We start from the raw sequence: 56,151 nt of genomic DNA, 5'->3' as shown, positions 1-56,151 counted from the left end.
TGATTGGCAGAAATGAACTCGATTCACAGTTATCCCTGAAGCTGACCTCGATGGGCTTGGATGTGTCCGAACGAGTCGTAATGAATAACATGCGGAGGATCTTGGATGAAGCTAAAGCCCATCAGGTTTTCGTGACGCTTGATATGGAAGATTTTCCGCGCTGTCAGCCGACTTTGGATGTATTCAAAAACCTAAAGTCTGAATATAATGAATTGGGGACTGTCATCCAAGCTTATCTGTATCGGACTGAGAAGGATATTGAGGAGCTGGATGCATACCATCCGAATCTAAGGCTTGTTAAAGGGGCTTATAAAGAACCAAGGGAAGTGGCTTTTCCCGAGAAAAAAGATGTGGATGAGAATTTCAAGAAAATCATCAAGAAGCATATGCAAAATGGCAATTACACAGCCGTTGCCACACATGATGACAAAATCATTGATTATACGAGGGACTTGGTCAAAGATCAGGGAATTCCCCGTGATCGATTTGAATTCCAAATGTTATATGGCATCCGCAATGAAAAGCAGCTCGAACTTGCTAAAGAAGGATATAAGGTAAGGGTGTATGTTCCTTATGGTACGGATTGGTATGGATACTTCATGCGCCGCCTTGCAGAGAGACCGGCCAATATTGCTTTCGTTTTAAAAGGCCTATTCAAGAAATAGGAAGCGAGAGCCGCCCCGGAAAAGGGACGGCTGCTCAAATTAAGAAGGATTATCTTTTGAACTGATTGTTCTGGCTGTTCACTTTATTGATTCCGTGTTGACGTTCAGCGCCAGGGCCGGCATTGCCTTTAACGCTTGCTGCGCTTACGGCTGCTTTAGAAGGATTATCTTTACGCTTCATTATATAAGTCACCTCCACTCCGGTTATTTTTTACTGAACGGAGGAGAAATAACCGAAGGAACTCGGAGAAAAAAATATTTTTTTCCTGTTTAATCATTGCGGAATTTCCAAATATATTCTATATTAGTAATAAGAAAAAATATTCAAAATTTTTTTGAATTAAAAATGAATGAGCATTCATTCAATAAATTGTGTAAGGGGGATATGAACTTGGTTCGACAAATACGAAAGGCTGCTGTTCTAGGGTCAGGAGTTATGGGATCAGGGATTGCTGCACACCTTGCTAACATCGGCATTCCGACTTTATTATTGGATATTGTACCTCGTGAACTAACTGAGGATGAAAAGAAAAAGGGACTGACATTAGATAATAAACAAGTGCGTAACCGCATCAGCCAAACAGCGATTACGAAACTTTTAAAACAGAAACCAGCTCCGCTTTCGGCTAAGGGAAACATTGCGTTGATCGAGGCAGGAAACCTGGAAGATGATATAAGTCGTTTAAAGGATGTCGATTGGATCATCGAGGTGGTCGTTGAGAAGCTTGAGGTTAAGCAAAGTGTGTTCGCCCAGGTTGATCAGCATCGTAAACCAGGAAGCATCGTTTCATCGAATACCTCCGGAATATCAATTGAAGCAATGGCAGAAGGCCGTTCGGAGGACTTTCAAAAGCACTTCCTGGGAACCCACTTCTTCAATCCGCCGCGTTATCTTAAGTTGTTGGAGCTTATTCCAACTAAAGCAACTTCACCAGAAGTGCTCGAATACATGAAACGATTCGGCGAAGATGTACTGGGAAAAGGTGTAGTCGAAGCCAAGGATACCCCTAACTTTATCGCAAACCGAATTGGAACTTATGGTTTATTGGTCACTCTGCGGGAAATGCAAAAAGGCGGATACAGTGTTGGTGAGGTCGATTCGGTTACAGGTCCGTTGATTGGAAGGGCAACTAGTGCGACTTTCCGGACACTTGATGTAGTTGGATTGGATACCTTTGCACATGTTGCCAGAAACGTATATGAACAGGTGGATGGAGAAGAAAAAGAAGTTTTCAAAATACCTGATTTCATGAATGAAATGCTTAAGAATGGGTGGCTTGGAAGCAAGTCAGGCCAAGGATTTTTCTTGAAAAAAGGAAAGGAAATCCTTGAACTGAATCCCGATACCCTTGAATATGATGCACGAAAAAGATTAAAAACGCCTTCCATTGAAATGGCTAAACAGGCCAAGGGCTTTGAAAATAAAATGAAAGCGCTTGTTTATAGCGAAGACCGTACCGGCCAATTACTTTGGAATGTCCTGAATCCGGCGCTTGTGTATTCTGCCCAGCTGCTTGGGGACATCGCGGATGACATCGTGGCGATCGATCAAGCGATGAAATGGGGCTTCGGATGGTCAACAGGACCATTTGAAACATGGGATGCGATAGGGGTAGAAAAATCGGTAGCCCGAATGGAGGCGGAAGGCATCGCCGTTCCGCAATGGGTGAAGGATATGCTCGCTAAAGGCATCACTTCCTTCTATAAAGAAGAAAATGGCATAGTTCACTATTATGATAATGGTGAATATAAGGAACTTGTTGCAAATCCTAAAGTGATAAATCTTAAAGCGATAAAGAAACAAAAAGGCGTAATCAAGAAAAACAGTGGTGCAAGCTTGATGGATATCGGCGATGGAGTGGCTCTTCTTGAATTCACTTCACCGAATAATGCAATCGGTCTGGATATCATACAAATGATCAATGCGGCGGTCGACGAAGCGGAAGCGAATTTTAAAGGCTTGGTCATCGGAAACCAAGGAAAGAACTTCTGTGTAGGCGCTAATATTGCAATGATGCTGATGGAAGCACAGGATGACAACATTTTTGAACTCGATATGGTCATCAGCCAATTCCAAAAGGCGATGCTTAAAATCAAGTACAGTGCTGTTCCTGTAGTGGTTGCACCGTTTAATATGACACTTGGCGGGGGAGCTGAAGTATCTCTTCCGGCAGCGCGCATCCAGGCAACGACAGAAACGTATATGGGACTAGTGGAAGCTGGTGTAGGTTTGATTCCAGGCGGCGGCGGGACTAAAGAACTTTATGTGAAGACGTTGAGGAATATGCCGAAGGGCGTCGACTTCGACTTACAGAAAGTGGCCAACCAAGTATTTGAAACGGTCGCCATGGCAAAAGTTTCGACCTCCGCCGAGGAAGCGAGAGGGAACAATTTCCTTAATTCAGCGGATGGAATAAGCGTGAATGCAGATCATCAGCTATATGATGCGAAACAAGCGGTAATTTCCATGCATGAACAAGGCTATATCGCTCCGGCCCGCACAAAAATCCCTGTCGTAGGTGAAACGGGATATGCCGCACTTCTATTAGGGGCGGAATCCATGCGCCTTTCAGGTTTCTTATCAGAACATGACCTTGTCATAGCCAAAGAGCTTGCATATGTGCTGGCGGGGGGAAAACTCCCATTTGGCACGGAAGTAGATGAACAGTACATCTTGAACCTAGAAAAACAGGCATTCCTGAAACTGATTTCGACTCCGAAATCCCAAGCAAGGATGCAGCATATGCTTGTTAAAGGCAAACCACTCCGTAATTGATGACTAGACGAAGAAATGGCCAAAACGAAGATTAATAGATCAATAGCTTAAAAATGAGTAAGGGGGATCCTCATGAAAGAAGCGGTAATAGTAGCTGGAGCAAGGACTCCGGTTGGAAGAGCGAAAAAAGGTTCTCTTGCCAGTGTACGTCCTGATGATTTAGGGGCTCTTGTCGTAAAGGAAACGTTAAAGCGTGCAGGAAATTATGAAGGCACCATCGATGACCTGATTATCGGTTGTGCAATGCCTGAAGCGGAGCAAGGATTGAACATGGCTCGTAACATTGGTGCATTGGCAGGATTACCTTATACAGTACCGGCCATAACGATTAATCGTTACTGTTCAAGCGGGCTGCAAAGCATCGCATATGGAGCGGAAAGGATCATGCTCGGCCAAAGTGATACTGTCATTGCAGGCGGAGCGGAATCCATGAGCCTTTTGCCAATGATGGGCCATGTAACACGTCCGAACGCGAGACTTGCGGAAACGGCACCGGAATATTATATGGGTATGGGCCACACTGCTGAAGCCGTTGCAAAAAAATACGGCATTTCCCGTGACGATCAAGATGCATTTTCTGTTCGTAGTCATCAAAAGGCGGCGAAGGCCATTGCAGAAGGAAAGTTTTCGGATGAGATCGTGCCGGTTGACGTAACCCTTCGTTCAGTGGGACCAGATCTTAAGTTAAAGGAAAAAACATTTACATTTACACAGGATGAGGGCGTTCGTCCAGGCACCACTGCTGAAGTGCTAAAAAAACTAAGACCTGCATTCTCTGTTACAGGCTCCGTAACAGCAGGGAATTCCTCACAAACGAGTGATGGTGCAGCCGCGGTCATGGTCATGGATGGGGAAAAGGCCTCTTCATTAGGGATGAAACCGATGGGTAAGTTCCGTTCCTTTGCTGTAGCGGGAGTACCGCCAGAAATCATGGGTATCGGACCGATTGCAGCCATTCCTAAAGCTTTGAAGCTAGCGGGTCTTGAGTTATCGGATATTGGTTTATTTGAATTGAATGAAGCCTTTGCTTCCCAATCCATTCAAATCATTCGTGAGCTCGGTTTGAATGAAGAGATTGTCAATGTAAATGGCGGAGCCATCGCCTTAGGCCATCCACTAGGATGTTCGGGGGCAAAACTGACATTAAGCCTGCTACATGAAATGAAGCGCAGAAACCAACAGTTCGGAGTCGTGACAATGTGTATTGGCGGCGGAATGGGTGCTGCTGGAGTATTTGAATTATTGGCTTAATCCCCCCTCCCGGAAGCTGTCATGCTTCCGGCGGATTTACTATCTTAAATACTTAGGAGGAAATAACATGTCCAATCAAACTACAGATAACCTCATTAAAGGCGGAGCCTTTTTAGTAGAAGATATTACGTATGATCAAGTGTTTACACCGGAAGATTATTCTGATGAGCATAAAATGATCGCCAAAACTACCGAGGATTTCGTAGAGAATGAAATTCTGCCGCAGGTTGAACATTTAGAAAACCATGAATTTGACCGTTCCGTTAAATTACTGAAGCATGCAGGTGAAATCGGTTTACTTGGTGCTGACGTTCCTGAGGAATACAGCGGACTGGGTCTTGATAAAATCAGTTCGGCATTGATCACAGAAAAAATGGCACTTTCAGGCGGCTTTGGAATTACGCATGGTGCACATGTAGGTATCGGATCTTTGCCGATCGTATTATTCGGGAATGAAGAACAAAAGAAAAAATACCTCCCTTTACTGGCAACGGGTGAGAAGATTGCTGCGTATGCCTTAACGGAACCAAGCTCAGGTTCAGATGCCTTGGGAGCAAAAACGACAGCGAAATTGAATGCCGAAGGAACACACTATATTTTAAATGGTGAAAAACAATGGATTACAAATGCAGGTTTTGCAGATGTCTTCTGTGTATACGCCAAAATCGACGGCGAACAATTCTCCGCTTTCATAGTTGAGCGTGATTATGATGGCGTATCAACTGGTGCTGAAGAGAAGAAAATGGGAATCAAAAGCTCATCTACACGTACATTAATCCTTGAAGATGTACATGTGCCAGTCGAAAACCTTTTGGGTGTAGCCGGAAAAGGACATGTCATCGCTTTCAATATCCTGAATATCGGCCGTTATAAATTAGGTGTCGGTGCTGTCGGCGGATCTAAACGTGCCCTTGAGATTACAGCAGCTTATACGAATCAACGTCAACAGTTCAAAACGAAAATTTCCGATTTTAACTTGACGAAAGAAAAACTTGCAACAATGGCATCCAAAATTTATGCAGCAGAAAGCTCTGTATACCGTACCGTTGGCCTTTATGAACAAAGACAAAGCAAATTGACGGATGAGCAAGTGAAAGATGGGAAATCAATGGCTGCTGCAATCGCTGAATATGCCATTGAGTGTTCATTGAATAAATTCTTCGCTTCCGAAGTGTTGGATTATGTTACGGACGAAGGCGTACAGCTTCATGGTGGCTATGGTTTCATGCAGGAGTATGAAATTGAAAAAGCATATCGTGATTCCCGGATTAACCGGATCTTTGAAGGTACAAATGAAATCAATCGATTGCTTGTCCCTGGAACTTTCCTGAAGAAAGCACTTAAAGGGGAATTGCCGCTTCTTCAAAAGGCTCAAAGCCTACAAGAGGAATTAATGATGATGATGCCGGAAGAACCTGGTGATGAGCCATTGGCACAAGAAAAAATGCTTGTTAGAAATGCTAAGAAAATCGGGATTCTGGCAGCTGGCCTTGCTGCACAGAAATACGGCAAAACTCTTGATCAAGAACAAGAAATCCTCTCCAACATTGCTGATATCGCATCCCTTGCCTATGCAGCGGAATCCGTGGTATTGCGTACGGAAAAAGCAATAGCAGCTACAGGTTTGGAGAAGAACAAACAAAAAGTGCTTTACACAGAAATCTTCGTTCAGGAAGCTTTCAATGAAATAGAACAGCACGCAAAGGAAACGTTAATCGCAGTGGAAACAGGCGATACTCTTCGCATCATGCTTGCGTCGCTCCGTAAGCTGACAAGGCATAATCCGATCAATGTCATTGCGAAAAAACGTGAAGCTTCCGTCAAGGTAATCGAAGCTGAAAAATATGCTCTTTAAGAAATGAATCAAAGTCAGTAAAGGGAATGCCCGAGAAGGCATTCCCTTATTTCCTTTGATGAAATCGCATTGGAAAATCAAAAGACAATTCGTTGTATTGCGTGATGAAAACGGGTATTCTATTGATAGGTGGTGAAATGATGGGCTTAACATTATATTGGTACCCAAAATGCGGCACATGCCGTAACGCGAAGAAGTGGCTTGATAATCATGAACTGCAGTATGAAGCAATCCATATAGCGGAAAATCCGCCTTCGCGAACAGAAATAGAACAACTATATAAAATCAGCAATTTGGAGTTGAAGAAGTTTTTCAATACTAGCGGTCAAAAATATCGGGAGCTTGGCTTAAAGGATAAGCTGAAAGAAGCTTCTGAAGCAGAGATGCTTGATATATTGTCCACAGATGGCATGCTTCTGAAAAGGCCGATTGTTACGGATGGCACCAAAGTGACGGTAGGTTTCAAAGAGGAGCAATTCGAACAGGTTTGGAACTGAAAATTTCTCGAAATATTTGGTTAATTCCTTACTTAAACAAACAATCTACCTTATAATGGAATAGATAAAATAAGATGTACATATGGAGGGTTAATAATGACAACAACACCAAAAGAACTTCGTTACACAAAAGAACATGAATGGGTCAAAACGGAAGATGGAACAGTGCGCATTGGAATTACAGCTTTCGCACAGTCCGAGCTTGGGGACATCGTATTCGTTGAGCTTCCGGAAATCGGCGATGAATTGAAAGCGAACGAACCATTCGGAAGTGTTGAATCCGTTAAGACCGTTTCTGAGCTTTATGCACCTATCAGTGGCAAGGTTGTTGAAGTAAACGAAGATTTAAGTGACAACCCTGAATATGTAAATGAGTCTCCTTATGAAAAGGCATGGATGGTTGTGCTTGAACCATCTAATAGCAGTGATATTGAAAGCCTGATGAGCGCTGAAGAGTATGAGAGTTTAATCAACGGTTAAAAAAAGGAGAGGGGGGACTGAAAAGGCCTGCTCTCTTTTTCATTTTGTACCGTGGCAGTTGCACACATAATTCGTGAGATGGAGTGATGACATGGAGTGGGGCGAATTCGATAAAGTGATCATTGTAGAAGGCAGTTCCGATAGAAGAAAAGTTGCCTCCGTTTTAAATGAAGATGTGGAAATAAGATGTACGAATGGGACCATATCATTAACTAAGCTGGATGAATTAGTGGATGAATTGATGGACCGTGATGTTTATCTCCTTTTTGACGCAGATGAATCAGGAGAAAAGCTGCGGAAGCAGTTCCGAAGGGAAATGCCTGAGGCGAACCACCTGTATATTAATAAAATGTACAAAGAAGTGGAAAGCTCACCCGAACATCATATCGCAACTGTGCTTCTATCTGCCAATATGAATGTGAAAATGAAATTTTTAAGTCAAAGGGTGAACGACTAATTGATGCAGGAATGGAAAGAAGAAGAGTGTAAGCTTGCTGTTGAACATGGGGAAACCTTTTGCTTATATTTATATACCCCTTTATGCGGCACTTGTCAGGTTGCCTCCAAGATGCTGACGATATCCTTGGAGCTATTCCCGGAATTGAAGGCAGGCAAAATGAATATGAATTATGTCCAAGCAATTGCCGAATCATATGAAATTGAAAGTGTTCCATGTTTATTGTTTTTCAAAGAAGGACGGCTGCACAAAAAAATATATGCCTTTCAATCCGTTCCTTATTTGTACGGATTGCTTAAGGAAATCAGCTAAGAAACCAATCGGAACCGTGGTTGGTTTCTTTGTTGCGGACATATGAATGTTAGATGAAATTAAACAAAGAATATTCTAACAATTCATTGACTGATTTAATCTAAAATGCTATATTTTGAATTAAGTAACAGCAGAATTTAATAGTTCTTATCAAGAGTGGCGGAGGGACTGGCCCGACGAAGCCCGGCAACCGGTATAAATTTTTATATACGGTGCTAATTCCAGCAGAGTGTTGGCTCTGGTAGATGAGGTGTATTCTTGAAACCTCTTCTTATTGAAGTGGTTTTTTTGTTTATAAAAGGCCAGACATCATATAATTCCAACTAAATCCATAGAAAAAGGTGAAATCATATGTCAGGGAAAAAATTGCGTTTCGAAACATTGAGTGTTCATGGCGGTCTGCAAGCTGATGAAACAGGTGCACGTGCAGTTCCTATCTACCAAAGCAATGCATACTTGTTCAAGGACACCGACCATGCAGCGAATTTATTTGGCCTAAAGGAGAATGGCTATATATATTCACGACTCCATAATCCCACGATCAGCGTTTTTGAGGAAAGAATGGCCTTATTGGAAGGCGGAATCGGCGGATTGGCAACAGCAAGCGGAATGGCTGCCATCTCACTTTCAATCCTGAATATTGCCGCTGCAGGGGATGAGATTGTTTCAGCATCTACATTATATGGCGGTACGTATAACCTTTTTGAAAATACTCTTCCTAAATACGGGATTAAAGTGAAGTTCGTTTCTCCTGATGACCCTGAAAATTTCAAAAGGGCGATTACGCCAAGAACTAAAGCCATTTTTGCTGAAACCATCGGAAATCCAAGTTTGAGGGTGCTTGATATTGAAGCGGTAGCGAAAATCGCCCATGATGCCGGAATACCTTTAATCATTGATAATACCTTTGCGACACCGTATCTATGCAGACCAATTGATTTTGGAGCGGATATTGTCATCCATTCCGCTACAAAATGGCTTCTGGGAAATGGAACTACGCTTGGCGGTGTCATCGTGGATGGAGGGAAATTCGATTGGAACTCGCCAAATTACCCTGGCTTCACAGAGCCTGACCCAAGTTACGACAATCTGGTATACGCCGAGGCAGTTGGACCTGCCGCATTCATAACGAAAGCCCGAGTCCAGTTACTCCGTGATTTAGGACCTGCGCTAAGTGCCCAAAGTGCATTCCAGTTTACGCTGGGACTTGAAACGCTGCATGTAAGGATGAAAGAGCATCTATCAAACACCAAGTCTGTCATTAAATATTTAAAAAACCATCCTGCGGTGACTTGGGTTTCACATCCTGGTGATGAGGATCATCCCGATAAAGCCCTTGCGGAAAAATATTTGCCAAAGGGAGCTGGATCTGTTGTGACTTTTGGGATACAAGGTAATCGAGAAGCTGGGGCAAAACTTATCAATTCGGTGGAATTATGGTCCCATGTAGCGAATGTTGGGGATGCGAAGAGCTTGATCATCCACCCAGCCAGTACGACCCATCAACAATTGAATGAGGCAGGTCTTGCGAAAGCGGGTGTGAGTGCCGACCAAGTCCGTTTATCGATTGGGATTGAAAATGTAGAGGATTTAATAGAAGATTTGGAGCAGGCAATTGAAAAAGCGACGAATATAGTCTCCTTGACATCCAAAACGGTTTAAGTAAAGTTTCTGTATGCTTGTACTAGAAATATTATACATTGCGCTCCTTTTTTATCTATGATAAAATTTCTCCATACTAAAGAACTTAATGATGTACAAATATTCTATATATTAGCTCTTATCAAGAGAGGTGGAGGGATGTGCCCGATGAAACCCGGCAACCGACAAGGAGATTTCCTTGGAAAGGTGCCAATTCACACAAAGTTTAATCACTTTGGAAGATGAGAGGAAGGCCTGTTTCTTCACCTGCCTTTCTGCTCATGCAGAAAGGTTTTTTCTGTTTTAATTGGGTAAACTTTTACATGATATGAGAAACAGACTAATAATGTAGAGAAATCAACTAAGTTCATAGGTTTTATTGGATAAAAGAGGTGAGGGTTAATGATTACATTGACGAAAGTCAGTAAGCTGTTCCGAATAGGAAAAGGAAACAGTGAGACAATCAAGGCTGTAAATAATGTGAATGTTGAAATAAATAAAGGCGAGATTTTCGGTATCATCGGTTACAGTGGAGCGGGGAAAAGTACTTTGATCAGAATGCTCAATGGATTGGAAACACCAACAGAGGGATCTGTTGTAGTTGCTGAGAAGGAAATTTCAAAAATTAAAGGGGCTCAGCTCCGCAAGGCCCGTCAAGAAATCAGCATGATTTTCCAACATTTCAATTTATTATGGTCGAGGACCGTTCAGGAGAATATATCTTTCCCATTGGAAATTGCAGGAGTTTCTAAACCTGAGCGAACCAAGCGTGTGAACGAATTGATCAAGTTAGTAGGATTGGAAGGCAGGGAAAAGGCCTATCCATCACAATTAAGCGGAGGGCAAAAGCAAAGGGTGGGAATAGCCAGGGCTCTGGCAAATGACCCTAAAGTGCTGCTGTGTGATGAAGCGACTTCTGCCTTGGATCCGCAGACTACCGACTCCATACTCGAATTGCTTGTTGACATCAATCAGCGTTTGGGGTTGACGATCGTCTTGATAACACATGAAATGCATGTGATCCGCAAAATCTGCCATCGCGTCGCCGTGATGGAAAGTGGGCAAGTTGTTGAACAGGGACCTGTCCTGGATGTTTTCAAGAACCCTAAAGAACAAATGACGAAGCGTTTCGTGCAACAGGTAACGGAACCGGAAGAAACGAAAGAAACGATGGACCATTTGCTCGAACGCTATCCTGCAGGCAAAGTGATTCAATTGACCTTTGTAGGCGATCATGCCGAAAGCCCGTTGATCACCAAGCTTGTACGTAACTTCGAGTTGGATGTCAATATCGTTCAAGGTAAGATATCCCAAACAAGAAGCGGTTCATATGGAACATTGTTTATCCATCTTGATGGCACTGAGGATGAAATGCTCCGCGCAATCGAATTCATTAAAGCACAGCAGGTAGGCGTGGAGGTGATTACTCATGCTTGAAGAATTATTGCCGAATGTTGATTGGGAAGACATTATTGAAGCTACGAGGGAAACGCTTTACATGACAAGCGTCTCTGTAGTGGCAACCTTTTTTATAGGCATAATATTAGGATTGATCCTGTTCCTGACAGGGAAGGGTAATATGTGGGAAAACCGGGCAGTCAACGGGATCATGAGTGCTGTCGTCAATATTTTCCGTTCCATTCCATTTCTTATTTTGATCGTGCTGCTCATTCCTTTCACTAAAGCGCTAGTCGGTTCCATGATCGGAGAGAACGCTGCACTGCCGGCACTTATTATCGGTGCGGCACCATTTTATGCGCGTATGGTAGAAATCGGCCTTCGTGAAATCGATAAAGGTGTAATTGAAGCTGCTAAATCGATGGGAGCAAAAACGAGCACGATCATTTGGAAGGTCCTTCTTCCAGAGTCAATGCCTGCCCTTATTTCCGGGATTACGGTAACATCGATTGCATTGGTTGGATATACCGCAATGGCCGGGGTCATCGGCGCAGGCGGGCTTGGTAATCTAGCCTATTTGGACGGCTATCAAAGAAATCAAAATGACGTTACACTAGTGGCGACCATCGTTATTCTAATTATCGTCTTCATAATTCAAATTATTGGAGATGTGATTACATCTAAATTGGACAAAAGATAAAGGGAGATGAATAGGATGAAAAAGTTTTTAGGATTTGCATTAATTTTAGTGTTGTCTATCGCTTTGGCTGCTTGTGGAAGTGAAAAGGATAAAAGCGGCAGTGATACGGAGAAAGAATCGAAGAAAATAGTTGTAGGGGCATCCAATGTTCCTCATGCTGAAATCCTTGAGGAAGCTAAGCCGCTTCTTAAAGAAAAAGGAATCGAATTGGAAATCGAAACTTTCCAGGACTATGTTTTACCGAATAAGGCGTTGAATGATAAGGAATTGGATGCTAACTACTTTCAACATATTCCATATTTAGAGGGGCAAATTAAAGAAAATGGATATGACTTCGTTAATGCTGGCGGAATCCATATCGAGCCGATTGCTCTATATTCACAAAAATATAAAAGCATTGATAAACTTCCGGAAGGCGCAACAATTATTATGAGCAGCTCTGTTGCTGATCATGGGCGCGCTTTATCCCTTTTGGAAAAGAATGGCCTGATCACTTTGAAAGAAGGCGTCGATAAAACGACGGCTACAACTAAAGACATCGTTGAAAATAAGAAAAACCTTAAATTCGATGCTGATTATGAAGCGGCCCTGCTTCCTAAAATTTATGAGAGTGGCGAAGGCGATGCAGTCTTGATCAACTCCAACTATGCAATTGACGCCGGTTTGAATCCGCTTGAAGATTCGATTGCGATTGAAGATTCGGAATCTCCATATGTGAATGTCATTGCCGTAAACAAAGGTGACGAAAATAAAGAAGCAATAAAAGCGCTTGTAGAAGTATTGCATTCTAAAGAAATTCAAGATTTCATTCTTAAAGAATACAAAGGTGCAGTTGTACCGGCGGATAAATAATTCAAGAATGGCGACCTGATTTAACTCAGGTCGCAGTTTAAAAACAAAAAGGTTTCGGAATGGTCTCATTCCGAAACCTTTTTGTTTTTATTTTGGATTTGAACCGATAATAGCCCTCTTTATTTGTTGTTGAGTGCCGATGGACAGAGATAACAACCAAAACGCTCATATTACACATAGCCATGGTTGCGGAATCTGCGTCAAAAGCTTCAGGTTTTCCAGCTTTCTTAATCACTTGTTCAATCAGAGGCTCTTAATACGAGTATTTCCGGGTGTTACTATCGTCCCATCACAAATCCGTTACGGTCTTCTGACGCATAAATGAATAAGCGAGCTGGTTTGTCCGTTCAGCTTTTACATAATGCGTCGCTCGTAATTTTTTCGGACTTAGAGAAGTGAGGCACTTCATTTTGAAAACATTAGGTGAAAGTGATTCTATCTGATTGTTTAGACTTAGTGGATTGGAACGGAAGGTACGAGACTCCTGCGGGAAAAGCGAGTCAAGGGAGACCCCGCAGGCGCAAAAGCACCGAGGAGGCTTCCGGACCGCCCGCGGAAAGCTAGTGCCTGAAGTGGAAAGTAACGTTCAAATTTTGAAACCTAAAAACCTAAAAAACTGTACAAACTCATTGATGATCCAGTTTGTTTTAGTCTGCGGCTTAATTTAATTCATTTCATGTTTAATCAGGAAAGGAAAGGGTATAGAGATAATGCAGGTAATAAAATGATACACAAATTTGAAAGGATGGTTCACTATCAATACTCTGGATTTAAATGTAACAAGCGAAATGGAAAAGGCGATGCAGTCTTCACATGGGATTGGCTACAGTGAGTACAGTAGAAACTTAGACCTCCGTATCGAGGTTGAGAAAGAACGGGATAGGGAACATGTAAAGTGCAACAAAATGGTCCAGGACCTACAACGCAAAATTCACGGCTAAGCATATAAAAGAATTCTTTAAAAGATCGGTCTGTAGAGGTAAAATGGAAAGTGGTCCATAAAATAAGGGTTTCCTTATTGGATAAACTTACATAATACCTGACAGTCCGATTTTTTTCTTTTTAAAGCGGAACGTTCATACCTTGCAATCGAATTCTTCGAACATATATTAATAAGGACGAAGATTTGCCGAATAATAAGATAATTTTAACAAAAACTAAAATAAGTATGATTATGCAGTAAATAGGCTATATCTGTTAGTATAGTAAGAATTGGGACAGGTTTTTAACATGGAAGAAGTGGAAACCCTATCTATTTAGTTGATTCCAAATTGGATTTGTTATAAAATTGGAATGAGAATAAAGTGAGAATGCTTTTACGGAAATTATAGTGATAGAAAGTAATCTTTACTTTCTGGTAATAAAATTGGAATTAGTTCACGGAGGTATTATTATGTCAGCTTCTACATTAACGGTTAAAGATCTTCACGTATCAATTGAAGGTAAAGAGATTTTAAAAGGGGTAAACCTTGAAGTTAAAGGTGGAGAAATCCATGCGATCATGGGACCAAATGGAACTGGTAAATCCACTTTATCATCAGCAATCATGGGTCACCCTAAATATGAAGTAACGAGCGGAAGCATCACATTCGATGGTGAAGATGTATTGGAAATGGAAGTCGACGAGCGCGCTCGTGTCGGTCTATTCCTGGCTATGCAATATCCAAGTGAAATCAGCGGTGTTACAAATGCTGACTTCTTACGTTCTTCCATTAACGCACGCCGTGAAGAAGGCGATGAAATTTCATTGATGAAATTCATCCGTCAAATGGATCAAAAAATGGAATTCCTTGAAATGGATGAAGATATGGCGCAACGCTATTTGAATGAAGGTTTCTCCGGCGGAGAGAAAAAACGCAACGAGATTCTTCAATTAATGATGATCCAACCTAAAATTGCAATCTTGGATGAGATTGATTCAGGTCTAGATATCGATGCACTTAAAGTCGTTTCAAAAGGAATCAACGAAATGCGCGGAGAAGACTTTGGATGCTTGATCATCACTCACTACCAACGTCTATTAAATTACATCACTCCTGATTTTGTACATGTAATGATGCAAGGACGCGTCGTAAAATCAGGTGGTCCTGAACTTGCTGCCCGCTTGGAAGCGGAAGGTTATGATTGGATCAAACAAGAATTGGGCATTGAAGACGAAACTGTTGGCGAAGAAGCGTAAGTAGGAGGATTTGCAATGACTACAGAAACGAAATTACCGTTTGAACAAGAGGATATAAGCTCCTATTCAACTAAAAATAATGATCCAGCTTGGCTATCCGAGCTTCGGATTCAAGCGTTTTCTGAATTAGAAAAGCTCCCGATGCCCAAGCCGGATAAAACGAAGATCGATAAATGGAATTTTACTTCTTTCCAGAACCATACGGTTGAAAGTGAAGCTTTTGCCTCTTTAGAGGAGCTTCCGGAAGAAATAAAATCCATCATTGAAGAAAATGAAAACTTATACATTCAACGCAATAATACGCCGGCACATATCAATCTGTCAGCAAACGTGAAAGAGCAAGGCGTCATCTTTACAGATATTTTAACAGCTGCTCGTGACCATGCTGAGCTTGTGCAAAAATATTTCATGAAAGATGGCGTTAAAATAGATGAACATCGTTTAACGGCACTTCATGCTGCATTAGTTAATGGGGGGGCATTCCTTTATGTTCCGAAAAATGTAGAAATCAAAGAGCCGATTCAATCGGTATTCCTGTTGGATAATCCTGATACTACACTTTTCAACCATGTCTTGATCGTAGCGGAAGATAATAGCTCTGTCACATATGTAGAGAATTACTTCTCAAGCGTTGAGTCTAACGAAGGGATTGCCAACATCGTAACGGAAGTATTTGCAAATGCGAATGCCAAAGTCGAATACGGAGCGGTCGATACCCTTTCAAAAGGCTTTACGACATACGTTAACCGCCGTGGAGTGGCAGGACGTGATGCTCGTATTGAGTGGGCGCTTGGCCTTATGAACGACGGAAATACGATTTCAGATAATACAACATATCTAATGGGCGATGGATCTCACGGAGATACAAAAACAGTTGTAGTCGGACGCGGGGAACAAAAGCAGAACTTCACGACTGCCATCATTCATTATGGCAAACGCTCTGAGGGCTATATCCTTAAGCACGGTGTCATGAAAGACGCCGCATCCTCCATTTTTAATGGAATTGGGAAAATAGAGTATGGTGCTACAAAGGCCAATGCCGAACAAGAGTCACGCGTTTTGATGTTAAGTGAAAAAGCGCGCGGAGATGCCAATCCGATCCTCTTGATTGATGAAGATGATGTAACGGCTGGTCATGCTGCTTCCGTCGGCCGTGTCGACCCGCTTCAACTGTATTATTTAATGAGCCGTGGTATTACAAAGAAAGAAGCAGAAAGACTTGTCATTCACGGATTCTTGGCCCCTGTTGTTAACCAGCTTCCAATTGAGGGAGTTAAAAAACAATTAGTAGCGGTCATTGAAAGGAAAGTACAGTAATGAACCCATACGAAATTCGTAAGCTTTTTCCAATATTAGATCAAGAAGTCAATGGTCAGCCATTAGTTTATTTAGATAGTGCTGCAACCTCTCAAAAGCCGGCTGCAGTGATTGAAGCGATTGAGCAATATTACCGCGGATACAACTCGAATGTTCACCGCGGAGTGCATACACTAGGAACAAAAGCTACGGATGCGTATGAAGGTGCTCGTGAAAAGGTACGTAAATTCATTAATGCTTCTTCTACAGAAGAAATCATCTTTACCAGAGGCACAACGACTGCTTTGAATACTGTAGCAAGAAGTTACGGTGGTGCAAATATTAAAGAGGGTGACGAGATCGTCATCTCTTACATGGAGCATCACAGTAATATCATTCCGTGGCAGCAGCTTGCCAAAGAAAAGGGCGCTGTATTGAAGTATATTCCGCTTCAAGAGGATGGCACGATTTCCCTTGACGATGTGAGGGCTACAATTACGGAAGCAACGAAAATCGTGTCCATCATGCAGGTTTCGAATGTACTTGGTGTTATCAATCCTGTGAAGGAGATTGCAAAAATTGCCCATGATCATAATGCTGTTATGGTAGTCGACGGGGCACAGAGCACGCCGCATCTAAAAGTGGATGTCCGTGATTTGGATTGTGATTTCTTCGCCTTCTCAGGTCATAAAATGGTCGGTCCAACAGGTATCGGCGTATTATATGGCAAGAAAGACCTTCTTGAAAAAATGGAACCGATAGAATTCGGCGGAGAGATGATTGATTTTGTAGGTTTGTATGAGTCTACATGGAAAGAACTCCCGTGGAAATTCGAAGGCGGTACCCCAATCATTGCCGGTGCAATCGGCATGGGGGCTGCAATCGATTTCTTGGAAGAAATCGGTTTGGATAATATTGAACGGCATGAACATAAGCTCGCCGCATATGCAATGGAGAAAATGTCAGCAGTTGAAGGGCTGACTATATACGGTCCTAAAGATGCAGAAAAGCGTGCGGGTGTAATTACCTTTAATATTAATGACGTACATCCACATGATGTCGCTACCGTTCTTGATGCAGATGGAATTGCTGTTCGTGCCGGTCATCATTGCGCACAACCATTAATGAAATGGCTTGACGTATCAGCGACAGCAAGAGCAAGTTTCTATCTATATAACACGGAAGAAGATATTGATAAGCTTGTGTCCGGGCTTGTTAAAACGAAGGAGTATTTCAGTAATGTCTTTTGATAACCTAGATACACTTTACCGTCAAGTCATTATGGATCACTATAAGAAACCGCGTAATAAGGGCATGCTAGAAGATGGAAGCATGACAATCGATATGAATAACCCAACTTGCGGCGATCGGATTCGGTTAACGATGAAAATCGAAGATGGCAAGGTCAGCGATGTTAAATTCGATGGTGATGGTTGTTCGATATCCATGAGTTCAGCTTCCATGATGACTCAAGCCATTAAGGGCAAAGACGTTGATACTGCTCTAGCTATGTCCGAGACTTTTTCCTTAATGATTCAGGGAAAAGAATACGACGATGAGATGGACCTTGGGGATATCGAAGCCCTTCAAGGCGTTTCCAAATTCCCTGCACGAATCAAGTGTGCTACCCTGGCTTGGAAAGCCATGGAAAAGGGATTGAAGGAATAATTAAATTAAAATGAGCTGTTGTAATTCAGCCATTTGAAATGGAGGAATACGAGCTATGGCAAAGAAAATGCCTGATATCGGCGATTATAAATATGGTTTTGCGGATAAAGATGTTTCCATTTTCCGTTCAAAGCGTGGTCTGACAAAAGAAATCGTGGAAGAGATTTCTCGAATGAAGGATGAACCGCAATGGATGCTTGATTTCCGTTTGAAATCATTGGAGCATTTTTACAACATGCCAATGCCTCAATGGGGCGGCGACATGCAGAGTCTTAACTTTGATGAAATCACATACTATGTTAAGCCATCAGAGAAATCAGAGAAGTCTTGGGATGAGGTTCCTGATGAAATCAAACAGACTTTTGATAAATTGGGAATTCCTGAAGCTGAACAAAAATACCTTGCTGGCGTATCTGCTCAATATGAATCAGAAGTGGTTTACCATAGCATGAAAGAAGAATTGGAAGACTTGGGTATCGTGTTTAAAGATACGGACTCAGCACTTCGTGAAAATGAAGATATCTTCCGTGAGCACTTTGGAAAAACGATTCCGCCAACTGACAATAAATTTTCGGCATTGAACTCGGCAGTTTGGTCAGGTGGATCTTTCATCTATGTACCAAAAGGCGTTAAAGTGGATACTCCGCTTCAAGCATATTTCCGGATCAACTCTGAAAACATGGGTCAATTCGAACGTACGCTAATCATTGTTGATGAAGGCGCATCCGTTCACTATGTGGAAGGTTGTACAGCTCCTGTTTATACAACTAACTCCCTTCATAGTGCCGTTGTCGAAATCGTCATCAAGAAAGATGCTTACTGCCGTTACACGACGATCCAAAACTGGGCAAACAACGTGTTTAACCTGGTTACGAAACGTGCCGTTTGTGACGCAAACGCAACAATGGAATGGATTGATGGTAACATCGGTTCTAAACTGACAATGAAATACCCTGCTGTCATCTTAAAAGGTGAAGGTGCACGAGGTATGACATTATCGATTGCCATTGCCGGCAAAGGCCAACACCAAGACGCTGGAGCAAAAATGATTCACCTAGCGCCAAATACATCTTCAACGATTGTATCAAAATCAATTTCTAAACAGGGCGGTAAAGTAACATACCGTGGTATCGTTCATTTCGGACGTAAAGCGGATGGAGCTCGTTCCAACATTGAATGTGATACATTAATCATGGATAATCAGTCTACATCCGATACAATCCCTTACAATGAAATCTTGAACGATAACATTTCCCTTGAACACGAAGCTAAGGTTTCCAAAGTATCAGAAGAACAATTGTTCTACTTGATGAGCCGCGGAATTTCTGAGCAAGAAGCAACGGAAATGATCGTAATGGGCTTCATCGAACCATTTACAAAAGAACTTCCAATGGAATATGCGGTTGAAATGAACCGTCTGATCAAGTTCGAAATGGAAGGCTCCATCGGATAATGACCGACTGGCCTGCCTGTAAGGCGATTTAGAATAACCATTCATACAAAAGCCTGCCGGGTCTGTCTGGCAGGCTTTTTGTTTTGACATCCGTCTCCGTCACCTTTATACCAAAGATTAGATATGGCTCAATAAGGGTAAAAATAACAATAGAAGTCAGGAAATGAGGCCAGTCCCGAAGGAGTGATGATGCAGATGATCTATGTTGGTGTGACCGGTTGGGGAGATCATGATAGTTTGTATCATGGTGGTGTGTCCCAACGTGATAAGCTTAAAGAGTACGGAGCTCATTTTCCCATTGTGGAGGTGGATGCCTCTTTTTATGCAGTCCAGCCAAAGAGGAACAGTGAAAAGTGGGTATCCGAGACGCCTGCATCATTCCAGTTTGTCGTTAAAGCTTATCAAGGGATGACAGGACATCAACGTGGGGAAATCCCATTTGAAAGTAAGAAGGAAATGTTCAAGGCATTTTGCGACTCTCTGGAGGCTTATCAGAAGTCCGGAAAGCTCGCGATGGTCTTATTTCAGTTTCCGCCATGGTTTGATTGTAAACGTGAAAATGTAAATTACCTGCGATGGTGCAAAGCTGAAATGGGCGATATCCCAGCGGCCATAGAATTTCGGAATCAAAGCTGGTACAGATCTAACGTAGTCCAGCAAACTTTGGATTTTATCGAAAAGGAAGGCTGGATCCATACTGTATGCGATGAGCCTCAGGCTGGAGAGGGATCCATTCCAGTCGTTTTGCAGGCCACCGATAAAGATAAAACCCTGATACGCTTTCATGGCCGTAACCTGCATGGTTGGCAAAGGCCTTCTTCGGGTGATAATTGGCGTGAGGTCAGGTACTTATATCGATATAATCAGCAGGAATTGACTGAATGGGTGGAGAAAATCAGGATATTGGAAAAGGAATCCAAGGATATATATGTCCTGTTCAATAATAATTCAGGCGGAGATGCCTCCGATAATGCCAAACAAATGATTGAGTTGCTTGGGATAGAATATGAAGGACTGGCTCCTAAGCAGCTTGGTTTGTTTTAAGAGGATATATATAATTAAATAAAGAGATATTGTGACAACTAGTAGAGGTAATATCCTCACAAACAGGTAAAGGCGGATTTCTACATGGTATGGTTAGTATTAGTGGGTATTGGATTATTTGCGGGAGCGATCGGAGCTCTTGTCGGTCTTGGAGGCGGCATCATCATTGTGCCTTCTCTTTTATATTTAGGTACATCTACAAATATTATCGATGAGCTGACTCCTCAGGTCGCTGTAGGTGTTTCAACCGTAATCATGATTTTTACCGGCTTATCTTCTACTTTATCTTATTTAAAACATAAAGTGGTGGATTATAAGGCCGGCTTAATCTTTTTTATTGGCAGTGCGCCTGGTGGAATAATAGGGGCATATGTGAATAAAAATCTTAACGCCGAAGCTTTTTCATTGTACTTTGGTATTTTCATGGTTTTCATGGCCATTGTGTTATTAGTGAAAAATCGTTTGAAGCCAATGCTTTTCAAGCCTGGAAAAGGGAAAATAGTGAAAACGTATGAAACTGAAAATGGACATTCATTTTCTTATGGTTATCACCCCGTGTTAGCTGTATTGATTTCCTTTGTCGTGGGATTCAGCTCCGGATTATTTGGAATTGGCGGTGGGGCCTTAATGGTTCCCGTCATGATGCTACTTTTCTTCTTCCCTCCGCATATGGCTGTAGCGACTTCGATGTTCATGGTATTTTTATCATCCATCACTAATTCGATTACCCATATTTCCCTTGGAAATGTTAATTGGCCATATGCTTTTGCCCTGATTCCGGGTGCATGGTTCGGTGCTAAATTGGGCGCATTCATCAATACGCGCCTAAAGAGTGCGTCGCTGGAAAATATGTTGAAAATAGTGCTGATAATCATTGGTTTACGTCTTATATACCAAGGTATTACAGGATAAACGAGGAGGAGAAATGATGTCAGAAATCATTCATTTATATCACACCAATGATCTCCATAGTCATTTTGAGAATTGGCCTCGTATTGATAAGTTTCTTAAAGAAAGAAGAAAACTTCATCAAGAAACGGGAGAAGAAGCGATCATACTGGATATAGGCGATCATGTGGACCGCTGGCATCCATATACAGAAGGTACGTTAGGTAAAGGCAATATTGAGCTGCTGAATGAAGCGGGCTACCAATATGTGACCATCGGCAATAATGAAGGGATCACTTTACCTCATGATGCGTTAGACTCCTTATATGATCATGCAAGGTTCAAGGTCTTGGCAGCCAATATTTATTACAGTGATAATGAAAGGCCGGAATGGGCGCTGCCATATTGGATACATACAACGGTAAAAGGCACCAGGATCGCCCTGATAGGTTTGACAGCCTTTTTTCAAAAGTTTTACTCTGCGATGGGCTGGGAAATAACAGAACCGTTCGTGGAGTTAAAGGCACAGCTTGAAAGGGTCAAAACAGAGGCGGATGTAATCATCATCCTTTCCCACCTGGGCATCCATGATGATGAGAGGATGGCAGAGGACTTTCCGGAGATTGACATCATACTTGGCGCGCATACCCACCACATTCTCCACCAGGGGAGATTGATCAATGACACACTCCTTTGCGGTGCCGGGAAATATGGCTTCTTTGTTGGACAGGTGGAAATGACCGTCAATCAGGAAAGGGAAATTAGCCAGAAGAGTGCCATTCTTTATGATACCAATGACTTTTTGGAATTGGAGAATGAACGGTCATGGATTGAAGAGATATACCAGGCCGGAGGGGAAACGCTAAAACAGGTTGCAGTGGACTTACCAAAAGCACTGGATAATGATTGGTTCAAAGTAAGTCCTTTGACGGAAATCCTAGGGGAGGCCCTAAGGGAGTGGAGTCAGGCGGATTGTTCCTTTTTGAATGCAGGCCTCCTGCTTGAAGGGCTGCCGGACGGTCCTGTCACAAAAGGGGATATTCACAGAATCTGTCCACATCCCATCAACCCTTGCGTCGTTGAAGTTAATGGGAATGAATTAAAAGAAATCTTAATGCAATCGAGAAATGCGGAATGGCCACATATTCAGGTGAAAGGTTTCGGTTTCCGCGGAAACATAATGGGAGTCATGCATTATGATCAAATTGAATTTAACGAAATGGAGAATGGTATCGTAAAAGGGATTCTTATAAAAGGAGAGAAACTGCAGGCGGATAAGTCCTATAAACTGGCCATACCTGATATGTTTACATTTGGGCACTTCTTTCCAAGTATCCAGCGCTCCAATCGCAAGAAATACCTGCTGCCGGAATTCTTACGGGATATCCTTTTATGGAAGCTGAAAAAAATATACACAAACGCCTAACGCTAAATCACGGTTTCGCCCTTTTTTTCATAAAGTATGGGGAAGAGAGGGGCGAAACCAATTGATTAACATGATACCAATAATTCTTGATAATCATACATTCCTAGCCATTTCTGTCCGACTTCCAAAAACGAATTTACTTGCTGTCGCGTCCGAAAAAGGGTATATAATGTGCGGTGCGTTAGATGTTGGACTGCTGAATGATAAATTGAAACATCGTAAAATCCTTGCAGGGAGGGCTACAGGAGTTAAATCGATTGAAGAGTTATTGGAAGCGCCGCTTGAATCGGTTACCTGGGAGGCTGTGGAAAAGGGCATTCATCCGGGAATGATTGGTAAAGAGGCATTAATCAAAATGATTTGAAAAGGTGGGCTTTCTTTTTTTTAGAAGGGGGCCTTATTTTTTTATTTTAAAATGCTGATATTCTTTCAATAAATATATTCAAACAGATTCATTTATCAAAATATTTTCCGATAATCTTTATAAAGGAAAGAAACGGTTCGATTTACAAATATTTAATGGGGAGATGGGGTACAAGTATGAGGCTAGCTATTACAAAGTCCCTAAGCCCTGGAGCAAGGCTCGGTAAAAACATCTATAATGAGCGGGGCCATGTCCTATTGTGCGAGGGCCTTACATTAACGCAGAAAATGATCAATCGACTGGTGTCCCTTAATATACCCTTCGTTTACATTCAAGATTCCAGGACGGATGACATCATTCCAATGCCCCCAGTGTCCGGGAAACTTAGAAGAGAAGCCGTTAATACGATTGAAACCACTTTCCTGGACATAAAGAACAAAATGAACCTTGATGGATCATTCACGATAGAGCAGGCTAACGTCAAGTTCACTCAAATAGTCCGGAACATCATGGACGAGCTGAAAAGGAATAAGGAGTTAATGACTTTATTGGCCGACGTTTATACATACGATGACTATATCTTTACTCATTCCTTCAATGTGACCTTATATACCCTGGCGATCGGGATGGAATTGAATATCAATAATAAGAATCTTGAAATTCTTGGGCTGGGGGCGATTTTACATGATGTCGGCAAAATGCTCGTGCCTTTGGAAATCCTCCATAAACCCGGCAAACTGACGGAAAAGGAGTTTGAACAAATCCAAAAACATGCCGATTACGGATTTCATCTAATCAAAAATGTTCATACCGTTTCACTTTTAGTTGCGAACTGTGCCTATCAGCATCATGAAAGGTTAGATGGATCTGGATATCCCCGTGGGATAAAGGGGGATGAAATCCATTATTTCGGCAAGATCATTGCCGTTGCCGACGTGTTTGATGCCGTTACTTCCAATCGGGTTTACCGTAAGGCCATGCTGCCGCATCAAGGTTTGGAAGTTCTTTATGCCGGAGTCGGGAAAAAGTTCGACAATACGATCATCGAGGCTTTCCGCCGGGCGGTTGCCATTTATCCTAATGGTCTATCAGTAGAATTGAATGATGGAAGGAAAGGAGTAGTATCCGCTCAAAATGAGGGGATTGGTGACCGCCCCATGATAAGGATACTGGAAGAAGATGGGGAGCGGATAAAAGAGCCCTATGAAGTGGACTTGAATAAAAACCTGCATTTGCTTATCATGAAATGTCTAAATATACAAGAACCAGCCTAACCTCAAGGATAAGCTGGTTTTGTCATTCCTTGTTTTCCTTCATGATCGCAGGTGCCACCGAACCGTTTCCGTTACTAAAATAGCTTGGAACATCACCTTCGATCAACAGGCTTCCGACTGTCACTTCCTGACTCACCTTGGTCTCCTTTGTGAAAGAGGGGATGACGATTTGAATATTGACATCAAAATCCACAATCAATTCATAATAAACATTATTGATGCCTGCGTTTGTCAGTTTTGTCCTCAAATCCGATTCAACATTCCCGATGACCGACATTTTCACTGGGATTTCTGGTCCGTAATTGGAAAGGAGGTTATTCCCGGTCACAACACCAAATGGTATATAATAAACCACACTTTTATATTGTTCATCGTTTATTTTGGCTGAACCTGTTTTAAAAGGATTTCCCTGTTTGATGCCAAGTTTCTTTTGAATATCCTTCGTTATGTTAGCCCGCAATTCACTGTATATGACCGGATTGAAGCTATAGGAGGAACTGGAGTCCTTACCACCCTTATTGTTGGTGATGATTTTGTTCATATCGACCTTGGCTATATTTTCATCAACCGATTCATGAATCGTTTCCGTTGCAATCCGTTTGATTTCATATTCGGCTACACTCATGATCACGGGTTCGATTGATTTGTCCACGTACCAAAGAGTCATGATGCTTGATATGATAAACAGGATAAATGAATAGAGAAATACTTTTCGGGTGGGAAGAGGCCCCTTTTTTCGGAATTTCTTCGGTCGAAATCTTTTTCGGAACACGCTTTAGCCCCCTTTACTAATACCTATGCATCAAGTTCAGGGGTTTATGTTGAAATCAAAAAAAAGCAGCGTAAAATTCACGCCGCTCACTTTCGTTTTTTAGCCAAATCTTTCCTTTCCCATAATTTTAAATAAGGGTAAGGATCAAAGCTCCATTCTGTGATTCCATTGTCTTTGTACATCCCGTAATGAAGATGCGGAGGGAATTTCCCCGAAGTTCCCGGAGGACCGTAACCTGTACTGCCGACACCTCCGATGACTTGTCCGGGCTCGACGATTTGTCCGACTTTCAACCCTTTGGCAAAGCCGCTTAAATGGGCAAAGTAATGATAGGTATTATTTAAATCCCGTATCCCTATCCTCCAACCGCCGAATTTATTCCAGCCTTTCATCTCGATGATTCCATAGCTGGTGGAACGAACGGGAAGGCTATAATCGGCAAAAATATCAGTGCCCTCATGGATTCTCCTTCCGCCCCATCCACGAGCGCTTCCCCATGTATTCAAGTACGTATAATGAGTCCGTACGGGAACAGGGAAGGCCTTTTCATGTAAATCCAACCGGCCATATTTCTTATAAATCTCGGCATTGCCGATAATGATGCTGACTGCTTTATCTCGTTTATAATAATCCCACAAGCCGATCCGGATATTATCTTCATCTGCACCATAAGATTGGAGATGCTTCGAAAAAGCATACAATCGATCGGTATCATTATTGATATCTGCTTTTCCATCACCATTTCCATCCTGGCCCAATCCGTCAAAAAATGTGATCGTGAGCGGGTTCACGTCATTTAAGTCAGGATTGAGGGCCCCGCTCCACTTTGAAGGCTCGATGTGGATGCCTATTAAACCCTTTGCCGGCTCTAAGTCCCTTCGTGCAGCCCTGAGGCTATGCTCATATTGATCTGCTCCAGCAAGGTAATACCACGGGATTTGGAGAGTAGCCTCCATATTTTTATATAGCTCCATTCTCCCGGGATAAGCATCTGGGGTATCGGCAGCATCAGCCACTTGGCCTGGTGCATTCAAAATTAACAAACAAGTTATGGTAAGAAGGAATAATTTATTCAACGGGGCAGGCTCCTTTCATGACATTCTCCGTAATTAAAATACATCAGTCCATCCATCTTTTATAGTTTTGCTGATTTAGCTATAAACATGAAAAATAAATAATGGGAAACCAACTATAACTTGTATAAATGCTTTTTTATTGTTAAAGTAGGGTGTGTTAATTTCTATAGAATGGAGTGGCATTTTCATGTCTTCTACAAATAAAGAAATTCTTCGTAAACCAGATTGGTTGAAAATAAAGCTTAATACTAACGAAAATTACCTCGGTTTAAAAAATATGATGCGCGAGAAAAATCTTCATACAGTCTGTGAAGAGGCAAAATGTCCGAATATACACGAATGCTGGGCAGTGAGAAGAACGGCTACTTTCATGATCTTAGGTGAAATCTGTACAAGGGCATGCCGTTTTTGTGCTGTTACAACTGGACGTCCGAATGAATTGGACTGGGCTGAACCTGAGCGTGTTGCCGATTCCGTTGTTTTGATGAATTTAAAGCATGTCGTCATTACAGCTGTTGCCCGTGATGATTTAAAGGATGGAGGCGCTGAAGTTTTCGCTGAAACAGTCCGTGCGATCCGTCGCAAAAATCCATTTACTTCTATTGAAGTATTACCGTCTGATATGGGCGGAGTGTTTGAAAATATCAAGACATTGATGGATGCTAAACCAGATATCCTTAACCATAATATAGAGACTGTCAGAAGTTTATCCGACCGTGTACGGGCTCAGGCCAAGTACGAACGTTCTTTGGAGCTTTTAAGAAGAGCCAAGGAACTGTATCCGGAAATCCCGACAAAATCCAGTTTAATGGTAGGTCTGGGTGAAACGCGGGAGGAAATCCTTGAGACCATGGATGACCTAAGGGCTAATAATGTCGATATCATGACAATCGGCCAGTATTTACAGCCGACTAAAAAACATTTAAAGGTGCTGAAATACTATACGCCTGAGGAATTTGCCGAACTGAAAGAACGTGCATTGGAAAAAGGCTTCAGCCATTGTGAATCCGGTCCGCTTGTCCGTTCATCCTACCATGCCGATGAACAAGTTAATGCTGCGGCTAAACATAAGCAAAACAAAGGTGAAGAATTATTGAAATAGAGAAATAAAGGACCGAAAAAAATTCGGTCCTTTTTTATTCAACGGTTATCCATTTTTTGATGGATGTTATCATGATGATCTCTTTTATCGTTAACCATTTCTCCATTTTCATTTTCTGCGTCACTCATTTTGTATCCTTGAGGCGATTTCAGCATTTCTTTGATCGTTTGTTCGATCGTATAGTCAATCCCTTTGCTGCCGGATTTCACTGTAGCGAAATTTTCGACATCTTGGGCAAGGTTTTGATAATCATCACTGACGTAGACATGATAGTAGCGAGGCACGACGGACATGGCAGTACGTTTAACTTGGTCGGCGGTTTCCGTCCGATCCTTGTCATTGGTATCATATACGACAAGTACTTCCTCATCAGTAACGAGTGTAGCGGCGTCATTGACATTTGGAATTTGAACACTAAGTTTTGAAATGACATCAGACAATTGTTCACGGTCAATGGAAGCAGCTTTGTTGGAAATGTTACGGCCGTCAATGGTTGCACTATTGGTGCGAGTAAAACCAAAATCATCACTTTTGTTGTCATTATTACGATAATCCTCATCATAATATTGAGTTGGATTATTTACGTTTGTTGGGTTGCCTGCATTGTTTTTTGCACCGAGCCCCTGGTCTTTTTCTTTATCAGCACATCCGGTTAGTGCAATAATCGAGCTTAAACCTATCGTTATTATCGTTTTTTTCATCAATAACACCCCCGTAACTTTAGGATGAACATATTTCTCTATTTTTCGCTTAGTAATTGATGGGGAATCAGTTATAATTTAAAGAAGAAATGTATTTATGAGAGGTGAAAACAATGATTACCATCAATAACATGACCTACGAAATAATTGAAGATGAAAGGGAAGGCTATAACGAAGAAGCGTTTAAAGCCAGATACAGTGAGATTTTAACGAAGTATGATTATATAGTAGGGGATTGGGGTTACGGACAATTGAGGCTGCGTGGATTTTTTGATGATTCCAATCAGAAAGCGACCTTCGATACAAAGATAAGCACGCTTAGTGAATATTTATATGAATACTGCAATTTTGGCTGTCCTTATTTCGTCGTGAAGAAAGTAAAGAAATAAAAAGGCCAGAATTCACTCTGGCCCTTCCACGTTAAGAGTTACCATATCCTTTATATGGAGGCTGTTCATCTTTTTCTGGATCATCATGTGTCGGATGAGCACCAGGATATTGTCGAGGTAAGCCTTCATGCAACGATTTATTTTCATAATTGAAGGCACTTTGATAGCGTTGCCCTTCCTGCCACGGTGTGTTTTTATTCTGGACTGGTGCATCTTTTGCAATGGCTGATCCAAAAGGTCCTTCGGGAAATTCTTCAGGAATTAAATAATCCCTCTGTTTTTCGACATTGGAAAAATCGTGGTATTCTTCTTTGTCCAAGATAATCCCCCCTCATGTAATCGATCTTACATTCAGTAGGTTTTCCCGTTTAAGAAAAAAACTTCAGCACTCAGACGATTTCCATTAAAAAGTGACGCAGTTCCTCGGCTTCCGCTTCTGACAACTGAAAGGCGTGCTCAAGATAGCCTTCCTCTTCTAAATCATCAGGCCCAATAATCGCGAAACGGTTACTCTGCATATTCAAAACAAGCTTCTTTCCATAAAACCGATCGGTAGTCGTAATCGCCAAATCGAATCTTGATTCCTCTCCCATGAAGCTTATGAACCGGGTTTTTGAATCAACGACGTCATTGTATAAATAAAAACGATCTTCCATAGTCTCATTCCCTTCTTATCTTCACATTTGTATTTCCATCATAACAAAGTGACTTCAATAGGGGAACAGACATTTTTATGGGCTGCCGACTGTAGAAATTAATCCCTCCCCATGATGCTTCAGAACCTCGAGCAATCATTGCGTTCATCGGTTAGATGAAAGTGGTTAAGAATATAAATGGAATCATGAATTGGTTTTCTTGGAGTGGACGTCGGAAAATGCCTCCTCCTGTGAAAAGGCAATGTGTAAGTCAATGCACCTGTTAGTAATTGGATTGTACAATGGTTGGGGTTGAAGGAATTGAGAGTAAGGGAGAAGCTATGGTATTATCAAGGAATAAGGTTGGTTCGGCACAGGGTCTTAACTATGCCGCTCATTCAACCAATGATTCCCTATATCATCTTAGATCAGAAAGGATCTGGAAATAATGTACTTTGTAGACCGCCAAAAAATTGAACAAATATTAGGTTTTCTTGAAAAGCAGCTTGGACTTTTTGAAGGGCATGATAATTGGGATGGAGACCTTTCGGAACTTATCGCAGAAAGGCTCATACAAACTTCCATCGATTCCGTGTTGGATGTAGGAAATGCGGTAATTGATGGTTTCATTATGCGTGATCCAGGAAGTTATGAAGATATTATCGATATCCTTCAAGATGAAAAAGTGATTTCAGAAGAAAAAGCGATACAATTCAAAAAGGTTTTGCCATTAAGGAAAATGCTGGTTCAAGACTTCATTGAAGTGAATCACAAAGAACTGCATGCCGTATTTTCGGAAAATATCGAGGCATTCAAGCAATTCCCTGATTTGGTGAGGAACTATTTAACAAATGAATTGGGACCTGTATCAGCTTTTAAAAACTAGCAGCGTTAGGAAGGCGAATTCAAATGAAGTCGTATAAAGGATATTTAATTGACTTAGATGGCACCATGTATCGCGGAACTGAACAAATTGCGGAAGCGGCAGGGTTTATCAATGACCTAAGGAAAAGGGATATCCCTTATTTATTCGTCACCAATAATTCATCCCGGACTCCGGCACAAGTAGCGGATAAGTTAAGAAGCATCGGCATCTCAACAGAGGATGAACAGGTTTTCACGACAAGCATGGCCACTGCCAATTACATAGCCGAACAAAAGAAGGATGCATCGGTCTATGTGGTGGGTGAAGAAGGCATCATCGAGGCTCTTAAGGAAAAAGGAATGAAGCTTGTCGAAGAGCATCCAGATTTTCTGGTAATGGGCATCGACCGCGGCATCAATTATGAAAAGTTGTCAAAGGCCTGTCTTGCTGTTAGAAATGGGGCTGTTTTCATTTCGACCAATGGTGATATTGCCATTCCAACTGAGCAAGGCCTTTTGCCTGGGAATGGTTCCGTGACATCCGTTGTTTCCGTTTCGACTCAGGTACAGCCGATTTTCATTGGAAAACCTGAATCCGTCATAGTGGAGCAAGCACTAAGAGTATTAGGGGTACCTAAAGAAGAGACAATCATGGTTGGCGATAACTATGATACGGATATCCTTGCCGGCATTAACGCAGGGATCGATACACTGCTTGTACATACTGGCGTGACGACAAAAGAACGCCTAAAGCAATATAAGGAGCAGCCTACGCATGTGGTGGACACACTAGACTTATGGAGCTTCGAATGAAAAAAAACAGGCCTGCGATTGCAGTCCTGTTTTTTTCATGCCGTTTTATTCTGCATTTTCGGTTCTATGGGCAAGCCGGCTTGAAGCGGCAGCTGCAATCGCTCCAACGATATCATCTAAAAAGGTGTTCACCTTACCTGTGCTTTTATCGTTTAGATATTTTAAGATTCCCGGCTTTTGTTTATCAATGAAACCATAATTGGTAAAGCCGATCGATCCATAAACATTCACAATTGAAAAAGCCAATATTTCATCGACCCCATATAGACCTTCATCTATTTCAATTATGCTCAGCAGAGGCTCCTCGAGCAGCTTTTTCTCAGCTAAAATATCCAACTGAATGCCGGTAAGGATGGCATTTTGGACCTCGCGTTTTGAAAGGACCCGTTCGACATTGTGAAGGCAATCGGACATTTGGAGATTTTCATGGTAACCAGATTGTAAATACATGACTAGCTCAGCGATATCCTCCAATTTCACTCCTCGTTCAATTAGCCATCTTCGAGCCGTTTTTTCAGACATTGATTGTTCAATATTAGCCATGTCATCACCCATTTCTCTATATTTTAAAGGGATAGTTCTAATGCAGGTAGGTTGATTTGATTAAAATGAAAAGCCATGAAGGATGTTTTGATCCGAATTTCTAATAAGGTTTCGATAATCATTCAGAAAACGGGTTATTCCACATATATATAAGTATATGATGTCCAATATTTCTATTATATCCATTTGATGAAGGGGGCTTTTCCATGATAGAAGAAATCATTTTTAATAATTATGGCATACAGGTGGAGCTTGAAGAAGCCAATAGCAGGTTTCCAAGCTTCCGTTCAGGAAATATGGTTTACAGCATCGTTCCCATTGAAAATATGGAGCAGGAGGAATTAGTGGAAAGGTATAAAATGTCTCAACATCTGATTTCACAAGGAGATCGTCACGTATCCGCCTTTGTCCTTGCCAATCATGGAAGTTATGTTTCGGAAGCGGATGAACAATTATTCATCCTTCTTGCCAATCAGGCATTGGAAGGTCCGAAAAATTTCAATCCAGGAAGACGCCTGGCAAGATTTCATCAGCGTGGGAGAAATATTAATGAAACGATTCGAACATGTTCAAGGATCGGTAAATGGAAAGAACTATGGGAACAAAGGATCGATCAGTTAGAAAAGATTTGGCGGGATAAGCTCAACGCCCATCCTGATAACCAGTTTGAAAAATTATTTATAGAAACCTTTCCCTATTATATGGTCCTGGGTGAAAATGCGATTCAATATTTAGTCGACACGGAAATTGATGATACCCCGCAAATTGTCGATAGTGGAACGGTTTGTTATGAACGTTTTTTACATGATACGTGGAAAAGCAATAAGTGGATGAAAAATCCGTTCGATTGGGTATTCGACCATGGAACCAGGGATGTCGCAGAATGGGTGAGGGAACACTATTTTCAAAATGTGCATACCCATCAACGGGGCATTGGCCAATTCTTTCACGAATATCAATCCATAGAACCATTCTCCAGCTTTTCAGCCCGGTTGTTATATTCGAGGATGCTATTTCCCATTCATTATTTTGAAACTGTGGAAGAGTATTTTTCAAAAACGACGGAATCAAGGTCGAATGAGTTGGAGGATAAAATATCTTCCATCACGAAATCCTCACAACAATATGAGTCCTTCCTCAAACATTTTTATGAATTGGCGGAGGTCCCGGCCAAGCAATATGATTTGCCTAAAATTGACTGGATTTAGATAAAAACGGGAAAGAAATATGATTCATCCTTACTTACTATGTTATGATGATAACAAGATTTTTTAGAATAATTAGATATTTAATCACTACGGAAGGATGGGACCATGAAAAGATTGATGATGGCCGCCCTTTTAGCTCTTTTAATCATCCAAACGACAAATCTTGCAAAGGCTGAAACGAAAACAAATTGCGAAGCAAATCAATTCAAGATTGTCATGAAGTCTGCTGCGGATGTGAAGGAAAAGGCGTCGGCTGCAAGCAAAACATTAATAACTTATAAGAAAAACAAAGAATTATCGGCAAGTGGAAGAACTGGAAACTGGTATAAGGTCTGTCACTCGAAAAAGACAGCATATATCAATATGGCAGATGCTAATGAGGTTTTCGGCACCAGTGAAAACGCCCTTCTAAAGAAATTCGATAGTAGAAAAGGCGTTAAACAAGTTGTATCGGTGACAGGAAAAGCGATGAGTGATACAAAGGTTACGATCCAAACGTATGAAAAGAAACAAGGGGAATGGCGCCGGGCATTGAAGAAGATGGAGGGTGTCATTGGAAAGAACGGCTTCACGAAGAGCAAAAAAGAGGGTGATGGAAAATCCCCGGTTGGAATTTATTCATTCGGTACGTCTTTTGGAAGTGGAACGAAGCCAACCGGAATGAAAATGGGTTATAAGAAAACGACCAAATATGACTACTGGATTGACGATCAGACATCCAATGATTATAACAAGTGGAAAACCTATAAAGGAAATCCTGCAGTTAAATGGAAGTCTTTCGAAAGGATGAATCATGAACTCTATAAGTATGGCGCGGTCATTAATTATAATACGAATCCCATCATAAAAGGAAAAGGCAGTGCAATCTTTCTTCATGTATGGAGAGGGGATACAAAGCCGACTGCGGGATGTACAGCCACAGCCGAAAAGAATGTCCTCAATTTACTGAAATGGATGGATCCCGTGCAAAAACCACATATTGGAATGGGTACAAATGATTCATTGAAAAGCGTTAAGTAATAATCAGCAAAATGGTTTTCCTATAAAAAAAATTAGCTTTACCCGTTCTTACTCGTTCAAGGGATGGGCGAAAAAAGTTCGTGCATCCATCTTTTCTAACTATTGATAATTATTTGAATTAAACTTATAATGTCTACTATACAAATACAAATGTTTTCTTCAGGCAAACAGTTTTTAAGGGGGAACCAAAATATGAAAGCCATCTCGATCGGTTTATTGGGGTTAGGTACAGTCGGTTCAGGAGTCGTACAAATCATTGAAAGTCATCAGGACAAGCTCATGCATCAAGTGGGCTGTTCCATATCCGTTAAGAAGATACTAGTCAAAGACACGACGAAGGAGCGGCTTGTCGAGGTCGATAAAGGAATGTTAACTGACAATCCTGAGGATATCCTTTCGAATCCCGAGATTGATGTTGTAATAGAAGTGATGGGTGGAATCGAAGAAACACGCAGTTATCTGATAGAAGCTATAAAAAATAAAAAGCATATCGTTACGGCCAATAAAGACCTAATGGCTTTATATGGACCGGAACTGCTGGAATTGGCCACCGAGAATCAATGTGATTTATTCTATGAAGCAAGTGTTGCAGGGGGAATTCCGATTTTACGCGGTCTTGTAGATGGATTATCTTCTGACCGCATCACGAAAATGATGGGAATCGTCAATGGAACGACAAACTTCATTTTAACGAAAATGAGCAAGGAAGGCAGAGCTTATGATGACGTATTGAAGGAAGCTCAGGAGCTGGGATTTGCTGAAGCCGATCCGACAGCCGATGTAGGCGGATTGGACGCGGCCCGTAAAATGGCGATCCTATCAACACTCGGGTTCTCAATGAACATTGGTTTGAATGATGTTGAGGTACAGGGCATTACCGAGATATCCGAAGAGGATTTGAGATATAGTAAGAAGCTTGGTTATACAATGAAATTGATCGGCGTCGCTTCCAGGGCAGGGGATAGGGTCGAAGTAAGTGTCCAGCCTGCACTTCTTCCGGAAGCACATCCGTTAGCATCGGTAAATAATGAGTATAATGCTGTATACGTTTATGGGGAAGCCGTAGGGGAAACGATGTTTTACGGACCGGGGGCCGGTAGTCTTCCTACTGCGACTGCAGTCGTTTCGGATATGGTGACGGTCATCAAGAATATGAGGCTGGGCGTAAATGGCCGCAGTGCCGTTTCTCCTCAGTATCCGAAACAATTAAAAGATGCCACTGAGATTTTCGCTAAGTTCTTCATTCGTTTACATGTTCAAGATGAAGTTGGTGTTTTAGCCAGAATCACGAATTTATTTGCCGAGCATGGAGTAGGATTCGATAAAATCCTTCAATTGCCTCTGGATGAAAAGGAATCTTCCGAAATTGTATTGGTTACGCACACTGCCACAAAGGCTGCATTTGAGCAAATAATACAGAAATTACATGATTACAATATGGTAAGAGAAGTGAAAAGTACATACAGAGTTGAAGGAGAGGACATCAAATGAGCTGGCAAGGACTTATAAGCACGTATAAAGAATTTTTACCCGTTAATGATAACACACCTGCACTAACCCTTTTGGAGGGTAATACACCTTTAATCAAACTGAATCGATTATCCGAAGAGTGGGGAATCGACTTACATGTAAAATATGAAGGGGCGAATCCAACTGGGTCGTTTAAAGACCGCGGAATGGTCATGGCCGTCGCCAAAGCGATAGAAGAGGGCAGCGACACGATCATCTGTGCTTCCACAGGGAATACATCGGCAGCTGCAGCGGCTTATGCGGCCCGTGCCAACCTGCGCTGCATCGTTGTCATCCCGGAAGGGAAAATAGCCATGGGCAAGCTTGCCCAAGCCGTCATGTACGGGGCGGAAATCATCTCGATCGAAGGGAACTTCGACCAGGCTCTAAAAATCGTCCGTTCACTTAGTGAGAATTCACCGATAACTCTTGTGAATTCAGTCAACCCATACCGGATTGAAGGGCAGAAAACAGCGGCTTTCGAAATTTGTGATGCCCTCGGATCCGCACCGGATATTTTGGCGCTTCCAGTCGGGAATGCAGGTAATATTACGGCTTACTGGAAAGGGTTTAAAGAATATAACGAATCGAAACAAACGGGTCTTCCTGAAATGAGAGGATTCGAAGCTGAAGGTGCGGCTGCAATTGTCCGGGATAGCATTATTGAAAATCCAGAAACGATTGCAACAGCCATCCGGATTGGAAATCCTGCAAGTTGGAGCTTTGCTGTGGAAGCAGCAAATGAATCCAAAGGCAAAATTGATGAGGTGTCAGACGAAGAAATTCTGGAAGCCTATCATTTCCTTGCTAAAAAAGAAGGGGTATTTGCAGAGCCGGCATCTTGTGCTTCCATTGCAGGCATCTATAAACAATTAAAAAGCGGTGAAATCAAAAAAGGAAGTAAGATTGTTGCCGTTTTGACTGGAAATGGATTGAAAGATCCGAATGTGGCAGTCAATACAAGCACGATTCAGCCGACATTGCTGCCAATGGATGAAGAGGTCATTTTAGAACATCTGCAGGGTGTGAAACAGGCATGAGTGCGGAATCAGAGATGTTCTTGATCCGTGTACCAGCAAGTACGGCCAACTTAGGACCAGGATTCGATTCCATCGGCTTGGCGCTAGGACTTTACTTGGAAATACACGGATCTTCATCAGATCATTGGGAAGTCGTTCCACTTTCAGAGGAAATGTCTGTTTTTCCAACGGATGATCGTAATTATATCGTCCAAATTGCCAAGGAAACGGCGGCATCCTATGGAAAGGAACTTTCCCCATGCCGGCTTTTCGTCTCTAGTGAAATTCCACTGGCGCGTGGGCTTGGAAGCAGTGCTTCTGCCATTGTGGCGGGGATTGAATTGGCGAACATCGTTGGTGAACTTCAATTATCGGAAGAGGAAAAGAATCGGCATGCTTCCCTCTTTGAAGGGCATCCGGATAATGCGGGGGCATCAGTGTATGGTGGATTGGTTGTGGGCCTGCATACGGAGGAAAGAACGGATGTCGTGTCTTTTCCAATCGAGGGAGTTAAGGTGATTGCTGTCATTCCCGATTTTGAATTGCTTACAGAGGATTCAAGAAATGTCCTTCCGAATTCGCTTTCCTATAAAGAGGCGATAAGCGGAAGTGCAGCCGCAAATGTTTTGCTGGCAGGAGTTCTATCTAAAGATTGGAAGCTTGTTGGTGAAATGATGCAAAGTGATCGTTTCCATCAACCATTTAGAGCAGAGTTGGTCCCTCATTTAGCGCTTATTGAAGAAGTTGTCCTCAATGAAGGCGGATTTGGTGCGGCTCTAAGCGGAGCAGGTCCAACTGTTTTATGCTTATCATCCGCAGAAAATAGTGAAAGTTTACTCACAGTATTGAAGGAAACATTTCCGGAATTTCTTGTGAAAGAATTGGAAATCGATAATGAAGGCAGTTATACGGCAACCCTTTCAGAACAGGAAAAAAAGGAATTGAAATTTTTGAAATCGTGAACCATGCTTCATTCATTGTCCATATAAAAAAGCTGACTCGCGTCAAGCCGTATCAATTTGATAGGGCAAAAGCCGAGTCAGCTTTATTTTTATTGCAGTCCAGAAAAGATTCCGGCCTGTATAAAAAGGTTGAACGTGTATAGATGAAGTGAGCCTACATCCATACGCTGCATGTTATTTAAAGGGCCATTAGAAAACTTGTTCAACTTCCACTACACCAGGAACTTCTTCAAGAAGGGCACGCTCAATCCCAGCTTTTAGCGTAATGGTCGAACTAGGACAGCTTCCGCAGGCTCCTAGTAATCGTAATTTTACAATTCCATCTTCTACGTCAACTAGTTCACAGTCACCGCCATCACGAAGAAGAAACGGACGAAGCTTATCTAGGACTTCTTGAACTTGAACTTCCATTGTTTGTTCAGACATTGCAATCGACTCCTTTCCTAATCATATTATAAAGCGAAGGTAGTAAAAAATCCAACTGTAACTTTGCGGAAATATAATCTATATTATTCTGGTATGATGGAAACAGGTGAAGTTTTTAAACATTATTCAAAATGAAGGAGGAAGAGTAGGTAATGAAAGAAATTGAGATAGAAGTATATGGTGCGGAGCAAATTTGCGCGAGTTGTGTTAATCTCCCTTCTTCGAAAGATACATGCGAGTGGCTTGAAGCCGCTTTAACGAGGAAGTTTCCTGAGCAGAAATTCAAAATATCCTATATAGATATGTATAATCCTCCAGAAACGCAAAAGCAAAAGGGCTTTGCTGCGAAGATGATCGAGGAAGATTTATTTTATCCACTGGTCCTCATCGAAGGAGAAATCATCGCAGAAGGAAATGTGCGTCTCAAAAAAGTGGTGGAAACGATGGAAAAATACGGGTATACAATGCAAGAGTGATATATAATGGAAGAAATAAGAAAAACTGTCCCGTGAATGAGCTGCATGCAGCTCATTCACGGGACAGTTTATAAAATGTAGCATAGATGGGTTGGAATCAACCGTTATGGTATTTGTACATCCAGAGAATGCCTGATTTCATCAGGCGTGCCACTCTACCTGTGATTGGGCGATTTGCAACAAGACCGAAACCTTGTTTCTTCCCAAGAGAACCTAATGTCCCTTTTAATTTCATTGTCGGGAAGCTTTCAGGAAGTGGTTCATTTGCCCATTTCTTTACAAGAACCTGTACGATTTGCTCAGCTTGGGACTCCGCTAATTGAGCACTAGGTGCATGAGGCAGGCTCGCGCAGTCGCCGACGACAAAGATGCTGTCATCATTAGGAAGGAAATGCTGAGGAGTCAGAACGGCTCTTCCTTGACGGTCTTTTTCTATATCCATATCGCGGATGATCTTACTTGGCTGGATTCCAGCTGTCCATACGATGACGTCGCTTTGAACGGCCTCGTCACCATTATAAAGAATGTTTGGCTCAACTTTCGTTATATTTGAATGATGGACGATTTCGATTGTATGTTTATCGAACCATGATTCGACAAAGGTGCTTAACCTTTCTGGGAAAGCAGATAGAATATGCGGTCCACGGTCGAATAGCTTAACGTTTAAATCTGAACGGCTTTCAATCAATTCACTTGCAAGCTCAACACCACTCAGTCCGCCACCAACGATAGAAACGGTTGCACCGGCACCTAAATTATTCAGGGCTGAATATGTGCGGCGTGATTTATCGATTGTTTGGATACTGTAGGTATGTGTGTCTGCACCAGGAATATTGTGGTATTTATCTTCGCAGCCAAGGCCAATGACTATATCATCATAAACGACAGGATCTTGATTTTCTATAATGACTTGTTTATTTTCCATATCGATGGAAAGTACTTCTCCGTATACGTTCTTCAAGCGAGGATGTTCAGGAAATGCAACACGGATGTGCTGATCTGGAATGGTACCTGCTGCTAAAGCATAATATTCCGTTTTTAAGCAGTGATAAGGATTACGGTCGATAAGCGTGATGCTCACATTTTCAGGAAGCTGATTAGGCAGCAATCTTTGCAACATGCGCATACCACCATACCCGCCACCAAGTATGACTAGATTCTTCATATGATTTTTCCCCTTTATTTGATCTCTTGAAAAATTTGACTAGCATTTAACTATAGGATTCCCCCAAATGGTCCCCTTTAAAGTTTAATTAAATATATATACCCCAATTAGTAGCAAGAATAAAAAATTAGATAATTTTCTTTTATTTACGTACCCCGACAAAAGTATAACGAATATAAAAGGAAATCACAACCGATATCTTGAAATCGGCTGATTTTTTATGCGTAAATATTGACTGTAAAAGGGAAAAGTATTAAGATGGTTTGTTAGTAACTGTGAGGTGAAACAATGTACCCGATTATTGAATTTTGTGTAAGCAATCTGGCCAGCGGCGCTCAGGAGGCTCTGGAAAGATTGGAGCGGGATCCAAATTTGGATATCATAGAATATGGTTGTCTGGGTTATTGCGGCAGATGCTCCAGTAACTTATATGCGCTTGTAAACGGTGAAGTGGTCTTTGGTGATACAACGGATGAATTGGTTGATAAAATATATAAGTACATTGATGAATTTGAAATGTTTTAATCATCAACGGTGAATAAAAAGGCTGTTCCTTAGTGGACAGCCTTTTTAATATAAGTGCTGCAGCAACGAGTGGGGTGTTCGTTGCTGCTTGAGTTCCTGAAAGCGGTCCCGCCATCTGGATGATGGAGGCTACCCGGGCATTGTTTTGACCTTCGAATACTAATGAAAAATACTTGATGGCTGCCTTTTCATTTCCTATCCTCCTTGAGATGTCGCCAGCGAGATATAGGATTCTGGCTTCGGATACCTGGGTGCCGCTGAAGGATGTGCTTCATATTCCTTTAGGGCGAACCTCAAAAATCTTTCTTCTTGTTCCTTGTTTTTGTTGATCCTATATAACCATGCTATCTGTAAACAGATTCCGGCAAGGATTATATGTTTTTCCTTTTTTAAAGCTCCGCAATAACTCGTCAGCTTGTATGTATTGATCGCGTCTTTGATCTCTCATTGCTAAAATTGTGGGAAACCCACTGGGAGCTTACTTTTTCCATAATGATTTCCATTGTAGTGGGGGGAAGTACCGGGAGAAATCCTCCGAATGCGAAAAGCCGCAGTGAGGGCAAACAAAGATATTATAGTAAAGTGCGTTAACGGCTGAATCAACATAACGGGGCAAAAGTCCGTGTCATATTTAGTAACTTTTACAAACTCGACCGTACCTTTTTGTTGGTTGATTTTTGCTTGCATAAAAGGCATTCCATGCTTTTATCTTATAGAGGGTGTATGCCTTCGATCTAATTTATATTGGTAAAATAGGTGGGGGAATATGAATTTTTTCAAGCTGGAAAATTGAGCGTGGGAATTTCTTTGGTATATACTATAAAGAGTAGTTCTATCTCACATATCAGAAGAAGGAGGGATTTATTGTGAGTGAAGTTGTTCAAATAACGGAAGCTGCCGCTTTTCAGATAAAAGAAATGATGAAACAAAATGGTGAAGAGGGTTCCTTTTTAAGAGTGGCCGTTAAAGGCGGAGGCTGCAGTGGATTATCCTACGGAATGGGTTTTGAACAAGAGCCCGGAGAAAAAGATAGCCAGCTGGAACAGTTTGAAATTAAGATCCTTGTTGATGCCCAAGATGCAGATATATTGAATGGAACGGTAATTGATTATAAACAAACGATGATGGGTGGAGGCTTTACGATCGAAAACCCAAATGCTATCGCTTCATGCGGTTGCGGGTCTTCCTTCAAAACGGCTAAAAACGCCGGTACGCCGGAAAACTGCTAAGAAATCTTATCATTGAGAAAAGGGGGGCACTTTAACAAGTGCCCCCTTATTATTGGAAAAAGGGATTTGGAATGGTCTCATCGCGAACCATGATTTTAAAACAGGGCCAGGTACGTGGACGGTCGAATAAAGTGCCGGTGACGGTCGAATAAAGTGAGAGGACGGTCGAATAAAGTGCAGTGAAGGTCGAATAAATTCGAGAACGGTCGAATAAAGTGCAGTGAAGGTCGAATAAAGTACGAGGACGGTCGAATAAATCCCCAGGAAGGCCGAATAAACGCTCCAGCTGAAAACAGCTGGAGCGCTTATTAAAGAAAAAACCAGGCAAACATCAAATTTGACTACAGTCTAAGGTCTAAGGGGGCACTAAAAAAGTGCCCTTTTTCATGGTTATTTGCTGCTTTAAATATTGTGCAGGGCCTCCGTGATTGGGAGGGTGCCGCTGGAAATCTCGAATGTTTTATTGAATGTTTTTTCTTCTGTGATTGATTTTGCAAGAACGTCGGCGACATCGGCTCTTGGAATGGAATTGTCAGGATGATCCACTTTCTCATCCGCAAATATTTTTCCGATAGCTTGTTCATTTGTCAAAGCAACCGGCCGGACAATCGTGTATGTCAGCCCGCTTGCTTTTAAATGTTCATCGGCATCATGCTTTGCTTCGAGATAATGGTGCATTCCTTCTTGGGCTTGTTCAGGATTATCGGAACCGACAGAGCTTAGCATGACAAAACGTTCGATTCCCTTCTTCTTGGCGGCATCAACCAGTTTAATGGCTCCATTCTTATCCACAGCTGTCGTTTTATCGGGCCCTGTTTTTGGTCCAGATCCGGCTGCAAAAATGATGGCCTCCATGTTATCCACTGCTTTATCCACATTTCCCTCTAAATCAGCAAGGATTGGATGCCCGCCGAGTGCTTTTATTGTTTGGGCCTGTTCCTCTTTCCGGATCATTCCGTAAACAGTCATTTGCGGATTTTTTGATAATTCCCCAATGATCTGCTTTCCTGTCGTTCCATTGGCTCCAGCAATTAAAATATTCATTTATGCATTCTCCTTTCATGGCCCTACTCTTTACCCTTAGAATGACAAGGTTAAGCGCTGTGGATAAGTAATGAAAAAAAGTTATCCACAATAACCGAATTGGGGACAACAAAAAACCCGGCTATGAAAGTCGGGTTTTTGCGTAATTTTTAAAACATGGAGGAACTATGCATCGGCTGAACTTTTGCCTTTGGGTCAATATATTGTTTGGCGTGATTGACGGCAGTGGGTGCCTCACCAAAACCACTTGCAATTAATTTTACTTTGCCATCATATGTTGCAATGTCACCTGCTGCATAAATTCCGGGGATATTCGTTTCCATTCTGGAATTCACCAAAATACTGTTTTTCTGGATATCAAGTCCCCATTCCTTGATGGGACCAAGAGAAGAAACGAAGCCGTAGTTAACGATGACTGCATCCACTTCCATCGTCTCTGTATCTTCACCGTTCGTATCCTTGATGACAATTGTATGGATTCGTCCGTCTGTACCAATCAACTCTGAAGGTATGTAAGGAGTCTTTATTTCAACTTTTGAATTTTTAAGTGTTTCTACACTATGTTCGTGGGCACGGAACTTATCTCTTCTGTGAATGATGCTCACTTTCTCGGCGATAGGCTCCAGCATCAGGGCCCAGTCCACTGCTGAATCCCCACCTCCGAAGACCACCACTTTTTTGCCGGCAAAATGGTTGAGGTCGTCGATGAAATAGTGAAGGTTGCCGCGTTCGTATTTTTTTGCATCATCAATTTCGATGCGGCGGGGTTGGAAAGCCCCATTTCCAGCTGTGATGATAATCGTTTTGGAGTAATGGATTTCTTTATCAGTCGTTAACTTGAAAACTCCATCAGCTTGCTTTTCCACTTTTTGAACGGCTTGCTCCAGGACAATATCCTGCTCGAACTTTGCCATTTGTTCCTTCAGGTTATTCACTAGCTCCTGAGCCCGCACTTTGGGAAAACCAGCGATATCGTAGATGTACTTCTCAGGATAAAGGGCAGACAATTGTCCGCCTAATTGTGGCAGGCTCTCGATGATTTTTACGGATGCCTGTCTCATTCCTCCATAAAATGCAGTGAATAATCCAACTGGGCCTCCGCCAATGATGGTAATATCATAAACTTTTTCATTAACTTCCAACGTTATCCCTCCGATATACTAGGTTTGCTGAAATTTATTCTCTTATTTTAACATAGATGGTCTTTGAAAAAACGGAGAATGTTAGAAAAGTGAGAAAGTTTTGACTATATACAGGCGGTTTCATGATGAATGTTCTTTATCCTCTTTCAAAAGTGGGGAAAATTGCCCTTTGCCAATGTTAAGCATATCGTAAAAATATGGATAGCAGCCGGGTGAAAAGTAACGTTTTTCGGCGTGATTTTAACCCGAAAAAGTTCGGTTTGTTACTTGAAAAAGGTATGGAAAAAGACTAATATTTACTTAGACATCATTTGGTAAAATTTTTATGAATTTTTCATGACAATTACGAAGTGTTACGTGAAATACGTCACAAATGTATAAGAGTGCTTTTTATAATGGAAATTAATAAGATAGACAATATATTTTAGTTATGGAAAGCATCACAAGAAAATATCGTAAAGGTGGAAGAATACTTTTGAAAAAGCCAACTATCGTTGTTTTAGGAGCAGGTTATGGTGGATTGATGACTGTTACTCGCTTACAGAAGGCATTAGGTCAAAATGAAGCAGAAATCGTATTAGTTAACAAAAATGATTACCACTATGAAACAACATGGCTGCATGAAGCATCGGCTGGAACGCTTCATCATGATCGTGTGCGGTATCCTATCAAAAGTGTCATTAACAACAAAGTTAAATTCATCCAGGATTCTGTTTTGGAAGTGAAAACAGAGACCAAAAAAGTCATCCTTGAAAACGGCGAAATTTCTTATGATTACTTAGTGATTGGACTTGGACCTGAATCGGAAACGTTTGGAATCCAAGGGCTGAAAGAATATGCTTTCTCTATTTCTAACGTGAACACGGCACGTAAAATCCGTGACCATATCCAATTGCAATTTGCTACGTACAGTTCTGAGGTCGAAAAGAATGAAGACCGCTTGACGATCGTTGTTGGAGGAGCAGGATTTACGGGAATCGAATTCCTAGGCGAATTGGCTAACCGTGTCCCTGAACTTTGTAAAGAATACGACATCGATTTCCAAAAGGTTCGTATGTATTGTGTGGAGGCAGCACCAGCCGTCCTCCCTGGCTTCGATCCGGAATTGGTGGATTATGCAGTATCTTACCTTGAGAAAAAAGGTGTCGAATTCAAAATCGGAACACCGATCAAGGGAGCGACTCCTGAAGGCATCATCGTGGCAAAAGGCGAAGATGAAGTGGAAGAAATCAAAGCGGGAACCGTAGTGTGGGCAGCTGGCGTACGAGGTAACTCCGTGATAGAGGCTTCCGGTTTTGAAGCTATGCGTGGACGTATTAAAGTGAACCTTGACATGCGGGCACCGGGTCATGACGATATCTTTATCGTAGGGGACTGCGCTTTGATCATCAACGAGGAAATAAACCGTCCATATCCACCTACCGCACAAATCGCGATGCAGCAAGGTGAGGTCATTGCGAAGAACCTGACTAAATTGGTTCGTAACGAAAGTGACCTTGAAACGTTCACTTTCGAAAACAAAGGAACGGTATGTTCACTTGGTGAAGACAACGCGATTGGTGTTGTATTCGGCAAGAAAGTTACAGGTAAGACTGCATCATTCCTGAAGAAGATGGTTGATAACAGAGCGTTGTTAATGATTGGCGGAGCTTCCCTTGTTGCTAAAAAAGGTAAATTCAACGTCCTTTAATTTTTTCTATATATAAATAAAGGCCATTTGGGGAATTTCCCTGAATGGCTTTTTCATTGACATCCCAACAATGGGTGAGCGTGCCATCAATCGGAGTATGCACGGTTCTTATGTGGAATATAATGGGGTTTGGATGACGAAGCTTAATCATATGGTCTTCTGCTGTTTGAAGTTTACTATGAATATAGGGGGGAGTGGTTCTTGGTGGAACGATGCAAAAATGTTTGGCTTGCAGTGTCCGGCCTTGTGATATCTGATAAGGGTGAATGGCTGGTCGTGAATAAAAGGTATGGCGGATTGAAAGGGCAATGGTCGCTTCCGGCAGGTTTTGTCAAAAGTGATGAAACCGTCGATGAAGCTGTCGTAAGGGAAGTGTTGGAGGAGACGGGTATTCATACAGAAATTGAAGGCATTGTAGGAGTGAGAAGCGGAGTCATTAAAGGGAATATTAGTGATAATATGTTGATATTTTTACTTAAACCGGTCAGTTTTGAAGTAACCGCTCAGTTGGATGAACTATATGAAGCTAAATTTTATGACCCTGATTTACTCATGCAGGAAGGGAAGCAATCATTACTATTGGAACAGCTTTTAGCTTTTAAAAAGGAGAGAATGCAGACGATGCTTGACGGATTGAACCCGGGAGATCAATTTGGGTATACATCATATAAATTATTCATGTGATTTGGGTAATTATCTTTTCTTCGGAATTATTTGGTATAAGTCGTTGACGCAGCAATTATTTTTTCAGTAAACTAAAGGTGTCGGTTTTTAAGGAGGGTCAAGAATAACATGCCATTGCCTGTTTTAATTATCTCAATACTCTTATTTTTCATATTGTTTTTCGGAATTGGCTTTTTGCTGAATATGCTCTTTCGTTCTTCGTGGATCATGGTCATCTTATTTCCAATTGTCTTCATCATCATTGTCAATGAAACAAAGCTAATAGAATATTTTAGAAATCCGGGAATTTCTTTTTCAAATCTTGGAACGAACCTCACTTCCTTGCATACGGCAGACATCATCATTTTATCAAGTGGGCTGCTTGGCGCGGTTTTAGCTGGTGTGGTCATCAGGATTCTAAGGAATAAAGGATATCAAATGTTTTAATAATGAGAAGGGCCGTCATTTATGGACGGGCCTTTTTTTGTAAGAAAAATTAGATCTTTTCATGCTTTATGAATACTTTCACTCTGGAAGGGGAACAAATATCCTTGTGAGAGGAGTGGAACTAATACATATGAAGATTGTCAAGGCGTTATTTTTGAGGGTTGCTATTATCATATTATTTATCTTGGCCATCGACTCGACCTTAAATCATGTTTTTGGGGCCGTGCCTGTGGATCATCCTTTTGAAGAGGTGATGAGAAAGCATCGAATGCTTGGCCTCGAATATAAAGCCATCCATAGTGGAGGTCAAGTGGCGACGCTAATGGCATCCGCATCCACGAGCGATGGTCCCGTGACGATAGCGGAGGCAATCGAGCTCTCGAAATATCCGAAGCATGAAGTCTTGGCTACAGGATATACAGCAGGGTATGAATCTACCGGAAAGTACCCGGAAAGCCCATCCTATGGTATCACTTATTCAGGGGTGAAGGTGAAACGGGATCTGTTTTCCACCATTGCCGCGGATCTTACCGTATTCCCTCTCGGAACCATCCTTTGGATTCCGGGCTATGGATATGGGGTTGTAGCGGACAAGGGTGGTGCAATCAAAGGAAACCACCTGGATCTATACTATGAAACGGTACAAGATGTATATGAGAATTGGGGGAAGAAAACCCTTGAAGTATATGTTGTCCAAAAAGGGAACGGCGAGTTATCCGAAGAACAGTTAAGCAAGTTGAATGAAACCAAGATCAGGCAGGTATTCAAGCCTAAAATCGCTCAGAAAACATTGAACGATAATGTAGCTTCCTTTGCTTTTTAATGATGGACAAAGGTGAAAGCGAAAGGCTGCCTCAATTGAGGCAGCCTTTTTGATTGTCTGTTTTCCGTTCGGGACGCCTTAGTCCATGCTTTTGTAGGCTTCAGGATGCAGAGTCTTTGCCAATTTGGAAAGGCCATCCAGTAATCGCGGGGAGGGGCGGCAGAATAAAGGCTCTTCCATTATGTGAATATTGTTATTCCGGACTGCCTTCATATCAGTCCACCCTTTCCGTTTCTTGACCAGCTCCGGGTTTACTTTTCGTAAAGGGACACCGACCCAAGCTAAGCAAATATGGTCGGGATCCTTTTTTTGGACCTCTTCGGAAGTGACTTGAATGCTTGCCATGTCGACATCTTCGAAAAGGTTATATCCTCCCGCAAGCGTGCTGATCTCGGATAACCAATTAACTCCCCCGGGGCTGAATAAGGGATTAGGCCACCATTCCCAATACAGCGACGGCTTTGTTTCGATTTTGTCTGCGACGTTTTTGTATTGAAGGATGGCATCACAGAATTTGGCAGCCTGTTCCTCTGCTTTTTCCTTAAGATTCATGGCATCGCCCAAGGTCAGTAAATCTTTTGCGATATCTTCAAGTGATTGCGGGTTGAAGATGATATGAGGGATGTTCCGTTCTTTTAGCCCCTCAATATTTTTTTCCATGCCCGGTACACTTAGTGAAGCCAACACCAAATCGGGTTTTAGTGATTCAACATGATCGATATCAATGGATAAATCGGGCCCCACCTTAGGAAGGTGCTGTAAGGTTTCAGGCCAATCAGAGTAGTCATCGATGGCGATCAGCTGATCTTCAATCCCTAGATATGTGCAGAGTTCCGTATTGCTGGGGCAAAGAGAGATTATTTTCAAATTGAACACCTACCCTTGAAAGATGAAAAAGTGAAGTGCCAGCGCAATGAATACTCCGGTCAAGGCTCCGAAAAATACCTCGATTGGCTTATGTCCCAACAGTTCCTTTAATTGTTGCTGTTTCTGTTTATCTGCTTTTTTCTGCCAGTTCTTTGCTTGCTCGACAAATGTATTGAAGTCCGTAACGAGCTGGTTCAAGACGGCCGCCTGTTCTCCTGCCTGCCGTCTCACACCTGTCGCATCGAACATCGTGATGACTGCAAAAATCGCGGCAACGGCAAATACAGGTGATTTCATACCGGTTTCGATCCCTACCGCTACGGTTAGGGCTGACACGGCCGCTGAGTGGGAGCTTGGCATACCGCCTGTTGAGTTAATGAGTGACCAGTTCACTTTACGAAATGCTATGAAGTGGATGGGCACTTTAATGAATTGAGCAAAGAAAATGGCAATCAATGCTGCGATTAAAGGGAAGTTGAGTAATAATTCCAAGAGTATCAGCCTTCTTTCTAGTTATAAGTAAAGATGAAAACCATATATGGGTAATTACATCCTGCTCGGAATAAGGCCCTTATTATTAGTTCCATTCAGTCCTGTCGATTCCCTGCTGGTATAAGTATAAATATGATCTTTCTTATACTATTACTCTAAAGTCACTCATTCTAAACAATATCACTTGTTATTATTATTTTTGCGGGCCTTATTCGAAAATTTTTGAAGATTTCGTTATAATGAATGTAATCGAATGGAGGAGGTAGCAGAATGTTCACAGTAAAAGATTCCTTGAATATAGATTTGATTGACGAATGCCTGATTCTAGGCGTATTTGACAGACCCGTAAAATTCTCAGGCATAGGAAAAGAAGCAGATGAACGATTGGACGGCCAGCTAACAGAGTTAGTGAAGGAGGGGGAAATCTCTTCCAGGAAAAAATCAGTGGTCAAAATACATACATTAGGTAAATTAGGCATAAAGAGATTGATTTTTGTAGGGTTGGGCAAGGAAAAGGAGCTATCCTTTGAAACGCTCCGCGAAGCGTTGGGAAAAGCTCGTAAGACGATAAAAGAATCCAAGATTACGAAACTTTCAATCGCTTTGGATACATTCACGACTGAAAATCTGGATGCGTTGGATGCAGCGCATGCTTGTTCCGAGGCTTTCGAACTTGCTTCCTATAAATTTGACGGATACAAGCAAAAATCGAACCAGGTCGAAAAAAGCCTTGAATCGATTACGGTATACAGTGAATATGATCAAGAAGAGGTCGGTGCCGCGCTTCATGTAGGGAGAATTTTCGGAAGGGCGACGAATTCAGCGAGAACATTGGTCAACACGCCAGGCAATTTGTTGACTTCCACGGATTTGGCGGATTATTCATCTGCCTTGGGTGAACGTTATGGTTTTGAAGTGGAGATCCTCGAGAAGGAGGATATGCTTAAGTTGGGAATGGGTGCACTCCTTGCTGTCAATCAAGGTTCGGTCGAGCCTCCGAAAATGATCGTCCTGAAGTATCAAGGTAAGGATGAATGGAAGGATGTTATCGGGTTGGTAGGTAAAGGCATCACATTCGATACGGGTGGATACTCATTGAAAACGAAGGCCGGAATCGTTGGAATGAAGACGGATATGGGCGGTGCGGCAGCTGTTTTAGGTGCAATGGAAATAATCGGCGAATTAGGACCGGACCAAAATGTCGTGGCTGTCATTCCTTCCACTGATAATATGATCAGCGGTGATGCATTCAAGCCGGATGATGTGATCACTGCCATGAGCGGCAAGACGATAGAGGTATTGAATACGGATGCGGAAGGCCGGCTGGTTTTGGCGGATGCCATGACATACGCTAAACATCATGGTGCAGACTATCTTATTGACGTTGCCACTTTAACGGGTGGTGTCATAACGGCACTGGGCATGGATATGACGGGAGCAATGACAAATGACACGGAATTCTATGAACAAGTGGTCAAAGCCTCAGAGGAGGCCGGGGAGCCCATTTGGAGATTGCCGATTACAGAAAAGGATAAAGAGCGGGTACGCAACAGTAAAATAGCGGATTTGAATAATTCACCTGGAGGGGCAGGACATGCGATCATGGGCGGGGCCTTCATCGGCGAATTTGCCGAAGACACTCCGTGGGTCCATCTGGATATTGCCGGAACATCCACTACCTCGAGCAGCTCTGAATTGTGCACGGCGGGGGCTACCGGTGTCATGGCACGCACGCTTGCACTATTGGTCGAAACCTTTGAAAAGAAAACAAGATGAACCAAAATATCCGAAGCCGAAAATAGGCTTCGGTTTTTTTACCAAAAAGGTGTTGGACGAACGTTATACATCCCTCCATTTCAAGCTGACGATGATATGGCAATTTTCTTCCCCTGCTTTAGGATAGAAATCAAAACGGATCCCATCGGGGTTATACGTGATATCAGGTTCGTTCTTAATTCCTATCTTTCGGATCATATCGATCACGACATTTTTTTGTGATGCTTGGGCAGCAGTCATCAACCGGTTCGAGAAGGGTTTGGATGTGGCTAAAGTATCCATGACTTTTTTTACATCAACCATTAGGGATTGCGAGGTCTTTGCCGATTTAACTAGCAGATCCGGATTGGTTGCCGAGTAGGGACGCAGTGTTCCTTCCCGTTCCCAATTCATATTCATTGCTCTGGCGTGAGGCGGAAACAGGATAGGGTCGTATAAAAAATAAGGGAAATCCTCCAAAAGGTTTTCTTCCTTTCCTTAAGTCTGTCTATAGACACGTTTTCGTTATACGTTAAAATATGTATAAAGGCCAGCCGATATGATAGCGGTTTGGGATTGACCTTTCTTCTGCAAATAAACTTCTTGAAAATTATGATCAAAGACACACTATTATTTGTAAACTGCTTCATTGACAGGTATAGTGTATAGTAATATACTTACTTACCTAAAGTAAGGAGAAGGCACACTATAAATTATAAAATAGGTGATGTTAACATGAAAATAACCGAGGAAACAAAAAACCTTTTAATAGATAAAATGAATATCATAAAAATACCGGGAAAAGCTGATATATGCCTTGTAGGGCCTGTGAACCTGCCTGTTGAGCAAGGAGATTTCTCAACGGTTTTCCAATGGTATACATGGCTACAGCTTGATGGCACGGATAATGGCAAGGAAGCGTTGCTTGATTCGCTCTCGGAAGCCAACCTCGCTTTCGGACAGCAATCCTCCGTATTGGTGTATGGTGACTTTAAAAAGTCGGAGGATGCACTTGTCCGGATGCATAGCATCTGTCACACAGGTGATATCTTCGGCAGTAAACGCTGTGATTGCGGCTACCAGCTCCACCAATCTATGAAGATGATAGCCGAGCATGGGTGCGGGGCCATTTTTTACCTTGCGGACCATGAAGGAAGAGGGATCGGCCTGTTTTCAAAATCTCTTGCCTATTTGCTTCAGCAGGAAGGTTATGACACGGTCGAGGCGAATGAGGCTTTAGGATTCGAAGATGATACGCGATCTTACGAGGGAGCCATCCGCGTGTTGAGGGAACTGCGCGAGGATCCTGTGACTTTAATCACGAACAACCCCAAAAAGCTGGATGCCCTCATGAAGCATGGACTTGCGGCAAAGGACCATATTCCGCTTTGGGGCGGTTTGACGGAAGATAATAGTTTCTATCTCGATACAAAAGTTAAGAAGTCTGGACATATTCCTCAAAAGAAGCCAACTTTGATTGTATAAGGAGAGCTATAGTATGAATGATGATCAATATTACATGAAGCTGGCACTGGATTTGGCAGCCAGTGCTAAAGGAAAGACGAATCCGAATCCGGTGGTCGGTGCAGTCATAGTCAAAGACGGTGTGATAGCCGGGACAGGGATTCACCGTAAAGCGGGTGAACCGCATGCGGAAGTACATGCTTTCAAAATGGCGGGTGAGTATGCAGAAGGTGCAACGCTATATGTGACTCTTGAGCCTTGTTCCCATTATGGAAAGACACCTCCTTGTGCAAATTTGGTGAAAGAATCAGGTGTCCGGCGGGTTGTCGTGGCTACTCAAGATCCGAATCCGGAAGTAGCCGGCAGGGGGATATCGATCATAAAGGATGCGGGCATTGAAGTGGAAGTTGGCGTCCTGGAAAAGGAAGCTCAAAGGCTGAATGAGCGTTTCATTCACAATATGCTGACGAATCGTCCATTTGTCATATCGAAGTATGCGATGACGCTCGATGGAAAACTTGCAACCCACACAGGTCATTCAAAATGGATAACAGGAGAAGAATCACGTCACTCCGTTCATTTGCTGCGTGATGAGGTGGATGCCATTCTAGTTGGTATCGGGACTGTGTTGGCCGATGATCCATCACTGACGACCAGACTTCCGGCGGGTGGAGGGAAAAATCCGATCCGAGTCATTTTAGACAGTGAATTACGGGTTCCCTTGGATGCCAATGTTGTACAAGCATCAGATGCGAAAACCTTGATCGTGACGCAGGAAAATGCACCTGTGGATAAAATGGACCTTCTACGTGAAAGAGGGATCGAATTCATTTTCGTCCCCAAAAACGAGACGGGACTAAATCTAAGGGCTTTGATGGAAGAGCTGTATAAAAAGGGGATTACGGATGTCTTGCTGGAAGGCGGAAGCGAAGTGAATGCCTCATTCCTTAGGGAAGGGCTCATCGATAAATTCTTGATTTATATAGCCCCTAAACTATTGGGCGGAAGAAACTCACTAACACCGTTTACTGGAATGAATGTGGATACGATGGATGAAGCGATGGATGTTACCTTCTCTGGCGTGGAAACGTTTGGTGAGGACATACGCATCACGGCTTATCCTAAATAAAAATAGACAACAGGTGAAGAAGCATGTTGGTTAAATCAGATGTATGCATAGTCGGATCAGGTCCTGGTGGAGCGCTGCTGGCTTACCTATTGGCCAAGCAGGATATTTCAGTCGTTTTGCTTGAGAGGCATTCTGAAGTTTCGAGGGAGTTCAGGGGCGAGTTCTTGAACGATGAAGGAGAGGGCATTCTTAAAAAGCACGGTTTATTCGAGAGTGTGGAAAGACTTGGCTTGCTAAGGATGGAACAAATTGAATATTGGCATGACGGCGAAATATTCAAAAGGATTTTCCCTGAATGGCCGGTCGATCATGTTGGGATACATGTCCCTCAAAATCATCTGCTTACAGCTATATTGAATCAAGCCATAAAGCTGGACTCTTTTAAATTGATGATGAATACGAAGGTTACTGACTTGATACAGGATGAAATGGGCCGTTTTACGGGAGTCAAGGCTCGAAATGGCGGAAATGACCTGGAAGTGCAAAGTTCATTAATAATCGGAGCGGACGGCAGATTTTCCATCGTTAGAAAAAAAGCGGAGATACCAGTAGTGATTAAAAATCATGGCTATGATTTACTGTGGGCAAAAATTCCTGCTCCGGAGGGGTGGAAGCCTTCGATCAAGATGGCATTGGTCAATGGCTCCCAGGTTGCCCTCTTTACCCAGGCTGGAGGTTTCATCCAAATTGGCTGGAATATAGAACATGGTTCATATCCCCATTTGCGAAAACAGCATTTTGAACCGTTCATAGAAGATTTGCTTTTTGCCTTCCCTGAATTAAAAAAGGTTGTGTATGAAAATATCCGCTCTTGGCAGGACTTCATTTTATTGGATGTTTACAGCAGCTATTGTGAAACGTGGACAAAGGATGGCGTTGCTCTATTAGGTGATGCAGCCCATACGATGACACCTACAGGTGCGTTCGGACTCAATTGTGCCATGAAGGATGCCGATATATTGGCCGAGCTTATTTCTGGCTGCATCCTGCAGGGGGATACTGGCTTCCTTGGACTTAAAATGGCTGAGCCAAAAAGAAAAGCCGAGATTGAAAGATTACAGGCCATTCAGGTGGACAAGGAAATGTCCTTCGCATCACAGTTTGCCGCAGCTTATGTTTGAATAGGAGTGAAGGATATGAAATTCGGTTTTGATATTGACGATACCCTTATTAACTTGAGGGAGTTCGCGTTCCATCTTTATAATGAAAAGCTTAAGACGAATATAGAGTTAACGAAATTCAGAGCTTTAAAGACGTTGGAGATCCATGAAGCTTTCGGGCTTGATAAAGAGGCTGGGGGCAAAATGTGGAACAGCCTTGCCGATGAAGTGTATTATTCATCCTGTCCAGCCTTCGAGGGCGCAGTGGAAACGCTGCAGGAGCTTGAACGTGATGGCCATGAAATCTATTACATTACCGCCAGAAAAGCGGAGCATGGTGAACGGACGAAAAAATGGCTGATTGAAAACGGCTTTCCGGTTAAGGATGACCATTTTTACTGTGGGATGAAGGATCATGAAAAAATTGATACGATCCGCAAATTGGAATTGGATTATTATTTTGATGATAAACCGGCGGTGCTGGAAACGTTATTGGATATTCCAACGAAAGTGTATGCAATGGATAACTCCTATAACAGGGAATTGGATATTCCGAGACTGACAAGCTGGTTTGAATTAAAAGAAATCCTCTCCAAATAATACATTTACATTATTGACGGATGACTTGATAGACTTGGGTCATCCTTTTTATGTATACTATTATGAATAGTGATTCATTTTTTGGTAAAAAAAACATGAGAGTCGGGGGTAATGGGATGGAGAGAAATATTGAAAAGTCATTGATAGGCACGCTTGGGATTGAAATGAAAGAAGTCGGCGAGGGGAAAGTCATTGCGACGATGCCTGTTGATGAACGGACTAGGCAGCCGTATGGTTTATTGCATGGGGGAGCGTCCGTTGCCCTTGCGGAATCCGTTGCAAGCTTTGGAGGAATGATGCTGGTAGATAGTACAAAACAAGCTGTCGTCGGCCTTGAAATCAATGCAAATCATGTTAGGGGCGTCCGTTCCGGTGTTGTTACCGCAGAAGGGAACATCATCCATCGCGGGAAGACGACGATGGTGTGGGACGTGAAAATCCGTGATGAAGAGGATCATCTTATCTGCATTTCACGCTGTACATTGGCGGTTATCGACTTACCAAAGCCAAAGTGAATCAAAAGAACGATTTCAATAAAGGGACGCAATGATTCTACAGTGTCCGGTTTGTAAGATGGCAGTAGACTATTGTATGAAAAGAGGTTTTTTATGCTGGTGGGTCATATACAAGAAATCACCCGTCATCCTGTAAAATCATTCACTGGTGAACAGGTACAGAAAACGAAGGTGATGGACTATGGACTATATGGAGATCGCAGCCATGCCTTTAAAGATAAAAATGGGAAGTTCCTGACGATAACCCAAGTCCCGGAAATGGTCCGTTATCAAGCTGTTTTTTCTGGTGAGGAAACCCTTGGCCAATATCCGGAAATCAAAGTGAAGACTCCTTCAGGAAACGTGCTGACATGGGGAGAGGGAGCCTTTCAGGAGGAAATGGACCGATTGTTGAAACAGGAGGCAGCACCCGTTGTTTATCATCCTGCACATATTCCGTTAGGAGCGATTGAAGAAGAAAACATCCTGCTTGTCAGTGATGCCTCGATTGGCGAATTGACAAAACTTTGGGGAAAAGAACTGGATGGCAGGAGATTCAGGCAAAATTTAGTGCTATCTCTAGTGAACAAAACGCCCTTTGTAGAAGAGAAATGGTTCGGAAAAAGGATTCTAATCGGAAATGAAGTGGAATTGGAGATCAAAAGGCATTGTGAACGCTGTATGATCATAACTGTCGATCCAAGCGATTCCCAGAGAGATCCATCACTTTTGAAAACTGTGGTCAAGGAAAGGAAAAATTATTTTGGCGTATATGCCTCGGTCATGCAAACAGGTGAAATCAGAGTGGGCGATGAGGTATTTTTAAAGGATTGAGGCAGAAAAGAGCTGCTCCTGTAATCAGGGCAGCTCTTTTGCAATGGCAGGAATCACCGGGTTTTCTTTAAATCATCCTGTACACTCCGATCCCACATTTTTACGCCAGTATGATAAGCCGAGCGCATGATTAAATGTCCAGCAACAGGGCTGGTCATGAAGATAAAGATGATTGCGAGCACGACCCTGAAATCGAAATGGCTATGTTTATAATAAAAATATAACAAGGTGCCGATCAGGATGAACATGATTCCAAGTGTCGAACTTTTTGAGGCAGCGTGATTTCTTGTATAGACGTCGGGCAGCCGGATGATGCCGAAAGCCGAGACTAAAAAGAGAAAGACTCCCATTAATAGGAATAGGGCCGATAGGATTTCAGCGATTGCGGTCATCTTCGATTATCTCCCCTTTCTCAAGGAATTTGGCGAAAGCGACCGTTCCGATGAAAGATAGGATTCCGAGCAGAAGAATGGCTTCCAGATATGCGCTTGTATCCATGACAATGGAGGCAAGTGCAACGATTGCGATAAGATTGATTCCCATTGCATCGAGTGCGATGACCCGATCCGGTACGGAAGGCCCTTTGATTAAACGGTATAAGAATCCAATCATGGAAAGCGAAACACCTAGCAGCGCGATTTTAAGCATTAGATCGAACATTATTTGCTCACCTCCATAATCGCTTTTTCAAATGTAT

64 protein-coding genes and 2 riboswitches (2 of these 66 running past the window's edge) are annotated in these 56,151 nt (G+C 42.3%); of the genes, 45 read left to right on the top strand and 19 right to left on the bottom strand.

The window, feature by feature from the left end:
* Positions 1-665, top strand: the 3' portion of a protein-coding gene (locus tag ACYP5M_RS13760; RefSeq protein WP_402944053.1) for a proline dehydrogenase family protein. 202 nt of this gene lie to the left of the window's left edge; the window shows 665 of its 867 coding nt (coding positions 203-867); its start codon lies off the left edge, out of view; its stop codon occupies positions 663-665.
* Between the two features lie 49 nt (positions 666-714).
* Here ACYP5M_RS13760 and ACYP5M_RS13755 read toward each other — a convergent pair whose 3' ends face one another.
* Entirely contained in the window at positions 715-849 is a 135-nt protein-coding gene (locus tag ACYP5M_RS13755) for a YuzL family protein (protein WP_072273724.1), read from the bottom strand.
* Positions 850-1,056: 207 nt separating this feature from the next.
* Between ACYP5M_RS13755 and ACYP5M_RS13750 the strand changes: the two genes are divergently transcribed.
* The 21 genes from ACYP5M_RS13750 to ACYP5M_RS13650 all read left to right on the top strand — a co-directional run bounded on the left by ACYP5M_RS13750 (position 1,057) and on the right by ACYP5M_RS13650 (position 24,476).
* Positions 1,057-3,441 (top strand): 3-hydroxyacyl-CoA dehydrogenase/enoyl-CoA hydratase family protein, encoded by a 2,385-nt coding sequence (locus ACYP5M_RS13750; protein ID WP_459735164.1) that lies wholly within the window; start codon positions 1,057-1,059, stop codon positions 3,439-3,441.
* 72 nt (positions 3,442-3,513) lie between these two features.
* Positions 3,514-4,692, top strand: a complete 1,179-nt coding sequence (locus ACYP5M_RS13745) for an acetyl-CoA C-acetyltransferase (RefSeq protein WP_101223661.1) — start codon at positions 3,514-3,516, stop codon at positions 4,690-4,692.
* A gap of 67 nt (positions 4,693-4,759) precedes the next feature.
* Positions 4,760-6,547 (top strand): acyl-CoA dehydrogenase family protein, encoded by a 1,788-nt coding sequence (locus ACYP5M_RS13740; RefSeq protein ID WP_101223660.1) that lies wholly within the window; start codon positions 4,760-4,762, stop codon positions 6,545-6,547.
* Between the two features lie 140 nt (positions 6,548-6,687).
* Positions 6,688-7,044 carry an arsenate reductase family protein gene (locus tag ACYP5M_RS13735; RefSeq protein WP_063234020.1) on the top strand — a complete coding sequence of 119 codons (357 nt, stop codon included), beginning with the start codon at positions 6,688-6,690 and terminating at the stop codon, positions 7,042-7,044.
* Between the two features lie 96 nt (positions 7,045-7,140).
* Positions 7,141-7,524: a glycine cleavage system protein GcvH gene (gene gcvH / locus ACYP5M_RS13730; protein ID WP_101223658.1), complete on the top strand. Its 384-nt coding sequence runs from the start codon at positions 7,141-7,143 to the stop codon at positions 7,522-7,524.
* 91 nt (positions 7,525-7,615) lie between these two features.
* Entirely contained in the window at positions 7,616-7,981 is a 366-nt protein-coding gene (locus ACYP5M_RS13725) for a toprim domain-containing protein (RefSeq protein ID WP_048688210.1), read from the top strand.
* A gap of 3 nt (positions 7,982-7,984) precedes the next feature.
* Positions 7,985-8,293 (top strand): thioredoxin family protein, encoded by a 309-nt coding sequence (locus tag ACYP5M_RS13720; protein WP_434169739.1) that lies wholly within the window; start codon positions 7,985-7,987, stop codon positions 8,291-8,293.
* Positions 8,294-8,437: 144 nt separating this feature from the next.
* Positions 8,438-8,545: riboswitch (SAM riboswitch) on the top strand.
* A gap of 99 nt (positions 8,546-8,644) precedes the next feature.
* Positions 8,645-9,955 (top strand): O-acetylhomoserine aminocarboxypropyltransferase/cysteine synthase family protein, encoded by a 1,311-nt coding sequence (locus ACYP5M_RS13715; RefSeq protein ID WP_202190602.1) that lies wholly within the window; start codon positions 8,645-8,647, stop codon positions 9,953-9,955.
* Between the two features lie 115 nt (positions 9,956-10,070).
* Positions 10,071-10,183, top strand: a riboswitch (SAM riboswitch).
* A gap of 153 nt (positions 10,184-10,336) precedes the next feature.
* Positions 10,337-11,371: a methionine ABC transporter ATP-binding protein gene (locus ACYP5M_RS13710; RefSeq protein WP_459735163.1), complete on the top strand. Its 1,035-nt coding sequence runs from the start codon at positions 10,337-10,339 to the stop codon at positions 11,369-11,371.
* Positions 11,364-12,032: a methionine ABC transporter permease gene (locus ACYP5M_RS13705; protein ID WP_101223656.1), complete on the top strand. Its 669-nt coding sequence runs from the start codon at positions 11,364-11,366 to the stop codon at positions 12,030-12,032. The genes ACYP5M_RS13710 and ACYP5M_RS13705 overlap by 8 nt, the downstream gene beginning before the upstream one ends.
* A 15-nt stretch (positions 12,033-12,047) precedes the next feature.
* On the top strand, positions 12,048-12,884 hold the full coding sequence (locus ACYP5M_RS13700) for a MetQ/NlpA family ABC transporter substrate-binding protein (protein ID WP_434168054.1): 837 nt from the start codon (positions 12,048-12,050) through the stop codon (positions 12,882-12,884).
* 1,393 nt (positions 12,885-14,277) lie between these two features.
* Complete coding sequence (gene sufC, locus ACYP5M_RS13695; protein WP_034310141.1) at positions 14,278-15,063, top strand: Fe-S cluster assembly ATPase SufC; 786 nt, start codon at positions 14,278-14,280, stop codon at positions 15,061-15,063.
* A 15-nt stretch (positions 15,064-15,078) separates the two neighbouring features.
* The gene (gene sufD / locus ACYP5M_RS13690; protein WP_101223653.1) at positions 15,079-16,380 is read left to right on the top strand and encodes a Fe-S cluster assembly protein SufD; all 1,302 of its coding nucleotides are present in this window, start codon (positions 15,079-15,081) and stop codon (positions 16,378-16,380) included.
* Positions 16,380-17,609, top strand: a complete 1,230-nt coding sequence (locus tag ACYP5M_RS13685; protein ID WP_101223652.1) for a cysteine desulfurase — start codon at positions 16,380-16,382, stop codon at positions 17,607-17,609. Before sufD ends, ACYP5M_RS13685 begins: the two co-directional genes overlap by 1 nt.
* Positions 17,599-18,027 carry a Fe-S cluster assembly sulfur transfer protein SufU gene (gene sufU / locus ACYP5M_RS13680; RefSeq protein WP_034310148.1) on the top strand — a complete coding sequence of 143 codons (429 nt, stop codon included), beginning with the start codon at positions 17,599-17,601 and terminating at the stop codon, positions 18,025-18,027. The genes ACYP5M_RS13685 and sufU overlap by 11 nt, the downstream gene beginning before the upstream one ends.
* Positions 18,028-18,082: 55 nt before the next feature.
* Positions 18,083-19,480 (top strand): Fe-S cluster assembly protein SufB, encoded by a 1,398-nt coding sequence (sufB, locus tag ACYP5M_RS13675; protein ID WP_034310152.1) that lies wholly within the window; start codon positions 18,083-18,085, stop codon positions 19,478-19,480.
* A 195-nt stretch (positions 19,481-19,675) separates the two neighbouring features.
* Positions 19,676-20,524 carry a DUF72 domain-containing protein gene (locus ACYP5M_RS13670; RefSeq protein WP_260358861.1) on the top strand — a complete coding sequence of 283 codons (849 nt, stop codon included), beginning with the start codon at positions 19,676-19,678 and terminating at the stop codon, positions 20,522-20,524.
* An 84-nt stretch (positions 20,525-20,608) separates the two neighbouring features.
* Positions 20,609-21,436 (top strand): sulfite exporter TauE/SafE family protein, encoded by an 828-nt coding sequence (locus ACYP5M_RS13665; RefSeq protein ID WP_101223650.1) that lies wholly within the window; start codon positions 20,609-20,611, stop codon positions 21,434-21,436.
* A gap of 16 nt (positions 21,437-21,452) precedes the next feature.
* Positions 21,453-22,838: a bifunctional metallophosphatase/5'-nucleotidase gene (locus ACYP5M_RS13660; RefSeq protein ID WP_434168053.1), complete on the top strand. Its 1,386-nt coding sequence runs from the start codon at positions 21,453-21,455 to the stop codon at positions 22,836-22,838.
* A 61-nt stretch (positions 22,839-22,899) separates the two neighbouring features.
* Positions 22,900-23,202 carry a YunC family protein gene (locus ACYP5M_RS13655; RefSeq protein ID WP_101223648.1) on the top strand — a complete coding sequence of 101 codons (303 nt, stop codon included), beginning with the start codon at positions 22,900-22,902 and terminating at the stop codon, positions 23,200-23,202.
* 176 nt (positions 23,203-23,378) lie between these two features.
* On the top strand, positions 23,379-24,476 hold the full coding sequence (locus ACYP5M_RS13650) for an HD-GYP domain-containing protein (protein ID WP_427573638.1): 1,098 nt from the start codon (positions 23,379-23,381) through the stop codon (positions 24,474-24,476).
* Positions 24,477-24,498: 22 nt separating this feature from the next.
* Here ACYP5M_RS13650 and yunB read toward each other — a convergent pair whose 3' ends face one another.
* Together yunB and ACYP5M_RS13640 are read right to left on the bottom strand one after the other, a co-directional pair.
* Positions 24,499-25,248, bottom strand: a complete 750-nt coding sequence (yunB, locus tag ACYP5M_RS13645) for a sporulation protein YunB (protein WP_101223646.1) — start codon at positions 25,246-25,248, stop codon at positions 24,499-24,501.
* A gap of 86 nt (positions 25,249-25,334) precedes the next feature.
* Positions 25,335-26,324: a M23 family metallopeptidase gene (locus ACYP5M_RS13640; RefSeq protein ID WP_397315513.1), complete on the bottom strand. Its 990-nt coding sequence runs from the start codon at positions 26,322-26,324 to the stop codon at positions 25,335-25,337.
* A 187-nt stretch (positions 26,325-26,511) separates the two neighbouring features.
* Between ACYP5M_RS13640 and lipA the strand changes: the two genes are divergently transcribed.
* Positions 26,512-27,426, top strand: coding sequence for a lipoyl synthase (lipA, locus tag ACYP5M_RS13635; RefSeq protein WP_063234033.1), 915 nt, complete (start codon positions 26,512-26,514; stop codon positions 27,424-27,426).
* Between the two features lie 38 nt (positions 27,427-27,464).
* Here the strand turns inward: lipA and ACYP5M_RS13630 are convergent, their stop codons facing one another.
* Complete coding sequence (locus tag ACYP5M_RS13630; RefSeq protein WP_434168052.1) at positions 27,465-28,127, bottom strand: YhcN/YlaJ family sporulation lipoprotein; 663 nt, start codon at positions 28,125-28,127, stop codon at positions 27,465-27,467.
* Positions 28,128-28,240: 113 nt separating this feature from the next.
* Here ACYP5M_RS13630 and ACYP5M_RS13625 point away from each other — a divergent pair, with 113 nt between their 5' ends.
* Positions 28,241-28,516: a YutD family protein gene (locus ACYP5M_RS13625; protein ID WP_101223644.1), complete on the top strand. Its 276-nt coding sequence runs from the start codon at positions 28,241-28,243 to the stop codon at positions 28,514-28,516.
* A gap of 31 nt (positions 28,517-28,547) precedes the next feature.
* Here the strand turns inward: ACYP5M_RS13625 and ACYP5M_RS13620 are convergent, their stop codons facing one another.
* Positions 28,548-28,835, bottom strand: coding sequence for a cytosolic protein (locus ACYP5M_RS13620; RefSeq protein WP_397315510.1), 288 nt, complete (start codon positions 28,833-28,835; stop codon positions 28,548-28,550).
* 70 nt (positions 28,836-28,905) lie between these two features.
* A complete protein-coding gene (locus tag ACYP5M_RS13615; protein WP_098371475.1) occupies positions 28,906-29,172 on the bottom strand; it encodes a DUF3055 domain-containing protein in 267 nt (88 codons plus the stop codon).
* A 427-nt stretch (positions 29,173-29,599) separates the two neighbouring features.
* Here ACYP5M_RS13615 and ACYP5M_RS13610 point away from each other — a divergent pair, with 427 nt between their 5' ends.
* Both ACYP5M_RS13610 and ACYP5M_RS13605 read left to right on the top strand, forming a co-directional pair.
* On the top strand, positions 29,600-30,037 hold the full coding sequence (locus ACYP5M_RS13610) for a DUF86 domain-containing protein (protein ID WP_101223642.1): 438 nt from the start codon (positions 29,600-29,602) through the stop codon (positions 30,035-30,037).
* A gap of 23 nt (positions 30,038-30,060) precedes the next feature.
* Complete coding sequence (locus ACYP5M_RS13605; RefSeq protein ID WP_459735162.1) at positions 30,061-30,828, top strand: TIGR01457 family HAD-type hydrolase; 768 nt, start codon at positions 30,061-30,063, stop codon at positions 30,826-30,828.
* Between the two features lie 45 nt (positions 30,829-30,873).
* Here the strand turns inward: ACYP5M_RS13605 and ACYP5M_RS13600 are convergent, their stop codons facing one another.
* Entirely contained in the window at positions 30,874-31,371 is a 498-nt protein-coding gene (locus ACYP5M_RS13600) for a phosphatidylglycerophosphatase A family protein (protein ID WP_063234039.1), read from the bottom strand.
* Between the two features lie 206 nt (positions 31,372-31,577).
* On the opposite strand from ACYP5M_RS13600, the gene yutH reads away from it, so the two are divergent.
* The 5 genes from yutH to thrB all read left to right on the top strand — a co-directional run bounded on the left by yutH (position 31,578) and on the right by thrB (position 37,089).
* Positions 31,578-32,579 (top strand): spore coat putative kinase YutH, encoded by a 1,002-nt coding sequence (gene yutH, locus ACYP5M_RS13595; RefSeq protein WP_402943708.1) that lies wholly within the window; start codon positions 31,578-31,580, stop codon positions 32,577-32,579.
* Positions 32,580-32,684: 105 nt separating this feature from the next.
* A complete protein-coding gene (locus ACYP5M_RS13590; RefSeq protein ID WP_459735161.1) occupies positions 32,685-33,599 on the top strand; it encodes a L,D-transpeptidase family protein in 915 nt (304 codons plus the stop codon).
* Positions 33,600-33,791: 192 nt separating this feature from the next.
* Entirely contained in the window at positions 33,792-35,090 is a 1,299-nt protein-coding gene (locus ACYP5M_RS13585) for a homoserine dehydrogenase (RefSeq protein WP_230176201.1), read from the top strand.
* The gene (gene thrC / locus ACYP5M_RS13580; RefSeq protein WP_434168049.1) at positions 35,087-36,148 is read left to right on the top strand and encodes a threonine synthase; all 1,062 of its coding nucleotides are present in this window, start codon (positions 35,087-35,089) and stop codon (positions 36,146-36,148) included. Before ACYP5M_RS13585 ends, thrC begins: the two co-directional genes overlap by 4 nt.
* A complete protein-coding gene (thrB, locus tag ACYP5M_RS13575; RefSeq protein WP_101223637.1) occupies positions 36,145-37,089 on the top strand; it encodes a homoserine kinase in 945 nt (314 codons plus the stop codon). Before thrC ends, thrB begins: the two co-directional genes overlap by 4 nt.
* Positions 37,090-37,278: 189 nt before the next feature.
* On the opposite strand, the gene ACYP5M_RS13570 is transcribed toward thrB, so the two are convergent.
* Complete coding sequence (locus tag ACYP5M_RS13570; RefSeq protein WP_034310199.1) at positions 37,279-37,515, bottom strand: NifU family protein; 237 nt, start codon at positions 37,513-37,515, stop codon at positions 37,279-37,281.
* Positions 37,516-37,667: 152 nt separating this feature from the next.
* Between ACYP5M_RS13570 and ACYP5M_RS13565 the strand changes: the two genes are divergently transcribed.
* Positions 37,668-37,991, top strand: coding sequence for a YuzD family protein (locus ACYP5M_RS13565; RefSeq protein WP_459735160.1), 324 nt, complete (start codon positions 37,668-37,670; stop codon positions 37,989-37,991).
* A gap of 97 nt (positions 37,992-38,088) precedes the next feature.
* On the opposite strand, the gene ACYP5M_RS13560 is transcribed toward ACYP5M_RS13565, so the two are convergent.
* Positions 38,089-39,156 carry an NAD(P)/FAD-dependent oxidoreductase gene (locus ACYP5M_RS13560; RefSeq protein WP_459735159.1) on the bottom strand — a complete coding sequence of 356 codons (1,068 nt, stop codon included), beginning with the start codon at positions 39,154-39,156 and terminating at the stop codon, positions 38,089-38,091.
* Positions 39,157-39,444: 288 nt separating this feature from the next.
* Here ACYP5M_RS13560 and ACYP5M_RS13555 point away from each other — a divergent pair, with 288 nt between their 5' ends.
* Positions 39,445-39,681, top strand: coding sequence for a YuzB family protein (locus ACYP5M_RS13555; protein WP_063234046.1), 237 nt, complete (start codon positions 39,445-39,447; stop codon positions 39,679-39,681).
* A 195-nt stretch (positions 39,682-39,876) separates the two neighbouring features.
* On the opposite strand, the gene ACYP5M_RS13550 is transcribed toward ACYP5M_RS13555, so the two are convergent.
* Together ACYP5M_RS13550 and ACYP5M_RS13545 are read right to left on the bottom strand one after the other, a co-directional pair.
* Entirely contained in the window at positions 39,877-40,095 is a 219-nt protein-coding gene (locus ACYP5M_RS13550; protein ID WP_434169738.1) for a DUF2225 domain-containing protein, read from the bottom strand.
* Positions 40,096-40,159: 64 nt separating this feature from the next.
* A complete protein-coding gene (locus ACYP5M_RS13545) occupies positions 40,160-40,297 on the bottom strand; it encodes a DUF2225 domain-containing protein (RefSeq protein WP_452444655.1) in 138 nt (45 codons plus the stop codon).
* 250 nt (positions 40,298-40,547) lie between these two features.
* Here ACYP5M_RS13545 and ACYP5M_RS13540 point away from each other — a divergent pair, with 250 nt between their 5' ends.
* On the top strand, positions 40,548-40,910 hold the full coding sequence (locus ACYP5M_RS13540) for a HesB/IscA family protein (protein ID WP_101223634.1): 363 nt from the start codon (positions 40,548-40,550) through the stop codon (positions 40,908-40,910).
* 402 nt (positions 40,911-41,312) lie between these two features.
* Here ACYP5M_RS13540 and ACYP5M_RS13535 read toward each other — a convergent pair whose 3' ends face one another.
* Both ACYP5M_RS13535 and ACYP5M_RS13530 read right to left on the bottom strand, forming a co-directional pair.
* Complete coding sequence (locus ACYP5M_RS13535; protein WP_260358709.1) at positions 41,313-41,954, bottom strand: SDR family oxidoreductase; 642 nt, start codon at positions 41,952-41,954, stop codon at positions 41,313-41,315.
* Positions 41,955-42,103: 149 nt separating this feature from the next.
* Positions 42,104-43,096: an NAD(P)/FAD-dependent oxidoreductase gene (locus tag ACYP5M_RS13530; protein ID WP_434168044.1), complete on the bottom strand. Its 993-nt coding sequence runs from the start codon at positions 43,094-43,096 to the stop codon at positions 42,104-42,106.
* Between the two features lie 475 nt (positions 43,097-43,571).
* On the opposite strand from ACYP5M_RS13530, the gene ACYP5M_RS13525 reads away from it, so the two are divergent.
* The 4 genes from ACYP5M_RS13525 (at position 43,572) to ACYP5M_RS13510 (ending at position 46,719) form a co-directional block, all read left to right on the top strand.
* The gene (locus ACYP5M_RS13525; RefSeq protein ID WP_101223631.1) at positions 43,572-44,786 is read left to right on the top strand and encodes an NAD(P)/FAD-dependent oxidoreductase; all 1,215 of its coding nucleotides are present in this window, start codon (positions 43,572-43,574) and stop codon (positions 44,784-44,786) included.
* A gap of 204 nt (positions 44,787-44,990) precedes the next feature.
* Positions 44,991-45,470, top strand: coding sequence for an NUDIX domain-containing protein (locus tag ACYP5M_RS13520; RefSeq protein WP_241592845.1), 480 nt, complete (start codon positions 44,991-44,993; stop codon positions 45,468-45,470).
* 108 nt (positions 45,471-45,578) lie between these two features.
* A complete protein-coding gene (locus ACYP5M_RS13515) occupies positions 45,579-45,896 on the top strand; it encodes a YuiB family protein (RefSeq protein ID WP_063234052.1) in 318 nt (105 codons plus the stop codon).
* 268 nt (positions 45,897-46,164) lie between these two features.
* Positions 46,165-46,719 (top strand): 3D domain-containing protein, encoded by a 555-nt coding sequence (locus ACYP5M_RS13510; protein ID WP_397315667.1) that lies wholly within the window; start codon positions 46,165-46,167, stop codon positions 46,717-46,719.
* Positions 46,720-46,797: 78 nt separating this feature from the next.
* On the opposite strand, the gene ACYP5M_RS13505 is transcribed toward ACYP5M_RS13510, so the two are convergent.
* Together ACYP5M_RS13505 and ACYP5M_RS13500 are read right to left on the bottom strand one after the other, a co-directional pair.
* Complete coding sequence (locus ACYP5M_RS13505) at positions 46,798-47,586, bottom strand: cobalamin-binding protein (RefSeq protein ID WP_434168043.1); 789 nt, start codon at positions 47,584-47,586, stop codon at positions 46,798-46,800.
* Between the two features lie 9 nt (positions 47,587-47,595).
* Positions 47,596-48,078 (bottom strand): divergent PAP2 family protein, encoded by a 483-nt coding sequence (locus ACYP5M_RS13500; RefSeq protein ID WP_101223628.1) that lies wholly within the window; start codon positions 48,076-48,078, stop codon positions 47,596-47,598.
* A gap of 270 nt (positions 48,079-48,348) precedes the next feature.
* On the opposite strand from ACYP5M_RS13500, the gene ACYP5M_RS13495 reads away from it, so the two are divergent.
* On the top strand, positions 48,349-49,854 hold the full coding sequence (locus ACYP5M_RS13495) for a leucyl aminopeptidase (protein WP_434168042.1): 1,506 nt from the start codon (positions 48,349-48,351) through the stop codon (positions 49,852-49,854).
* A 63-nt stretch (positions 49,855-49,917) separates the two neighbouring features.
* Here the strand turns inward: ACYP5M_RS13495 and ACYP5M_RS13490 are convergent, their stop codons facing one another.
* Positions 49,918-50,313 (bottom strand): hypothetical protein, encoded by a 396-nt coding sequence (locus ACYP5M_RS13490; protein ID WP_434168041.1) that lies wholly within the window; start codon positions 50,311-50,313, stop codon positions 49,918-49,920.
* 255 nt (positions 50,314-50,568) lie between these two features.
* Here ACYP5M_RS13490 and ACYP5M_RS13485 point away from each other — a divergent pair, with 255 nt between their 5' ends.
* The 6 genes from ACYP5M_RS13485 to ACYP5M_RS13460 all read left to right on the top strand — a co-directional run bounded on the left by ACYP5M_RS13485 (position 50,569) and on the right by ACYP5M_RS13460 (position 55,454).
* Positions 50,569-51,318 carry a GTP cyclohydrolase II gene (locus ACYP5M_RS13485; protein ID WP_459735158.1) on the top strand — a complete coding sequence of 250 codons (750 nt, stop codon included), beginning with the start codon at positions 50,569-50,571 and terminating at the stop codon, positions 51,316-51,318.
* A 13-nt stretch (positions 51,319-51,331) separates the two neighbouring features.
* A complete protein-coding gene (ribD, locus tag ACYP5M_RS13480) occupies positions 51,332-52,426 on the top strand; it encodes a bifunctional diaminohydroxyphosphoribosylaminopyrimidine deaminase/5-amino-6-(5-phosphoribosylamino)uracil reductase RibD (protein ID WP_452444653.1) in 1,095 nt (364 codons plus the stop codon).
* A 23-nt stretch (positions 52,427-52,449) separates the two neighbouring features.
* A complete protein-coding gene (locus ACYP5M_RS13475) occupies positions 52,450-53,547 on the top strand; it encodes an FAD-dependent monooxygenase (RefSeq protein ID WP_101223623.1) in 1,098 nt (365 codons plus the stop codon).
* Between the two features lie 15 nt (positions 53,548-53,562).
* On the top strand, positions 53,563-54,126 hold the full coding sequence (locus tag ACYP5M_RS13470) for a 5' nucleotidase, NT5C type (protein ID WP_101223622.1): 564 nt from the start codon (positions 53,563-53,565) through the stop codon (positions 54,124-54,126).
* 116 nt (positions 54,127-54,242) lie between these two features.
* On the top strand, positions 54,243-54,641 hold the full coding sequence (locus ACYP5M_RS13465) for a hotdog fold thioesterase (RefSeq protein ID WP_101223621.1): 399 nt from the start codon (positions 54,243-54,245) through the stop codon (positions 54,639-54,641).
* 93 nt (positions 54,642-54,734) lie between these two features.
* Complete coding sequence (locus ACYP5M_RS13460; RefSeq protein ID WP_452444650.1) at positions 54,735-55,454, top strand: MOSC domain-containing protein; 720 nt, start codon at positions 54,735-54,737, stop codon at positions 55,452-55,454.
* Between the two features lie 53 nt (positions 55,455-55,507).
* Here the strand turns inward: ACYP5M_RS13460 and mnhG are convergent, their stop codons facing one another.
* The 3 genes in view from mnhG to ACYP5M_RS13445 are tightly spaced (at most 11 nt apart) and all read right to left on the bottom strand, a layout consistent with a single transcriptional unit that may run on beyond the window.
* Positions 55,508-55,846: a monovalent cation/H(+) antiporter subunit G gene (gene mnhG, locus ACYP5M_RS13455; protein ID WP_101223619.1), complete on the bottom strand. Its 339-nt coding sequence runs from the start codon at positions 55,844-55,846 to the stop codon at positions 55,508-55,510.
* On the bottom strand, positions 55,830-56,102 hold the full coding sequence (locus ACYP5M_RS13450; RefSeq protein WP_370023645.1) for a Na(+)/H(+) antiporter subunit F1: 273 nt from the start codon (positions 56,100-56,102) through the stop codon (positions 55,830-55,832). The genes mnhG and ACYP5M_RS13450 overlap by 17 nt, the downstream gene beginning before the upstream one ends.
* 11 nt (positions 56,103-56,113) lie before the next feature.
* Positions 56,114-56,151, bottom strand: partial view of a Na+/H+ antiporter subunit E gene (locus ACYP5M_RS13445; RefSeq protein ID WP_101223618.1) — the final stretch only. The gene runs 439 nt beyond the window's last position; 38 of the gene's 477 nt are visible here — the last part of the coding sequence; its start codon lies beyond the right edge, outside the window; the stop codon is at positions 56,114-56,116.

Source organism: Peribacillus sp. N1 (genome assembly GCF_054600815.1).
This window is presented reverse-complemented; position numbering and strand designations above follow the sequence as displayed.

Bases quoted from the DNA above. Each gene is read 5' to 3' on its own strand.
- ACYP5M_RS13705 (WP_101223656.1), top strand. From the start codon at position 11,364: ATGCTTGAAGAATTATTGCCGAATGTTGATTGGGAAGACATTATTGAA.
- yutH (WP_402943708.1), top strand. From the start codon at position 31,578: ATGATAGAAGAAATCATTTTTAATAATTATGGCATACAGGTGGAGCTT.
- ACYP5M_RS13700 (WP_434168054.1), top strand. From the start codon at position 12,048: ATGAAAAAGTTTTTAGGATTTGCATTAATTTTAGTGTTGTCTATCGCT.
- ACYP5M_RS13535 (WP_260358709.1), bottom strand. From the start codon at position 41,954: ATGAATATTTTAATTGCTGGAGCCAATGGAACGACAGGAAAGCAGATC.
- ACYP5M_RS13485 (WP_459735158.1), top strand. From the start codon at position 50,569: ATGAAAATAACCGAGGAAACAAAAAACCTTTTAATAGATAAAATGAAT.
- ACYP5M_RS13610 (WP_101223642.1), top strand. From the start codon at position 29,600: ATGTACTTTGTAGACCGCCAAAAAATTGAACAAATATTAGGTTTTCTT.
- ACYP5M_RS13720 (WP_434169739.1), top strand. From the start codon at position 7,985: ATGCAGGAATGGAAAGAAGAAGAGTGTAAGCTTGCTGTTGAACATGGG.
- ACYP5M_RS13745 (WP_101223661.1), top strand. From the start codon at position 3,514: ATGAAAGAAGCGGTAATAGTAGCTGGAGCAAGGACTCCGGTTGGAAGA.
- ACYP5M_RS13495 (WP_434168042.1), top strand. From the start codon at position 48,349: ATGTTCACAGTAAAAGATTCCTTGAATATAGATTTGATTGACGAATGC.
- ACYP5M_RS13450 (WP_370023645.1), bottom strand. From the start codon at position 56,102: ATGCTTAAAATCGCGCTGCTAGGTGTTTCGCTTTCCATGATTGGATTC.
- ACYP5M_RS13665 (WP_101223650.1), top strand. From the start codon at position 20,609: ATGGTATGGTTAGTATTAGTGGGTATTGGATTATTTGCGGGAGCGATC.
- ACYP5M_RS13510 (WP_397315667.1), top strand. From the start codon at position 46,165: ATGCTTGGCCTCGAATATAAAGCCATCCATAGTGGAGGTCAAGTGGCG.
- ACYP5M_RS13470 (WP_101223622.1), top strand. From the start codon at position 53,563: ATGAAATTCGGTTTTGATATTGACGATACCCTTATTAACTTGAGGGAG.
- gcvH (WP_101223658.1), top strand. From the start codon at position 7,141: ATGACAACAACACCAAAAGAACTTCGTTACACAAAAGAACATGAATGG.
- ACYP5M_RS13630 (WP_434168052.1), bottom strand. From the start codon at position 28,127: ATGAAAAAAACGATAATAACGATAGGTTTAAGCTCGATTATTGCACTA.
- ACYP5M_RS13660 (WP_434168053.1), top strand. From the start codon at position 21,453: ATGTCAGAAATCATTCATTTATATCACACCAATGATCTCCATAGTCAT.
- ACYP5M_RS13735 (WP_063234020.1), top strand. From the start codon at position 6,688: ATGGGCTTAACATTATATTGGTACCCAAAATGCGGCACATGCCGTAAC.
- sufD (WP_101223653.1), top strand. From the start codon at position 15,079: ATGACTACAGAAACGAAATTACCGTTTGAACAAGAGGATATAAGCTCC.
- ACYP5M_RS13625 (WP_101223644.1), top strand. From the start codon at position 28,241: ATGATTACCATCAATAACATGACCTACGAAATAATTGAAGATGAAAGG.
- ACYP5M_RS13590 (WP_459735161.1), top strand. From the start codon at position 32,685: ATGAAAAGATTGATGATGGCCGCCCTTTTAGCTCTTTTAATCATCCAA.
- sufB (WP_034310152.1), top strand. From the start codon at position 18,083: ATGGCAAAGAAAATGCCTGATATCGGCGATTATAAATATGGTTTTGCG.
- ACYP5M_RS13600 (WP_063234039.1), bottom strand. From the start codon at position 31,371: ATGGCTAATATTGAACAATCAATGTCTGAAAAAACGGCTCGAAGATGG.
- ACYP5M_RS13475 (WP_101223623.1), top strand. From the start codon at position 52,450: ATGTTGGTTAAATCAGATGTATGCATAGTCGGATCAGGTCCTGGTGGA.
- ACYP5M_RS13615 (WP_098371475.1), bottom strand. From the start codon at position 29,172: ATGGAAGATCGTTTTTATTTATACAATGACGTCGTTGATTCAAAAACC.
- ribD (WP_452444653.1), top strand. From the start codon at position 51,332: ATGAATGATGATCAATATTACATGAAGCTGGCACTGGATTTGGCAGCC.
- ACYP5M_RS13715 (WP_202190602.1), top strand. From the start codon at position 8,645: ATGTCAGGGAAAAAATTGCGTTTCGAAACATTGAGTGTTCATGGCGGT.
- ACYP5M_RS13710 (WP_459735163.1), top strand. From the start codon at position 10,337: ATGATTACATTGACGAAAGTCAGTAAGCTGTTCCGAATAGGAAAAGGA.
- mnhG (WP_101223619.1), bottom strand. From the start codon at position 55,846: ATGACCGCAATCGCTGAAATCCTATCGGCCCTATTCCTATTAATGGGA.
- sufU (WP_034310148.1), top strand. From the start codon at position 17,599: ATGTCTTTTGATAACCTAGATACACTTTACCGTCAAGTCATTATGGAT.
- sufC (WP_034310141.1), top strand. From the start codon at position 14,278: ATGTCAGCTTCTACATTAACGGTTAAAGATCTTCACGTATCAATTGAA.
- ACYP5M_RS13740 (WP_101223660.1), top strand. From the start codon at position 4,760: ATGTCCAATCAAACTACAGATAACCTCATTAAAGGCGGAGCCTTTTTA.
- ACYP5M_RS13515 (WP_063234052.1), top strand. From the start codon at position 45,579: ATGCCATTGCCTGTTTTAATTATCTCAATACTCTTATTTTTCATATTG.
- ACYP5M_RS13670 (WP_260358861.1), top strand. From the start codon at position 19,676: ATGATCTATGTTGGTGTGACCGGTTGGGGAGATCATGATAGTTTGTAT.
- ACYP5M_RS13585 (WP_230176201.1), top strand. From the start codon at position 33,792: ATGAAAGCCATCTCGATCGGTTTATTGGGGTTAGGTACAGTCGGTTCA.
- thrC (WP_434168049.1), top strand. From the start codon at position 35,087: ATGAGCTGGCAAGGACTTATAAGCACGTATAAAGAATTTTTACCCGTT.
- ACYP5M_RS13605 (WP_459735162.1), top strand. From the start codon at position 30,061: ATGAAGTCGTATAAAGGATATTTAATTGACTTAGATGGCACCATGTAT.
- ACYP5M_RS13560 (WP_459735159.1), bottom strand. From the start codon at position 39,156: ATGAAGAATCTAGTCATACTTGGTGGCGGGTATGGTGGTATGCGCATG.
- lipA (WP_063234033.1), top strand. From the start codon at position 26,512: ATGTCTTCTACAAATAAAGAAATTCTTCGTAAACCAGATTGGTTGAAA.
- ACYP5M_RS13650 (WP_427573638.1), top strand. From the start codon at position 23,379: ATGAGGCTAGCTATTACAAAGTCCCTAAGCCCTGGAGCAAGGCTCGGT.
- ACYP5M_RS13685 (WP_101223652.1), top strand. From the start codon at position 16,380: ATGAACCCATACGAAATTCGTAAGCTTTTTCCAATATTAGATCAAGAA.
- ACYP5M_RS13565 (WP_459735160.1), top strand. From the start codon at position 37,668: ATGAAAGAAATTGAGATAGAAGTATATGGTGCGGAGCAAATTTGCGCG.
- ACYP5M_RS13465 (WP_101223621.1), top strand. From the start codon at position 54,243: ATGGAGAGAAATATTGAAAAGTCATTGATAGGCACGCTTGGGATTGAA.
- ACYP5M_RS13460 (WP_452444650.1), top strand. From the start codon at position 54,735: ATGCTGGTGGGTCATATACAAGAAATCACCCGTCATCCTGTAAAATCA.
- thrB (WP_101223637.1), top strand. From the start codon at position 36,145: ATGAGTGCGGAATCAGAGATGTTCTTGATCCGTGTACCAGCAAGTACG.
- ACYP5M_RS13725 (WP_048688210.1), top strand. From the start codon at position 7,616: ATGGAGTGGGGCGAATTCGATAAAGTGATCATTGTAGAAGGCAGTTCC.
- ACYP5M_RS13555 (WP_063234046.1), top strand. From the start codon at position 39,445: ATGTACCCGATTATTGAATTTTGTGTAAGCAATCTGGCCAGCGGCGCT.
- ACYP5M_RS13570 (WP_034310199.1), bottom strand. From the start codon at position 37,515: ATGTCTGAACAAACAATGGAAGTTCAAGTTCAAGAAGTCCTAGATAAG.